The organism is Ferrovibrio terrae (assembly GCF_943371255.1).
Classification (GTDB): domain Bacteria; phylum Pseudomonadota; class Alphaproteobacteria; order Ferrovibrionales; family Ferrovibrionaceae; genus Ferrovibrio; species Ferrovibrio terrae_B.
The window spans coordinates 1-53,383 of record NZ_CALRUC010000007.1 but is presented as its reverse complement, the minus strand read 5'-3'; the positions used below and the strand labels follow the sequence as shown (position 1 = coordinate 53,383).

At 62.9% G+C, this 53,383-nt stretch carries 66 protein-coding genes (1 of these 66 cut by a window edge); 10 read left to right on the top strand and 56 right to left on the bottom strand.

Annotated elements, in window-relative coordinates:
- The 4 genes in view from trmFO to uvrA are tightly spaced (at most 24 nt apart) and all read right to left on the bottom strand, a layout consistent with a single transcriptional unit that may run on beyond the window.
- A protein-coding gene (trmFO, locus tag AAG799_RS03135) for a methylenetetrahydrofolate--tRNA-(uracil(54)-C(5))-methyltransferase (FADH(2)-oxidizing) TrmFO (RefSeq protein ID WP_341894335.1) crosses the window boundary here: on the bottom strand, positions 1–488 show its 5' portion. It extends 871 nt beyond the left edge of the window; the window shows 488 of its 1,359 coding nt (coding positions 1–488); its start codon is at positions 486–488; the stop codon falls past the left edge of the window.
- Positions 475–1,059, bottom strand: a complete 585-nt coding sequence (locus AAG799_RS03130; protein WP_341894334.1) for a regulatory protein RecX — start codon at positions 1,057–1,059, stop codon at positions 475–477. The genes trmFO and AAG799_RS03130 overlap by 14 nt, the downstream gene beginning before the upstream one ends.
- Positions 1,060–1,071: 12 nt before the next feature.
- Positions 1,072–1,476 carry a heme-binding protein gene (locus AAG799_RS03125; RefSeq protein WP_341894333.1) on the bottom strand — a complete coding sequence of 135 codons (405 nt, stop codon included), beginning with the start codon at positions 1,474–1,476 and terminating at the stop codon, positions 1,072–1,074.
- Between the two features lie 24 nt (positions 1,477–1,500).
- Complete coding sequence (gene uvrA / locus AAG799_RS03120; protein WP_341894332.1) at positions 1,501–4,389, bottom strand: excinuclease ABC subunit UvrA; 2,889 nt, start codon at positions 4,387–4,389, stop codon at positions 1,501–1,503.
- Positions 4,390–4,500: 111 nt separating this feature from the next.
- Here uvrA and ssb point away from each other — a divergent pair, with 111 nt between their 5' ends.
- On the top strand, positions 4,501–5,004 hold the full coding sequence (gene ssb, locus AAG799_RS03115; protein WP_341894331.1) for a single-stranded DNA-binding protein: 504 nt from the start codon (positions 4,501–4,503) through the stop codon (positions 5,002–5,004).
- Between the two features lie 75 nt (positions 5,005–5,079).
- On the opposite strand, the gene AAG799_RS03110 is transcribed toward ssb, so the two are convergent.
- Both AAG799_RS03110 and AAG799_RS03105 read right to left on the bottom strand, forming a co-directional pair.
- Positions 5,080–6,066 carry a tripartite tricarboxylate transporter substrate-binding protein gene (locus AAG799_RS03110; protein ID WP_341894330.1) on the bottom strand — a complete coding sequence of 329 codons (987 nt, stop codon included), beginning with the start codon at positions 6,064–6,066 and terminating at the stop codon, positions 5,080–5,082.
- Positions 6,063–6,779: a DJ-1/PfpI family protein gene (locus tag AAG799_RS03105; RefSeq protein ID WP_341894329.1), complete on the bottom strand. Its 717-nt coding sequence runs from the start codon at positions 6,777–6,779 to the stop codon at positions 6,063–6,065. The genes AAG799_RS03110 and AAG799_RS03105 overlap by 4 nt, the downstream gene beginning before the upstream one ends.
- Before the next feature lie 55 nt (positions 6,780–6,834).
- Between AAG799_RS03105 and AAG799_RS03100 the strand changes: the two genes are divergently transcribed.
- Complete coding sequence (locus AAG799_RS03100) at positions 6,835–7,839, top strand: GlxA family transcriptional regulator (RefSeq protein WP_341894328.1); 1,005 nt, start codon at positions 6,835–6,837, stop codon at positions 7,837–7,839.
- Here AAG799_RS03100 and AAG799_RS03095 read toward each other — a convergent pair.
- From AAG799_RS03095 to AAG799_RS02940, 32 genes are all read right to left on the bottom strand, one after another.
- Complete coding sequence (locus tag AAG799_RS03095; protein ID WP_341894327.1) at positions 7,816–8,226, bottom strand: hypothetical protein; 411 nt, start codon at positions 8,224–8,226, stop codon at positions 7,816–7,818. The genes AAG799_RS03100 and AAG799_RS03095 overlap by 24 nt on opposite strands.
- A 15-nt stretch (positions 8,227–8,241) precedes the next feature.
- Positions 8,242–8,556, bottom strand: a complete 315-nt coding sequence (locus AAG799_RS03090) for a hypothetical protein (RefSeq protein ID WP_341894326.1) — start codon at positions 8,554–8,556, stop codon at positions 8,242–8,244.
- 48 nt (positions 8,557–8,604) lie between these two features.
- A complete protein-coding gene (locus AAG799_RS03085; RefSeq protein WP_341894325.1) occupies positions 8,605–8,862 on the bottom strand; it encodes a CsbD family protein in 258 nt (85 codons plus the stop codon).
- 81 nt (positions 8,863–8,943) lie between these two features.
- Positions 8,944–9,180, bottom strand: a complete 237-nt coding sequence (locus AAG799_RS03080; protein ID WP_341894360.1) for a CsbD family protein — start codon at positions 9,178–9,180, stop codon at positions 8,944–8,946.
- A gap of 287 nt (positions 9,181–9,467) precedes the next feature.
- Entirely contained in the window at positions 9,468–10,292 is an 825-nt protein-coding gene (mazG, locus tag AAG799_RS03075) for a nucleoside triphosphate pyrophosphohydrolase (RefSeq protein ID WP_341894324.1), read from the bottom strand.
- 50 nt (positions 10,293–10,342) lie between these two features.
- Positions 10,343–11,167: an SDR family NAD(P)-dependent oxidoreductase gene (locus tag AAG799_RS03070; RefSeq protein ID WP_341894323.1), complete on the bottom strand. Its 825-nt coding sequence runs from the start codon at positions 11,165–11,167 to the stop codon at positions 10,343–10,345.
- Positions 11,124–11,801, bottom strand: coding sequence for an iron-containing redox enzyme family protein (locus AAG799_RS03065; RefSeq protein ID WP_341894322.1), 678 nt, complete (start codon positions 11,799–11,801; stop codon positions 11,124–11,126). Before AAG799_RS03065 ends, AAG799_RS03070 begins: the two co-directional genes overlap by 44 nt.
- Positions 11,788–13,278, bottom strand: a complete 1,491-nt coding sequence (locus tag AAG799_RS03060; RefSeq protein ID WP_341894321.1) for an AMP-binding protein — start codon at positions 13,276–13,278, stop codon at positions 11,788–11,790. Before AAG799_RS03060 ends, AAG799_RS03065 begins: the two co-directional genes overlap by 14 nt.
- The gene (locus AAG799_RS03055; RefSeq protein WP_341894320.1) at positions 13,275–13,874 is read right to left on the bottom strand and encodes a thermostable hemolysin; all 600 of its coding nucleotides are present in this window, start codon (positions 13,872–13,874) and stop codon (positions 13,275–13,277) included. The genes AAG799_RS03060 and AAG799_RS03055 overlap by 4 nt, the downstream gene beginning before the upstream one ends.
- Positions 13,875–13,953: 79 nt before the next feature.
- The gene (locus AAG799_RS03050; RefSeq protein WP_341894319.1) at positions 13,954–15,261 is read right to left on the bottom strand and encodes an ATP-binding protein; all 1,308 of its coding nucleotides are present in this window, start codon (positions 15,259–15,261) and stop codon (positions 13,954–13,956) included.
- 77 nt (positions 15,262–15,338) lie between these two features.
- Positions 15,339–16,019 (bottom strand): response regulator, encoded by a 681-nt coding sequence (locus AAG799_RS03045; protein WP_341894318.1) that lies wholly within the window; start codon positions 16,017–16,019, stop codon positions 15,339–15,341.
- A 27-nt stretch (positions 16,020–16,046) separates the two neighbouring features.
- A complete protein-coding gene (locus AAG799_RS03040; RefSeq protein ID WP_341894317.1) occupies positions 16,047–16,703 on the bottom strand; it encodes a DUF6134 family protein in 657 nt (218 codons plus the stop codon).
- 482 nt (positions 16,704–17,185) lie between these two features.
- A complete protein-coding gene (locus AAG799_RS03035) occupies positions 17,186–17,608 on the bottom strand; it encodes a hypothetical protein (protein WP_341894316.1) in 423 nt (140 codons plus the stop codon).
- On the bottom strand, positions 17,608–17,832 hold the full coding sequence (locus tag AAG799_RS03030; RefSeq protein ID WP_341894315.1) for a hypothetical protein: 225 nt from the start codon (positions 17,830–17,832) through the stop codon (positions 17,608–17,610). Before AAG799_RS03030 ends, AAG799_RS03035 begins: the two co-directional genes overlap by 1 nt.
- Positions 17,832–17,975, bottom strand: coding sequence for a hypothetical protein (locus AAG799_RS03025; protein WP_341894314.1), 144 nt, complete (start codon positions 17,973–17,975; stop codon positions 17,832–17,834). The genes AAG799_RS03030 and AAG799_RS03025 overlap by 1 nt, the downstream gene beginning before the upstream one ends.
- Positions 17,975–18,517, bottom strand: coding sequence for a transglycosylase SLT domain-containing protein (locus AAG799_RS03020; protein ID WP_341894313.1), 543 nt, complete (start codon positions 18,515–18,517; stop codon positions 17,975–17,977). Before AAG799_RS03020 ends, AAG799_RS03025 begins: the two co-directional genes overlap by 1 nt.
- On the bottom strand, positions 18,514–18,651 hold the full coding sequence (locus AAG799_RS03015; RefSeq protein WP_341894312.1) for a hypothetical protein: 138 nt from the start codon (positions 18,649–18,651) through the stop codon (positions 18,514–18,516). Before AAG799_RS03015 ends, AAG799_RS03020 begins: the two co-directional genes overlap by 4 nt.
- 6 nt (positions 18,652–18,657) lie before the next feature.
- Entirely contained in the window at positions 18,658–19,047 is a 390-nt protein-coding gene (locus tag AAG799_RS03010) for a hypothetical protein (RefSeq protein ID WP_341894311.1), read from the bottom strand.
- Positions 19,047–19,565, bottom strand: coding sequence for a hypothetical protein (locus AAG799_RS03005; protein ID WP_341894310.1), 519 nt, complete (start codon positions 19,563–19,565; stop codon positions 19,047–19,049). Before AAG799_RS03005 ends, AAG799_RS03010 begins: the two co-directional genes overlap by 1 nt.
- A gap of 82 nt (positions 19,566–19,647) precedes the next feature.
- Positions 19,648–19,971 (bottom strand): hypothetical protein, encoded by a 324-nt coding sequence (locus AAG799_RS03000; protein ID WP_341894309.1) that lies wholly within the window; start codon positions 19,969–19,971, stop codon positions 19,648–19,650.
- The gene (locus AAG799_RS02995; protein ID WP_341894308.1) at positions 19,968–20,264 is read right to left on the bottom strand and encodes a hypothetical protein; all 297 of its coding nucleotides are present in this window, start codon (positions 20,262–20,264) and stop codon (positions 19,968–19,970) included. Before AAG799_RS02995 ends, AAG799_RS03000 begins: the two co-directional genes overlap by 4 nt.
- Positions 20,265–20,267: 3 nt before the next feature.
- Positions 20,268–20,747, bottom strand: a complete 480-nt coding sequence (locus tag AAG799_RS02990) for a hypothetical protein (RefSeq protein ID WP_341894307.1) — start codon at positions 20,745–20,747, stop codon at positions 20,268–20,270.
- Between the two features lie 2 nt (positions 20,748–20,749).
- Positions 20,750–20,998 (bottom strand): hypothetical protein, encoded by a 249-nt coding sequence (locus AAG799_RS02985; protein WP_341894306.1) that lies wholly within the window; start codon positions 20,996–20,998, stop codon positions 20,750–20,752.
- Positions 20,999–21,008: 10 nt separating this feature from the next.
- A complete protein-coding gene (locus AAG799_RS02980) occupies positions 21,009–22,001 on the bottom strand; it encodes a hypothetical protein (protein WP_341894305.1) in 993 nt (330 codons plus the stop codon).
- Positions 22,002–22,262: 261 nt separating this feature from the next.
- Positions 22,263–22,853: a hypothetical protein gene (locus AAG799_RS02975; protein WP_341894304.1), complete on the bottom strand. Its 591-nt coding sequence runs from the start codon at positions 22,851–22,853 to the stop codon at positions 22,263–22,265.
- On the bottom strand, positions 22,834–23,094 hold the full coding sequence (locus tag AAG799_RS02970) for a hypothetical protein (protein ID WP_341894303.1): 261 nt from the start codon (positions 23,092–23,094) through the stop codon (positions 22,834–22,836). Before AAG799_RS02970 ends, AAG799_RS02975 begins: the two co-directional genes overlap by 20 nt.
- 116 nt (positions 23,095–23,210) lie before the next feature.
- The gene (locus AAG799_RS02965) at positions 23,211–23,657 is read right to left on the bottom strand and encodes a hypothetical protein (protein WP_341894302.1); all 447 of its coding nucleotides are present in this window, start codon (positions 23,655–23,657) and stop codon (positions 23,211–23,213) included.
- Complete coding sequence (locus AAG799_RS02960) at positions 23,654–24,832, bottom strand: protein rep (RefSeq protein WP_341894301.1); 1,179 nt, start codon at positions 24,830–24,832, stop codon at positions 23,654–23,656. Before AAG799_RS02960 ends, AAG799_RS02965 begins: the two co-directional genes overlap by 4 nt.
- A gap of 69 nt (positions 24,833–24,901) precedes the next feature.
- Positions 24,902–25,237, bottom strand: a complete 336-nt coding sequence (locus AAG799_RS02955; RefSeq protein ID WP_341894300.1) for a hypothetical protein — start codon at positions 25,235–25,237, stop codon at positions 24,902–24,904.
- Positions 25,218–25,451: a hypothetical protein gene (locus AAG799_RS02950; RefSeq protein ID WP_341894299.1), complete on the bottom strand. Its 234-nt coding sequence runs from the start codon at positions 25,449–25,451 to the stop codon at positions 25,218–25,220. Before AAG799_RS02950 ends, AAG799_RS02955 begins: the two co-directional genes overlap by 20 nt.
- Before the next feature lie 2 nt (positions 25,452–25,453).
- Entirely contained in the window at positions 25,454–25,870 is a 417-nt protein-coding gene (locus tag AAG799_RS02945) for a DUF736 family protein (protein ID WP_341894298.1), read from the bottom strand.
- Between the two features lie 190 nt (positions 25,871–26,060).
- Positions 26,061–26,273: a hypothetical protein gene (locus AAG799_RS02940; protein WP_341894297.1), complete on the bottom strand. Its 213-nt coding sequence runs from the start codon at positions 26,271–26,273 to the stop codon at positions 26,061–26,063.
- Between the two features lie 315 nt (positions 26,274–26,588).
- On the opposite strand from AAG799_RS02940, the gene AAG799_RS02935 reads away from it, so the two are divergent.
- Positions 26,589–27,008, top strand: coding sequence for a hypothetical protein (locus AAG799_RS02935; RefSeq protein ID WP_341894296.1), 420 nt, complete (start codon positions 26,589–26,591; stop codon positions 27,006–27,008).
- 37 nt (positions 27,009–27,045) lie between these two features.
- On the opposite strand, the gene AAG799_RS02930 is transcribed toward AAG799_RS02935, so the two are convergent.
- The 13 genes from AAG799_RS02930 to AAG799_RS02870 all read right to left on the bottom strand — a co-directional run bounded on the left by AAG799_RS02930 (position 27,046) and on the right by AAG799_RS02870 (position 40,555).
- Entirely contained in the window at positions 27,046–28,143 is a 1,098-nt protein-coding gene (locus AAG799_RS02930) for a DUF1513 domain-containing protein (protein WP_341894295.1), read from the bottom strand.
- A 1-nt stretch (position 28,144) separates the two neighbouring features.
- Positions 28,145–29,224: an imelysin family protein gene (locus AAG799_RS02925; protein WP_341894294.1), complete on the bottom strand. Its 1,080-nt coding sequence runs from the start codon at positions 29,222–29,224 to the stop codon at positions 28,145–28,147.
- 20 nt (positions 29,225–29,244) lie between these two features.
- The gene (locus AAG799_RS02920) at positions 29,245–30,678 is read right to left on the bottom strand and encodes a di-heme oxidoredictase family protein (protein ID WP_341894293.1); all 1,434 of its coding nucleotides are present in this window, start codon (positions 30,676–30,678) and stop codon (positions 29,245–29,247) included.
- Positions 30,650–31,870 (bottom strand): imelysin family protein, encoded by a 1,221-nt coding sequence (locus AAG799_RS02915; protein ID WP_341894359.1) that lies wholly within the window; start codon positions 31,868–31,870, stop codon positions 30,650–30,652. The genes AAG799_RS02920 and AAG799_RS02915 overlap by 29 nt, the downstream gene beginning before the upstream one ends.
- An 89-nt stretch (positions 31,871–31,959) precedes the next feature.
- The gene (locus tag AAG799_RS02910; RefSeq protein ID WP_341894292.1) at positions 31,960–32,667 is read right to left on the bottom strand and encodes an energy transducer TonB; all 708 of its coding nucleotides are present in this window, start codon (positions 32,665–32,667) and stop codon (positions 31,960–31,962) included.
- Positions 32,668–32,673: 6 nt separating this feature from the next.
- On the bottom strand, positions 32,674–33,132 hold the full coding sequence (locus AAG799_RS02905) for an ExbD/TolR family protein (RefSeq protein WP_341894291.1): 459 nt from the start codon (positions 33,130–33,132) through the stop codon (positions 32,674–32,676).
- 26 nt (positions 33,133–33,158) lie between these two features.
- Positions 33,159–33,845 carry a MotA/TolQ/ExbB proton channel family protein gene (locus tag AAG799_RS02900; RefSeq protein WP_341894290.1) on the bottom strand — a complete coding sequence of 229 codons (687 nt, stop codon included), beginning with the start codon at positions 33,843–33,845 and terminating at the stop codon, positions 33,159–33,161.
- A 159-nt stretch (positions 33,846–34,004) separates the two neighbouring features.
- Positions 34,005–34,982: a mitochondrial fission ELM1 family protein gene (locus AAG799_RS02895; RefSeq protein ID WP_341894289.1), complete on the bottom strand. Its 978-nt coding sequence runs from the start codon at positions 34,980–34,982 to the stop codon at positions 34,005–34,007.
- A 7-nt stretch (positions 34,983–34,989) separates the two neighbouring features.
- Positions 34,990–35,745 carry an MBL fold metallo-hydrolase gene (locus AAG799_RS02890; protein ID WP_341894288.1) on the bottom strand — a complete coding sequence of 252 codons (756 nt, stop codon included), beginning with the start codon at positions 35,743–35,745 and terminating at the stop codon, positions 34,990–34,992.
- Between the two features lie 11 nt (positions 35,746–35,756).
- The gene (locus AAG799_RS02885; RefSeq protein ID WP_341894358.1) at positions 35,757–36,560 is read right to left on the bottom strand and encodes a TatD family hydrolase; all 804 of its coding nucleotides are present in this window, start codon (positions 36,558–36,560) and stop codon (positions 35,757–35,759) included.
- A 7-nt stretch (positions 36,561–36,567) separates the two neighbouring features.
- Positions 36,568–38,124 (bottom strand): methionine--tRNA ligase, encoded by a 1,557-nt coding sequence (metG, locus tag AAG799_RS02880; RefSeq protein WP_341894287.1) that lies wholly within the window; start codon positions 38,122–38,124, stop codon positions 36,568–36,570.
- A gap of 65 nt (positions 38,125–38,189) precedes the next feature.
- A complete protein-coding gene (locus tag AAG799_RS02875; protein ID WP_341894286.1) occupies positions 38,190–40,010 on the bottom strand; it encodes a tetratricopeptide repeat protein in 1,821 nt (606 codons plus the stop codon).
- Complete coding sequence (locus tag AAG799_RS02870) at positions 40,007–40,555, bottom strand: hypothetical protein (RefSeq protein ID WP_341894285.1); 549 nt, start codon at positions 40,553–40,555, stop codon at positions 40,007–40,009. The genes AAG799_RS02875 and AAG799_RS02870 overlap by 4 nt, the downstream gene beginning before the upstream one ends.
- Before the next feature lie 92 nt (positions 40,556–40,647).
- On the opposite strand from AAG799_RS02870, the gene AAG799_RS02865 reads away from it, so the two are divergent.
- The 6 genes from AAG799_RS02865 (at position 40,648) to chrA (ending at position 46,996) form a co-directional block, all read left to right on the top strand.
- Complete coding sequence (locus AAG799_RS02865; RefSeq protein WP_341894284.1) at positions 40,648–41,655, top strand: aspartate carbamoyltransferase catalytic subunit; 1,008 nt, start codon at positions 40,648–40,650, stop codon at positions 41,653–41,655.
- Positions 41,652–42,971 (top strand): dihydroorotase, encoded by a 1,320-nt coding sequence (pyrC, locus tag AAG799_RS02860; protein ID WP_341894283.1) that lies wholly within the window; start codon positions 41,652–41,654, stop codon positions 42,969–42,971. Before AAG799_RS02865 ends, pyrC begins: the two co-directional genes overlap by 4 nt.
- 8 nt (positions 42,972–42,979) lie before the next feature.
- Complete coding sequence (gene plsY / locus AAG799_RS02855; protein WP_341894357.1) at positions 42,980–43,624, top strand: glycerol-3-phosphate 1-O-acyltransferase PlsY; 645 nt, start codon at positions 42,980–42,982, stop codon at positions 43,622–43,624.
- Positions 43,599–44,711 carry a DNA-processing protein DprA gene (gene dprA / locus AAG799_RS02850; RefSeq protein ID WP_341894282.1) on the top strand — a complete coding sequence of 371 codons (1,113 nt, stop codon included), beginning with the start codon at positions 43,599–43,601 and terminating at the stop codon, positions 44,709–44,711. The genes plsY and dprA overlap by 26 nt, the downstream gene beginning before the upstream one ends.
- 140 nt (positions 44,712–44,851) lie before the next feature.
- A complete protein-coding gene (locus tag AAG799_RS02845) occupies positions 44,852–45,655 on the top strand; it encodes a chromate resistance protein ChrB domain-containing protein (RefSeq protein WP_341894281.1) in 804 nt (267 codons plus the stop codon).
- Between the two features lie 18 nt (positions 45,656–45,673).
- A complete protein-coding gene (gene chrA / locus AAG799_RS02840) occupies positions 45,674–46,996 on the top strand; it encodes a chromate efflux transporter (protein ID WP_341894280.1) in 1,323 nt (440 codons plus the stop codon).
- Between the two features lie 46 nt (positions 46,997–47,042).
- Here chrA and AAG799_RS02835 read toward each other — a convergent pair whose 3' ends face one another.
- A complete protein-coding gene (locus tag AAG799_RS02835; protein WP_341894279.1) occupies positions 47,043–48,476 on the bottom strand; it encodes an NAD-dependent succinate-semialdehyde dehydrogenase in 1,434 nt (477 codons plus the stop codon).
- A gap of 142 nt (positions 48,477–48,618) precedes the next feature.
- Between AAG799_RS02835 and AAG799_RS02830 the strand changes: the two genes are divergently transcribed.
- Positions 48,619–49,563: an ATP-binding protein gene (locus AAG799_RS02830; protein WP_341894278.1), complete on the top strand. Its 945-nt coding sequence runs from the start codon at positions 48,619–48,621 to the stop codon at positions 49,561–49,563.
- Here AAG799_RS02830 and AAG799_RS02825 read toward each other — a convergent pair.
- The 4 genes from AAG799_RS02825 to serS all read right to left on the bottom strand — a co-directional run.
- The gene (locus tag AAG799_RS02825) at positions 49,560–50,798 is read right to left on the bottom strand and encodes a LysM peptidoglycan-binding domain-containing M23 family metallopeptidase (protein ID WP_341894277.1); all 1,239 of its coding nucleotides are present in this window, start codon (positions 50,796–50,798) and stop codon (positions 49,560–49,562) included. The two genes, AAG799_RS02830 and AAG799_RS02825, sit on opposite strands and share 4 nt — an antisense overlap.
- 98 nt (positions 50,799–50,896) lie before the next feature.
- On the bottom strand, positions 50,897–51,541 hold the full coding sequence (locus AAG799_RS02820; protein WP_341894356.1) for a protein-L-isoaspartate(D-aspartate) O-methyltransferase: 645 nt from the start codon (positions 51,539–51,541) through the stop codon (positions 50,897–50,899).
- Positions 51,542–51,545: 4 nt separating this feature from the next.
- Positions 51,546–52,301 (bottom strand): 5'/3'-nucleotidase SurE, encoded by a 756-nt coding sequence (gene surE, locus AAG799_RS02815; RefSeq protein ID WP_341894276.1) that lies wholly within the window; start codon positions 52,299–52,301, stop codon positions 51,546–51,548.
- Positions 52,301–53,383 (bottom strand): serine--tRNA ligase (gene serS / locus AAG799_RS02810; RefSeq protein WP_341894275.1); only part of this gene is annotated, 1,083 nt, incomplete at its 5' end. The genes surE and serS, both read right to left, overlap by 1 nt.

Genomic DNA, 53,383 nt, shown 5'->3' with positions numbered 1-53,383 from the left:
AAAGCGAGGCTCTGTTCGCCGGTGAGCGTGCGGATCGCTTCGGCCAGCGGTGGCGAGGTGAGTGGCCCGGTGGCGACCACGACACTGTCCCAGTCGGCCGGCGGCAGGCCGGCGATTTCCTCGCGGCGCAACTCGATCAGCGGTTCGGCCTCGATGGCCTTTTGTACCTCGCCGGAGAAGACGTCGCGGTCGACCGCCAGCGCGCCGCCGGCAGGCACTTTCGCCACTTCGGCCGCGCGCATGATGAGGGAGTTGCAGCGCCGCAGCTCCTCATGCAGCAGGCCGACGGCGTTGCTTTCGGCATCATCGGAGCGGAAGGAATTCGAGCAGACCAGCTCGGCCAGGCCCTCGCCGTTATGGGCATCAGTCTTGCGCACGGGCCGCATCTCATGCAGCACCACGGGCACGCCCATGCGGGCGATCTGCCAGGCGGCCTCCGAGCCGGCGAGGCCGCCGCCAATCACGTGAACGGGTTCAGTCTGCGTCATGGATCATCTCCTCAAGCGCGGCGACGCTGTCGGCGCTCAAAATCTTCATGGCAATGGCCTGGCTGAAGCCCCGGCGCGCCAGGGCGCCGAGATCCTTCTGCCGCATGTCGCGTCGCTCTTGCGGATCGCTGCGGTAAGGCCCCAGTTTACGTTTCCGCGCAAAGGCTGCAGCGGCCGGCAGGTCGGAAACCGGAACATCGCTTTCGGCTTCCAGCCGTTCCAATGCAGCGGCGACATCTTCCTTGCCCACGCCCTTTACGGCAAGGGTCTGACGGATACGGCCGAGCGCCTTGCCCTCGGCATAGAGACGCCGGACCTTGCTTTCGGCATAGGCCTTGTCGTCCAACAGCTTGCTGCGTTGCAGCTTTGCGATCAGCTCGGCAACCCAGCCGGCGGCTTCCTCTTTGGTCGGCGCACCATGTTCCCGGATCGAGTTGCCGATCTTGCGGTTCAGCACCCGGCGGAGATTCCCCGCCGAGCTGCTGTAGCGTTCAAGATAGAACAGAGCCGCTTTTTCCAGATATCCCGGGGTGATCTTCTTCGGGACTTTCCGCTGGCGGCCGCCGGTCATGGCAAAGATGCGTCAGACGCCAAGTTTGGCGATACCGGCGCGGGCGATCACGGAATCATCGCTCGATTTCACGCCGGATACACCGACGGCGCCAATGCAGACGCCATCCACGATGATCGGCTCGCCACCTTCCAGAAGGACCAGGTCCGGTACCGAGAGGAAGGCATTGCGACCATTGCCGACGATCTCTTCCAGTGCCTTGGTCGGCTTGCGCGAGAAGGCGGCTGCCTTGGCCTTGCCCTGGCTGATGAAGGTCGATTGCACCGGCGCACCGTCCAGGCGCTGGAAATGCAGCAGATGGCCGCCATCGTCGGTGATCGCGATGCTGACCTTCCAGTCGTTCTTCTTGGCCTCTGCCTCGGCACCGGCGGCAATGGCCTGCACATCAGCGAGCGTCAGGGCTTTACGCGTAATCATCGATAGCGATCCTTCTCTGCGTGGTTATTCCGCCGCATCACGGCGTGATTTCTTGGTCGGCGGCTCGCTGCGTTGCGCCGCCGGCTTGAGATATTCTTTCAGATATTGGCCAGTATAGCTGTCCTTGACCTTGGCGACATCCTCCGGCGTGCCCTGGGCAACGACACGGCCACCGCCGCTGCCGCCTTCCGGGCCCATATCGACAATCCAGTCGGCCGTCTTGATCACTTCGAGATTATGCTCGATCACGATCATGGTGTTTCCGGAATCGACCAGCTCGTGCAGCACTTCCAGCAGTTTGCGCACATCCTCGAAATGCAGGCCGGTGGTCGGTTCGTCCAGGATGTAGAGCGTGCGGCCGGTGGCGCGCTTGGACAGCTCCTTGGCCAGCTTGACGCGTTGCGCCTCGCCACCCGAAAGAGTCGTAGCCGACTGGCCGATCTTGATATAGCCGAGTCCGACGCGGTTCAGCGTTTCCAGCTTCTCGCGGATGGTCGGCACAGCCTTGAAGAAGGCAGCACCGTCCTCCACCGTCATGTCCAGCACATCGGCAATCGACTTGTCGCGGTAGTGGATTTCCAGCGTCTCGCGGTTGTAGCGCCTGCCTTTGCAGACGTCGCATTGCACATACACGTCAGGCAGGAAGTGCATTTCGATCTTGATCAGGCCATCGCCCTGGCAGGCCTCGCAGCGGCCGCCCTTGACGTTGAACGAGAAGCGGCCCGGCGCATAGCCGCGCGTCTTGGCCTCCGGCAGGCCGGCAAACCAGTCGCGGATCGGGCCGAAGGCCCCGGTATAAGTGGCGGGGTTGGAGCGTGGCGTGCGGCCAATCGGCGACTGGTCGATATCCACGATCTTGTCGAGCCATTCCAGACCCTCGATCCGCTCATGCGCACCAGGCAGTTCGCGGCTGTTGTTCAGCTTGCGCGACAGCGCCTTGTAGAGCGTCTCGATGGTCAGCGTCGACTTGCCGCCGCCGGATACGCCCGTCACGCAGGTGAAGATGCCAAGCGGGAAATCGACCGAGATATTCTGCAGGTTGTTGGCCTTGGCGCCGATCACCTTGAGCTGCTTGTTCATGACGCGCTTGCGGCGCTGCTTTGGGATCGCCACCGAACGGGCGCCAGTCAGATACTGGCCGGTGATGGATTTCTTCGAAGCCATGATGTCGGCTGGCGTGCCCTCGGCGATGATCTCGCCGCCATGCACGCCGGCGGCCGGGCCCATGTCGATCACGTAATCCGCCTGCCGGATCGCTTCCTCGTCATGTTCCACCACCAGCACGGTGTTGCCGATGTCGCGCAGATGTACCAGCGTCTCAAGCAGCTTGGCATTGTCGCGCTGATGCAGGCCGATGGAAGGCTCGTCCAGCACATAGAGCACGCCGGTGAGCCCTGAGCCGATCTGCGAGGCGAGGCGAATACGCTGGCTTTCACCACCCGACAGCGTGCCCGACGAGCGCGACATCGACAGGTAATCGAGGCCGACATTGACCAGGAAGCCGAGCCGGTCGTTGATTTCTTTCAGGATGCGCGCCGCGATATCCTTTTCCTTGGGCTTCAGCTTCTTGGTCAGGTCAAGGAACCACTGACGCGCTTCCAGAATGGAGAATTCGCAGGTCTGGCCGATATGCAGGCCACCCACCTTCACCGCCATGGCTTCGGCCTTCAGGCGATAGCCATTGCAGGTTTCGCAGGCGGTAGCCGACTGGTAGCGCGACAGGTCCTCGCGGATCATGTCTGACTCGGTCTCGCGCCAGCGGCGTTCCAGGTTCGGCAGCACGCCCTCGAAAGGCCGCTTCACCGTATAGGTTCGCATACCGTCGTCATAGCTGATCGGCACCACATCCTCGCCTGAGCCATGCAGGATGGCATTGCGGGTCTTGGCCGGCAGCTCCTTCCATTTGGTGTTCAGCGAGAATTTGTAGAACTTCGCCAGGCCTTCCAGGGTCTGCAGATAGTAGGGCGAGGGCGTGGCCGCGCGCGACCACGGCACGATGGCGCCTTCCTTCAGCGAGATGCCTTCCTCCGGCACCACCATGGCGGCATCGAAATACATCTTCGAGCCGAGGCCGTCGCAGGTGGGGCAGGCGCCATGCGGACTGTTAAACGAGAACAGCCGCGGCTCGATTTCCTCGATGGTAAAGCCCGAGACCGGGCAGGCGAACTTGGCCGAGAAAATGGTACGCTCGTCCTTGTCGGCGTTTTCAGCAAAGGCGATGCCATCGGCCAGGTTCAGTGCCGTCTCGATGGAATCCGCCAGCCGGGTCTTGATGTCGCTGCGCACCACCACGCGGTCGACCACGACCTCGATATCGTGTTTCAGCTTCTTGTTGAGCGCCGGCACCTCGGCGATCTCATGCAGCTTGCCGTCGACTTTGACGCGCTGGAAGCCGCGCTTCTGCAGATCTTGCAGCTCCTTGCGGTATTCACCTTTGCGGCCGCGCACGATGGGGGCCAGGATCAGCAGGCGCGTACCTTCCGGCATTGCCAGCACGCGGTCGACCATCTGACTCACGGTCTGGCTTTCGATCGGCAGGCCGGTGGCGGGTGAGTAGGGCACGCCGATGCGGGCAAACAGCAGGCGCAGATAATCGTAAATCTCGGTGACGGTGCCGACCGTCGAGCGCGGATTCTTCGAGGTAGTCTTCTGCTCGATGGAGATCGCCGGACTGAGGCCGTCGATATGATCCACATCGGGCTTCTGCATCAGTTCGAGGAACTGGCGCGCATAGGCCGAGAGCGATTCGACATACCGCCGCTGGCCCTCCGCATAGATCGTATCGAAGGCGAGCGAGGACTTGCCCGAGCCCGACAGGCCGGTCAGGACGACCAGCTTGTCGCGCGGGATGTCGACATCCACATTCTTCAGATTGTGCTCACGGGCACCGCGAACCGAGATGAACTTCTGCATGGGATAAACGCCGTATCTGGGGGGCCGATTATTGCGCTTTTCGGGCCGGGCTTTCATTATACGCCCGACTCATGGTACAAGATCACTTCGTGAACGGATAGGGGTTAAGATATGGCTGGCAGCGTCAACAAGGTGATCCTGGTCGGTAATCTAGGGCGTGACCCCGAAATCCGCAGCATGCAATCGGGCGAAGAGATTGCCCAGCTGTCCCTGGCCACCTCGGAAACCTGGAAAGACAAGGCCTCAGGCGAGCGCAAGGAGCGCACCGAATGGCATAGGGTCGTGATTTTCAACGAGAATCTGGTCAAGGTTGCCAAGTCCTACCTGAAGAAGGGCTCCAAGGTCTATATCGAGGGCTCGCTGCAGACCCGCAAATGGACCGACAAGGACGGCGCCGAGAAATACACCACCGAGGTGGTGCTGCAGCGCTTCCGTGGCGAACTGACCATGCTGGACGGTCGTGAAGGCGGCGGCGGGGGCGGTGGCGGCTTCAGCAGCGGCGGCGACGATTACGGCAGCGCCCCGCCATCCGGCGGCGGCGGCGGTGGCCGGTCTGGCGGCGGCGGCGGTTCGGCCCCGCGCCGCGACGACATGGACGACGAAATTCCGTTCTGAGCCCTTCCAGGCTCTCGAACAGCAAAAAGGCGCAGCCCGCAAGCTGCGCCTTTTTTCATGGCCGGGCCTGAGCCGTCACTCGGCGAACTGCCCCGACTGTTCGATGATCGGTGTCCAGCGCGCGGTTTCGGCCGCCAGGTGGTCCTTCAGCACCTGCGCTGCCGTCGGCGCGGCGTCGATCGGCATGGTGCCCAGTTCGGCGAAGCGCTGCACCACGGTCGGATCTTTCAGCGCCACACCCAGCGCCGCGACCAGCCGTTCAACAATCGGGGCTGGCGTATTCTTCGGCGCGAACATCGCATTCCAGTTGGTCATCGCCAGGGTGGGAACCCCGGCCTCGGCCACCGTCGGTGTATCGGGAATGGCCGGCAGGCGTTTGGTGCCGGTCACGGCATAGGCCTTCAATGCGCCGGCGCGAATCTGCCCCGTGGCATTGCTGGCCACATCGCAGATTGCGTCAATCTCACCACTCAGCAGGGCCGCCATCGCCGGGCCGGTGCCGCGATAGGGGATTGTCGTCACCTGGGTGCCGATCTCTTTCTGGAACAGCACGCTGCACAGATGCGACGCCGCGCCGATGCCGGCATGGCCCAGATTGAACTTGCTGCCCTGGCTGCGCGCATAGGCCAGGAATTCCTTGAGATTGGTCGGCGGTGCGTTGGGCTTGGCAACGAAAGCCATCGGCCCGTCATTGACCAAGGCAACCGGGGTGAGATCCTTAATCGGATCGTAGCTGAGTTTGCCGCGATACAGTGCCGGCGTCGTTGCCGTGCCGATGTGATACATCAGCAGGGTATAGCCATCAGGTGTCGAGCGGGCTACGCGACCCGCGCCGATGGAACCGCCAGCGCCCGATGCATTCTCGATGACGATGGGTTGTCCCAGCGTGCTCGTCAGCGCGACACTCATCACCCGGGTTGACACATCCAGTGGTCCGCCGGCCGCAAATGGCACAACGATAGTGATCGGCCGGGAGGGATATTTGTCCTGGGCCAGTGCGGCCTCGCAAAAGCCAAAGACTGCAAGCACGGCAAGGACTAATCGGTTTCTGGTCTGGGTCATGGTTTTTCTGCCTCTCTGTTTTGGTTTCTGTGCATTGCCGCAACAGCCTTATCCACCATGGCTTCGCGGTCCTTGCGGCGCGTCGCACCCGCCTCAAGCACGGCGGCAACAATCGCGTGCGGAGAGGTAAACGGCGTGCCACCCGGAAACGGGGGGGCAGGGTCGTATTCGATGGAGAGCTGAATCTTCTGCGCGGTTTCATCGCCCATGATCTCGGCGACCACTTTCAGCGCCATATCGATCCCGGAGGTCACGCCGCCAGACGTGAAGTATTTGCCGTCGACCACCATGCGGTCGTGTACCGGAATGGCGCCAAAGCGGCTGAGCAGATCGCGCGCCTGCCAATGCGCACCGGCGCGGCGGCCATTCAGCAAACCCGTTGCAGCAAGCAGCATTGAACCGGTGCAGATACCAAACACGTAGCGCGCGGCTTCTGCCTGTTGCTTCACGAATGCGACCCAGGCGGGGTCGATCATGGCATGGTCAATGCCGGTGCCGCCGGGAATGACCAGAAGATCGGCGGGCCCGGCCGCATCGCGTGTCATGGTCGGCATGATGCGCAGGCCGCGATCTGTGCGCACCGGCTGCAAATCGGCAGAGATGATTTCGATACGCCATCCGGGCACACGCGATAACACCTCATAAGGGCCGGTCATATCCAGCTGCACCATGTCCGGTACAAGCAAAACATTTACCAGAAAATTCTTTGTCATTGTCAATCCTCGACTGCTGTGTGTTGGCATGCTAGCAATTTAGGCAGTGGCATGAATGACAAAGAGCGAGCAAATCCTGCCAATGCTGAAAATCGGTATCATTGTTTTTGATGGCGTGCAGATTCTCGATGTGGCAGGGCCATTGCAGGCACTGACAACAGCGAATGAAGAGCTGGCAAAACCGCGCTATGCCGTGCAGTTGCTGAGCCGGACCGGCGGCAATGTGCGCACCGCCTCGGGGGTTTCGCTGTCCACGCAGCGATTGAACAAGGCCGTGAAACTGGACACGCTGATTGTGCCCGGCGGCCCCGGTGTCTATGACGCGCGGCAGTCCACACCACTGGTCGCGGCTGTGCGCAATCTGGCGCGGCGCGCCAGGCGGCAATGCGGTGTCTGCACCGGTGCGTTTTTGCTGGCGGAAACCGGGCTGCTGGATGGCCGGCGCGTGGTGACGCATTGGCGCGCCTGTCGCCGGCTGGCGGAGGAGTATCCGGCGCTCAAAGTGGAGGAGGACCCGATCTATCTGCGCGACGGGTCATACTGGACCACGGCGGGCGTTACGGCTGGCATCGATATGGTTCTGGCATTGATCGAAGCCGATAACGGCACCGAGGTGGCGCTCAAGGTGGCGCGCCGTCTGGTGGTCTATATGAAGCGACCCGGCGATCAGCGTCAGTTCAGCGAACCGCTGATCCTGCAATCGACCGAGGGGGCGAAGACGTACAGCAAACTGCTGGATGCCATCACCAACCGGCCGGCGGCGCGCTGGCGTATCGAAGACATGGCGGCAGCGGCGGGGCAGACTGTGCGCACCTTCCATCGCCAGTTCCGCCGTGCCACGGGGGCGACGCCGGCTGAAGTCGTGGAACGCATTCGCTGTGAACGTGCACAGGTACTGCTGCAAAGCACCGGCCTGTCGATCGCGCGCGTCGGCACCAAGGCTGGCTTCGACAGTGAAAGCAGCATGCGTCGCGCCCTGAAGCGGCTGTACGGCTTCACGCCGGCACAGCTGCGACAGGTGGGCGCGCGCAAGGGATCAGCGTTTCAGAAGCGACGTTAGCAGCACGCCGAGACCTACCGCCACCCCGACACTGGCCAGCGGATGCTTGCGTGCCAGCGGCTCGATTTCATGCCGGATTCTGTCGATCTCGTCCTGCAGGCCATGGCTCGGCCAGTAGGTCCAGACCAGGGCTGCGACAATACCGAGGATGACAATGACGCCGACCAGTGTAGCGCCAGCCGCTGCCGCTGCCCAATGCGGCGCCATGGTGACGCCATAGGCCAGGAACAGGGCCCAGCCGAACAGGATGCAGCTGGCCGACAGCACGGCGAAAGCGACGACACCGAGCGCGGCAACGACGATCATGCGCCGCCGTTGCCGTTTCGATGCAGCCGCCTGCAGCCCGCTCAGCAGCAAGCCGGGCAGCAGGGTTGCCAAAGTGCTCATCGTGGCACGCTCATGTTACTTGCGAAGCAGGAGCGTAATCAGCGCACCGGCGGCAAAGGCCGCCAGCAGGCTGCCGGCCGGATGGTCCTGCACGGTTTCCTCAATGCGATCGATCGCCTCGCGGCCGCGATCCTTCAGGTCGCCGCCCAGTTCAACAATCCGGTTCTGCAGCTGGGTCAGTTCGGCCTCGGCAAGCGCCGAGCCGTCTTTCTTGGCGCGGCCGATCAGGGCGGTGATCTCGCTGCCGATATCGACGACCTGGCCGCGCAACTCGGCAAGCTCGGCTTCAGGGGACAGGGCGCGGCGGCGGGTGCGGGTGGCAGTTGCCATGATGGAACTCCTGTTTGTGTGATTTCTGTGGCCGGCGGGGCGGGTTGCCTAGTGCCGGCGCTTGGTCTCGGCCACCTCGTTCATCCAGGCAGCAACCTGGCGTTCAGCCTGGTCGGTGATGATGCCATAGCGCTCCTGGATCTTGCCGACGAGCAGCTCGCGGCGGCCGGCAATGACATCGACATCACTGTCGGTCAGCTCACCCCAGCGTTCGCGGGCCTTTCCGGCGAACTGCTTCCAGTTGCCAGCGATGCGATCCCAGGACGGCAGAGCGGCTTTCACATTGGCTTCAAGACGGTCTTTCATGGGGAACTCCAATGGATGAATGGCGAAAATGGCGGGCGGCCGAAAGCTGCGGCCGCCCGCCATGGACCCGTTACGGAAGCGCTAGCGGACGGACTGGGTCTTCTGCCACTCATCCACCTGCTTTTCGGCTTCCGTCTTGGCGATGCCGTAGCGTTCCTGAATCTTGCCGACCAGCTCCTGGCGCTTGCCATTGATCACGGTGACATCGTCATCGGTCAGCTTGCCCCAGCGCTGCTTTACCTTGCCGGCGAACTGGTTCCAGTTGCCTTCAACCTGGTCCCAGGTGCCGCTGCTGGCGGCATAGACCGCCGGTGGCATGGCGGCGGCCGACAGGGCGAGGGCAGAAATGGCGGCGATTGCGATCTTGCGCATGGTGAAATCCTCCTGTGACTGTGATGGCCCCGATTTCGGAAGGGCGTGTACCAAACCTTTTGCGGCTGCGAAAAGTTCCCATACGGATTGCAGGGGTGCAGCCACGAGAAGCGGGCAAGTGCTTGATTCAACAAAGCCCGTCTATGCCATATGAGAGGATTGGCATGGCGATACCGGGGTCATCAGGGGGCGATTGTGTGGCAGCCGCTGGGCGGCCGCCGGAAAGAGACGGATTACGCCTTCTTTTCCATTGCCTTAGCGGTATTCCAGGCAACATCCATCGTCGCCAGATCGCAATCGGTCAAGTCTTTACCTGCAGCCTTCAAAATAGCTTCCATCTGGCTAAAGCGGCGCTCAAACTTCCTGTTAGCTGCGCGCATGGCTGCTTCAGGGTCGAGCTTCAAATGCCGCGCCAGATTGGCCACCACAAACAGGAAATCGCCGAACTCTTCTTCGATTCTGGCTGCCGTGCCCGATGTGATTTCGATTTCAAGCTCATCCAGCTCTTCACGAATCTTGGCAACAACAGGGCCTTTGTCGGGCCAGTCAAAGCCGACCCGTGCGGCCCGGTTCTGCAGCTTCACGGCACGCAGCAGGGCTGGCAGCCCGGCGGTGACGCCGGCCAGTACCGGCGACAGCCCCTGGTCAGCCAGCGCCTCGGCCTTGGCGGCGCGTTCGGCGGCCTTGATGGCTTCCCAGTTGGTGGACACGGCATCCGCATGCTTGGCATCCACATCGCCGAACACATGCGGGTGGCGGCGGATCATCTTGTCGGCGATGCCGGCGGCCACATCGGGAAAGGCGAAATGGCCGGCTTCCTCGGCCATGCGGGCATGGAACACGACCTGCAGCAGCAGATCGCCGAGTTCATCCTTCAGCCCGACGATGTCGTTGCGGGCAATGGCATCTTCGACCTCGTAGGCTTCCTCGATCGTGTAGGGTGCAATGGTCTCAAAAGACTGTTCAAGATCCCAGGGGCAGCCGCCATTCGGATCGCGCAGTCGCGCCATGATGCGCAACAGTTCAGCCAGGCTGGAAAGGTCGTGGGGAGCAGTCATGCGGGCCTCGGGAATCAATGACCCAGCATGCCGCAAATACTCCGGTCATGTCATCGTGAAACCGGCCCGCTCCGCAACTTCCGGGTCTTGCTGATCAGAGCGAGGTCGACCAGCCGGGGCAGCAAACGTTGGATTGCCACGAAGATACGCTCTGCCCCAGCGGCATAGACCGTGGCGGATTCCCTCTCAACTGCCAGGACGATCTGGCGCGCCACCGTCTGAGGCTGATCCAGCGACATGCCATAGGGTGATATCAGGCTCTGAAAGCCGTCGGCAGCGGCGGTGCGGGTTGCGCGTGGAGCTGCATATGTGACGCCGATTCCATCAGCCGCCAGTTCGCGCCGAATGGCGTCAGAGAATCCGCGCAGCGCAAACTTCGTCGCACAATAAGCGGCAAAGTATGGATGGCCTATATCGCCGAATATCGAGCCTATATTGACGACACGCGGTCGGTCTGAGCGGCGCAGAACCCGCTGCAGGTCGCGGGTCAAGGCAATCGGCGCAACAATGTTTGTCATCACCGCATTCTGCAGTTCCGTATCGGTCAGATCACAGAGCAGCCCGCTGGGAACCAGTCCCGCATTATTGATCAGGATATCGAGCTGACCGCGGGCTATGCAGAGTTGAACAATCGCCTCGCGGCCCTGCGCGGATGTGATATCCGCAATGCAGGTTTTTGTCGGCACTGCGGCCGGCAGCAGGCTGACGGTCTCTGCCAGTTTATCGGCGTTACGCCCGATCAGGATTGGAATGGCACCGCGTTGGGCAAACTCGATCGCCAATGCCCTGCCAATGCCGCTGCCCGCGCCGGTGATGGCAACGCTGCGCCCTTCAAGCAGCATGGGCGACCTCGACAAAGCGACGATCGATGCCACGGAAAATATCACCATAGAGGCGATAGACAATTTTTGCCGTTTCGATGATTGCCTGCTCTGCTGCCGGGTCGGAAATGCCATTTACCAGGTCACGGAAGAAAGCTACGTGCTCCTGGTCCAGGGCGCCATGGGACCGCAGATAGGAAAAGCCCTGCCCATCGGGCAGTCCCAGCGAGGCCTGCAATTTTCCTGCGGCCGCTGCAGCAAGTGCTGCCGACATGCCTTCAAGGACATGCACCATGCCGAGCATGGCGTAAGGACTGATATGCTCGATGGCATAGTAGACATAGGCAACCATCATCCGGCAGGGCAGGTCGCCCTGGCCGTGACGGACAGCTTTGGCATCACCGCCGAGCGCTTCGATGTCGTTCAGAATCCACTCTTCATGGCCTCTCTCCTCACCAATATATTCCAGCAGGGCAGAAAGGTATGCCGTATCGTGATCACCACATCGCCCTGCCGCCGTGGCAAGCAGACGGCAGGTGTGGCGCACATGATGATAGGCTTCACCCAGAAACGCCGTATACATCGGCGCCGAGACACCTTCGCTCAATGCGCGCTGAATAACCGGGGTGGCAATAAAGCCGTCACGTTCCGGGCGCGTTTCCAGCATAAGGCGATCATAGAACTGCATGTCGGGTCTCCGTTTCATCGTCAAGAATGTCAAATTTATCAGCATAGCGCTTTGCTATATCGCCGCGCCGCGGCTTGCCGTTCGGCGTCAGGAGTCTTGTCTCAGCCAACTCTGTGGCGGAGAGAAGGCGCAGGTGTCGTGGGATGGCATAGCCCGGTGCAGTAGCGAGCAAATGAGTTACCAGCTTGTGCAGTGTCGCGGCTGTTGCAGATTTGGACCACGCCAGCCCAAGTGCGGAAGGTTCAAGCAGAGCGGCAAGAAACCCATCGGCAGCAGGTAATACGACGGCGCGTGCGATGCGCGGATCGGCAATCAGCATGGTCTCGATCCACTCCGGGGAAATGTTGCGCCCGTTGGTAGTGACAATCAGGTTGTCCTTGCGGCCTGCGATCTGCAGGTAGCCGTCACTGTCCAGCGCGCCGATATCGCCCGTGTGCCACACACCGTCGCTCGGTCCATCCGTGCGATTGAGGTAGCCATCCGCAACCGACGTGCTGGCAACTACAATTTCGCCATCGGCCATGATGCTGACCTTGCTTCCAGGCAGCGGACGGCCAACTGTAGCCGAGCGACGCATACCTGGTGCATTGACGGCGACCACAGATCCGCATTCGGTCAGCCCGTAACCTTCGTGCACCGGTATACCGAGTTCCCAGGCACGCTCAGCCAGCGCGTCCGGTATGGCAGCCCCTCCGGTCGCGACAAAGCGAAGACTGTCAGGGATTGAAACGCGTCCCACCGCGGCAACCATGGTCCAGGCCTGCAGCAATTGAGGCACCAGCACCAGTGTGGTGGGGCAGTGGCGTTCCACGGCTTCGCCCAATTGCACGGCAATCTCTGGACCGGATGCAGCCACGATCTGCGGCTCGATGATGCAGGAACCACCTGCCAGGATTGGCAGGTATATTCCGCAAATAGATTCAAGGAGCAGCGAAAACGGCAAGACAGAGAGATGGCGGTCGTGATGATGGGCCTTGGTCACCTGCATCAGCGCGGCGCTTGTATTGCAAATCTGTCCCGCACCAAGGATGACGCCCTTCGGTGTGCCGGTAGAACCTGAGGTGTAAACGATGCGACGACCCGACATGGCAGTGGCTTCGGCCGCCATTTCCTCTCGGCCGATAGGCTGGCGGCGAATGCCGACGGCGCCAAGGCGGTCATGTGAAGCGAGGTCTGAAAGAATCAAATCAACGGATGCATCACGAACAATATGCTCTAGCTGCTGATCGGAGAAAAAATGTGGCAGCGGCACAATCGTCTTTCCCGCCATCCACCCGGCGAGGTCGGCAACCAGCCACTCAATGCTGCTGGGTGCCAACAGGCCGATCGTATCGGGAAGTGCAGACATCGTCGCAGCCAGCCCGGCCACACGGCGCGCCAGATGACCGAAGTCGATACTACCAGCAGGGTCCGTGAAGGCTGTCTGATGGTGTTGTTGTGACGCCTGACGATACAGGGCAAGCAGAACATCGCTCATGACGCGAGTGCTTCTCTGTATTGTGGCTCGGTGCTGGATGGCAGCCGTGAGACAAGCAGACGCTGACGCGCGGCTTGACCATCCACCGCGCAGACGCGTGGGTCATGGTCATAATAGCTGCCCCAGGCCGCTGCGTTGATAACGTTGCTTGGCAGGGCCGGGCCCAGATCGATGAGCGGAATGTCCAGCCGCCGGGCGAGGCGGCGCAGCCGGTTGGTGGCTGTGAATATTCCCCAGTGACACCCGGAGCCCAGGCCGATATGGGCGAATCCGATCAGCAGTGTCAGCAGGGCGCCCGGCCGGACGGCCGCCAGGGGACCGAGTTCAACCACCTGATCGCGCGGAACCGGTACGCCAGTATGTGCTGCGATCGCGGCTTGCGCGGGCAGGTTCAGATACTGTTCCGAGAAGAACTGACAGGTGTGATCGCGGAAACCTGCGGTGCATTGCGGACGCCCGGCAGCGTCGATGACGGCAACCATCAGGTCGGGAAAATGGGGGGAATCAGCACCATATTCACTGCGATAGACGTCGCGCACCATGGTTTCGACCGCGGCCCGCAATCGGCCTTGTGGCGGTATGATCTGAAGACGCATTCCAGCTCCTGTAATGGCCTGATGCGTCGCTTATAGGAGGGCCTGCTTACAGCGGCCTTACGCGGAAATTTATAAAGAATTACAGGGCCGATTTATCCAATTGAAGATGAAGCGTGAATACCGCCCCACCATCGTGGGCATCTTCCACACTGACGCGGCCGCCATGCGCGCGCATGGTTTCAGCAACGATTGCCAGACCAAGGCCAGCTCCGCCACTACGTTCACGCCCGCGCCAGAAGCGTTCAAAAATCCGTTCGCGGAGGTCAGCGGGAACACCGGGGCCGTGATCGCGGACTGCCAGGCTGCCGTCTTCGCCAATCCACACGTCCACTTCAGTACCGGGTGGCGTGTGGCTGATCGCATTTTCGATCAGGTTCCGCACCGCATCTTCTAGTTGATGATGCATCGCCAGCACCGTGACGGGAGCGGATGCACGGCGTAGGGCAATTGCCTTGTTCTGCGCAATGGCGAGCGGGGCCATCAGTGCGACCACCGTTTCTCCCACCACGTTCAGATCTACGCCAGGCTCAAGGTTTGGAGTGGTATTTTCAAGTCTGGATACCAGCAGCAACTGGGCAACCAGCCGGCTCATGCGTTCAATATCGCTAGCGAGTTGCTGGGCCGTGGCGCTTTCTTCAAGCTGATCCAACCGGGCCGTGAGCAGGGCAAGCGGCGTGCGCAGCTCATGAGCCGCATTGGCGGTGAAACGCCGCTGTACTTCGAAGCCTTTCTCGAACCGGTCCAAGGCCGTGTTGATCGCCTGAATGAGCGGCAGCATTTCGTCTGAAACTTCCGATGTCGGCAGGCGCAGACCCCGGGTTTCCGGACGGATCATCCGTGCGCGATCGGACAGGTCCTTGATCGGCCGCAGGCTTGTGCGGATTGTCCACACTGAGAAGAGCAGGGTGCCGATCAGGATAATCGGCAGTGTCCATCCGATATGGCTGGCGAACTCGGTCAGCAGAGTATCGATATAAACGTCGCTGTGAAGATGGCCTTGCGCCACAACCACGTGCAGGTCCGGGCGTCCCACGAGGGTTTTCTGCAATACATAATAAGGAGCGCCGGAGCCATCGCCATTGATGAGGCGGAAGTACGATTCTGGACGCTGAAGCTGTTCTGCAGACAGGGCGGAGAATACGTCCCGTGCCTTATCTTCAGATGCGATCAGTATATTCCTCTTGCTGTCGATCAGGGCGTAGAGATAGCTCCCACTGGATTGATCGTAAGCGCGCTGAAGATTTTCAGGCAGCCGAAGTGTTGGCGCGCCGTCTGTCAGCTGGAGATTCTCCGCGATCTGCTCGGCCTGGATCTGCAGGCTGACATCATCCAGATTGTCGATCGCCAGCCAAGTATAGTGGGCCATGACGCTTGCCAGCAGCAGCATGGATGCCAGCAGAACAAAGCCCAGCCGTAGGGCCAGGCGCCCCTGCAGGGTCCAGCGCTTGCGCTCGCCGTTGAGTGTCAGGGCGCTGCCCCTTCGGCCAGCAGATAGCCGACACCACGGATTGTATGGATTTCACCGGAGAACTGACACCCGGCAAGTTTGCGCCGCAGACGATGCAGCAGAACCTCGAGGGAATTCGGCGTCACCTCATCATCAAATCCGTATATCCGCTCTTCCAGAATTGTCTTTGGAACAACGCGGCCGGCGCGACGCAGGAGGTTTTCCAGCAAGGCAAGTTCACGTGGTGTCAGCATGACTGGCTTGCCGCCCACCGTGAGGGAGCGGTCAGTCGTGTTGAAACTGATATTGCCCGCTTCCAGAACCGTGCCGAGAACGCCGGCTGGGCGGCGCAACAGGGCCTTAAGACGCGCGACCAGTTCCGGCATGGCAAACGGCTTGAGCAGATAATCATCTGCACCGGAATTCAGCCCGGCGACACGATCGTCGATGCCATCACGTGCGGTGAGAATGAGCACCGGCGTGGCATCCCGGCGCTGCCGCAGCTCTTGCAGCACGGTGATGCCATCCGTATCAGGGAGGCCAAGATCAAGAACGATGACATCATACTGCGCCGTGCTGATGGCGGCCTGGGCATCTTCCGCTGTACCGGCAGCATCTACAGTGAAGCCTGCGCGGACCAGACTTTGTTGCACCAGTTCACGCAGTCGCTCCTCATCCTCGATTAACAGCAGGCGCATGCGGGCATTCCTGCGTCTGCGGCACGACTAGCGGCGAATATATTCGATGTCAGAGCCATCCTTGGCCTTGAAACGGACTTTGACCAGAACATTGTGTTCATCATACCAGAGTTCACGCTGCAGATCGCCTGTAATGGCGTAGTGTCGGGCAGGGACCGGGCGCCCGGCCGCCGTAACGCTTTCACTGCCCAGATCGGAAACCGCAATCGCCATGCTGCTGCCGTCCAGGGTATTCAGGATTGCGCTCTGGCGCAGGATCCCTTCATGCCACAGGCTGGCTGGAATGCGCAGCGGGCGGTCAACGACAGGCTTGCCATCGGCCAGCACGGCCAGATCCGCACCGGCTGCGGTTACGTTCAGGGCATGTGAGGTGCCGTCATCATTGGTTTTGGACCACAGGCGGGTGAGCCTGTCGCCATGCCAGACTTCGTGGCCTTCATGTTCAAACCGATAGACGGGGATGAAGGCGACCTTGACCAAGACCTTGGTGGCGATGTCGATTTGCAGGTCGTCTGCAGTTCGCCTGAAAAGCATCTCATGGCTGCCAACCTCGCTGCCGTCGCGGGTGATGGTAAAACTGAGCTGGCCGCCATTCGGCGGCGCCGCGAAAGCCTGGCTACCAACAAACAGTGTCAGAACGGCAATCAGGACATATCGGGGGGAAAACGGAAGCGTCGTCGTCATGTGATCCTCGGATGGTGGTGATATTGTCGAGGATGGAGGATGCACCTTACGGCCAACTGACACTGGGTGAAGGGCGCTGAGAGATTAATCAATATATCGGATAATGTATATTATGGAAAATACGCCGTCGCATTAAATGGCGGATATCGAGGCGCAGAAACACTTAGTTTACCGGCATATTCAATGCTCGGTAGCGTGATACCAGAATGGATCATCCACAGGCTTGGCGCGTCCGAGCTTCGACAACTGGCAGATGCCTATAACGGCATCGCCAACTACTTCATGTCGCGCGCGGAGCAACTAGACCGGGATGCTGCGCTCAGCACGGCACGCAAAGCGGCCGTGCAAACCCGGAAGCAAAATGAAATTGAGCGTGACCGGGAAATCTGCCGGCTCTATCGCGCCGGCCTGACCGATGCAGACATAGCCGGCCGCTGCAATCTGTCGGACCGTCAGGTCCGCCGCGTCACCGCAAAAATGCGTCAGGCCCGACGCAGACCACCGCGCGAGCCCTTGGATACGATCAGCACGACGCCAGCGGCCACCAGCGCCCAAATGAGCCACTTGTACTTGCCCGAGCCCAGCGCACCCAGCCCCGGCAACGGCAGCAGTCCGCCGCCGAACACAGAGGCCGAAATCAAGTTGCCGCTGGCGTCGTAATACTCGCCCTGCTTGGTCAGGCCGAAACCAGCCAGGCCGCCACTGGCGCCCGCCGCCGCCCGCTGTGCCAGCACCAGATCACCCAACAGGCCGGCAATCACCGTCTGACCCGTCTCCGGGTCATAGGCGATCCACCGCCTGCCGTCATCGCTGCGGACGTTCTGCAGCCACGGCTTAGCCGTCAGAACCTCCGCCTCGCTGTTATAGCGCGGCGCACCGATGCCGATGTCTACCGCGCTCGGCATTACTTCGCCCGGTCACGCATGCCGATCAGATACGTGCCGAGGCCCGTGATCAGCAGCGACATGGGGTCCACGGTGCCGGTAGACACAGCCACACCAACATTGGCGACGGCATCGGCAACGGCCGGCGCTTCGCTCACCTTGGCAATCTGGCCGACGCCAGCAATGATCGAAGCGAGGCCGACCCAAGTCGTGCGCTCGCCAATACGCTTTTTAAGCCAGTCCATCACACCCTCTCTTTCAGCAGGATCAGTTCAACGATAGTTTCCAGTTTGGAAATGCGACGGTCGAGCCGCCACAGGATTACCAGCAGCGGCACGCTGGCCGCGCCACCGATAGTCTGCGCCACCAGAAAAGCATCCTGCAGCATCACGCCACCCTACCCGCCCAATTGTCGCGATAGGCGATGACCTTGCTGACGTAGCCGGCATTAAACCAGCCGCGCGACACGTTGCCGACGCCACCGTTATAGGCGGACAGGACCGAACTCAGATCGCCCTTGCCCAGCGGCATCAGATAATTCCGCGTCCACACAAGATGTGCGATGCCGCAGCGAATATTTTGCTCCGGGTCAAACATCGCGTTCGGGTCATAGCCGCGATCAACAGCGACGAAAGGCATCACCTGCATGAGACCCATGGCACCAGCCGACGACACAGCGCGCGGATTGAAAGAGCTTTCCGTTTGCATCAGCCCCATGATCAACGGCAGATCGAATGGATTACCCATTTCACCCAGCGCCTGCCGCGCAATCGCTGCATAGGCTGACGGCCCGGACGCAACCAGCGCCGGGCTCGCCTCGGTCGGGTCGGAAGGCGGCAGCGTCACCCCATCAACTGCCGCCTCCGCCCGTCGCGCAAAGCCAAGCCACGCAGCCACGCCTAGCAATGCAGCGCCCAAGAACATCTTCATTCCTGCCCCCGCTTGGTTTCGATGACGCGGCCGTCGCGCAGAAAAACGCGATCAAATACGTCACCGTTCGGCCGGCATTCAACACCGCCGCCGACCACATCATCCGGACTTTCCTGCTGCGGTTCGTCAGCCATGGTTCCTCACAGAAGATCGTAAGAGCAATAAGCCCGATTAGTGCCACCGCCAGCGATGGCCCAAAGGCCGTAGCCAGGCGGAAGATAAATTTGTGCCGGCAGCATAATCGTGCCCTGTGCATGCAGGATGAAAAGCAACAGCGGCTTGGTCATATCGCTGGCGCTGGAAGGCGCTGACGTGCCGCTATAAAGCGCGCTGTCCCAATTCGAGACGGTATAGAGCGCGGCCGTGCGGACAATGGCGCCATTGACATTCGACGCCGGGTTGATCAGTTGCACGGCGGTAGCGCCGAGAGCTACGGTGCCGGCGCTGCTGGCGCCAATTTTTCGCGCGGCATAGTCGGCCAAAATATTTGCCGCAACAGTCGTCGGCGCCTTCAATGCAGAACTTGACATTAGCTCAGCTCCTCCAGCACGCGCACATCAGCGGTGCCCGCCGCAACGCGGCCATAAATCGCGGCCGTGGTTTTGTCGATTGTCTTGATGGCGCCGGGTTCCAGAATAAAACCCGATGCCATGGTGACGCCGGAACCGCCGATTGCCACATCCTTTGTGGTGTCGCGGTTCTGCAGCGTGACAGACTGGCGCAGCGCATTCGCGGCCGACAACAATGTCGCCGCAGTCGCGGCCGAGACCGCATTCGTAGCGAGCGTTGTGCCGACCGATGACGTCACCAACTGCTTTGCAGGCGGCGACAGGAAGCGCAGCGCGTCCGGCCCCTGACTGACGAAGATGTAAGCCGTGACTCCAGACTGCGCCGCCCAACTCAGCTCGAAGCCATCGAAGGCGCCGGCAATAGAACTGTTCTGTTCAATCGGCGCGAAATCAACGCCCTCGGTGCCGATACGAATATTGAGGACGCTATCCGCGACCCGGCTCAGGTCAGAACGGCGCTGCGAGAATGCAAACAGCAAGTACTCACCCTGATCAGGGAAATACCGACTCCCCGCTACATCGAGCGGGACGGGGATCACACGATAATTTTTCCGAGCCACCTTAGCCCCTCCGCAACATTTGCGTGACGGCGAAGCCGATCACGGCGGTTAAAACTGCTGACTTAATCGTGTCAGAAATTGTCCCTGCGTTTTTTTCTGCAACAGCCGCCTGAGCCCTGGCCAACTCGACAGCGGCTTCAGCCTGCATTGTCAGCGCCTGTCGCTGATCTGCATTGCCGGCCGCCAGCGTATCAACCAGCGCCTGCAGGCGGCTGTCGTCGTTGATGATGGTGTTCGTAATCTCGGGATTGACGGTAACAGTCGTGGAATTGCTGACCGTCGTTGTCTGCCCGCCACCACCACCGCCACCGAACACGCTACTCATGCTTCGTCTCGCCGAAAAACAACCCACGCGCCGAACACCTGATAAACACGAAAGCCCATCCGATTGGCGAACCGAATAAACTTTGCATCCGGGTTTTCCTTGTAGGCGTACAGCGGACCCATTCGCATAGTCATGAGCGAATAGAAATCGCGTCGCAGCGCCCGACTGACCATAGCGCTCCAGCGATCAACTCGGCAGTGAACGAACGTCACGTCACCAGCCTGCTCATATGCAATTGCATAATGCGGGCGCTGGCATACGAGAGACTGCAATCCGTTCGGCGGCAGATGCATGACTTAATCGTTAAACAGCAACAACAAGCCGAGGCCAGCAGCAGCAGCAACCGCCAGCATGCCGCCATCATCGCCGGCCGGTGACAGCGCATTGCCGGTGCGCGGGATCAGCGTCTGATCGCCATAAGGCGCGGTATAACCGCCATTCCAGGCACTCGGCAGGTAGCCAGTGTTAGGCCGCGTATCTGTCGCGGTCGCCGTGGCCGGCGCAGAACCGTTTGAACTGCCCCAGGGGTTTGCCTCAATCCCGCCGCTGTCGCCAATATAATTGGCGATTACCGGGTTGTTCGTGATTGAAGTGTTTTGGGAAACGGAAGTGGTGACTTTCGTCGAGCCACCGCCGCCCAATCCCGGCAACATACTGCTGAGACCCCCAAGCCCACCGCCGCCGCCACCACCGAAATTGCCGCCATCATTTCCGCCGCCCTTACTGAGAGCAGCAGATGCCAGAGAAGCCGCAGCCGGAATGAGTGTCATCCACATGATTACAGCGCCTTGTTTCGCATAAGCAGCAGCACCACGACCAGCGCCACGCCGCCGATAGCGACATAACGCATGGTGGCCTGTTGCGTCTGAGCGCCGAGCTCAATCTGGCGCTGCGCATTGCCCTGCTGGATCAGGGCGAGGTTTGCCGCCGCATTCTGTGACGCGGCCGACTGCTGCGACGCAGTGCGGCCGGCGAAGTAATCGCCGGCCGCATTCGCCGCAGACTTCAGGATATCCCCGAAATCCATTGGCGCCCCCTTAGCCGAACGCGATCAGGTCGCGGAAGCCTTCGCGGGTAGTGATGATCTTGTTGACGCCAGACACCTTAGTCGCGTCGAGCTTCAGCACGAGATCAGACGTCAGGCCCTTGGTCGGAACCATGGTCTGGCCGGAGCCGAAAATCGGCTTGAACAGCTGATAGACGCCAGTCTGCTCAGTGGCACGACCGTCGATGTAGTTGACGTTCTTGATCGCCTCGGCCTTCACCTTGTCGATCACCACATTGCCAACGCCGAGCTCAACCATGCCGTTGGCCAAAATGGTATCCACAGCCACGTCAGCAGCAAGCGTTTCCATCATCACCGAACGGATGAAGACGCCCGAACCTTTATCGAGCGGGATTTGCAGTGCCGAATTGCTGGCAGTCAGTTCCGTCACGATCTGATCGAGTGTGCGAACCGCGTACGACTGCGGCTTGCCATCGGCCAGCGCGGGCGGATCGAGCTCTGACAGCGCCGAAATCTCGCATGTCACACCGCTGATCGCGGCGCTGTTGGGCGTGCCGTAGATGTCCGAGCAATCGCTGTTGGCGAATTCGACATTCAGAACGGCCTCAATACCCTTGCGGAAATCCAGACCGGTATCGTCCGGACGGATGCCACGCGGGCAAGCCAGCCACAGCGGCAGATGCACGGTGTATTGCGTCGCGGCCGAGCCGGTCAGCACGACAGTCGAGCCCATGCCCTTGCCGATGATGCCGTTGTCGAGAAACGCCAGACTGGCCAGCGAGAAGCCCGACAGGTTCACGATGGTATCGCGACCATTCACCGTCAGTTCAAGTTTCTTGATGATGCGCGCCAACGTCTGGTGGAAAGGCGCCGCGGCGGCAGTGCCGCCATTCGTGATGGTGAACTTGAGCCGCAGCATCAGCATGAACAGCACGCCGAGACGCGGGATATTGAACGGCACTCGCGCGCCGCTGGCATAGGTAATCTCGCCCAGGTGGGCAAGCTGCTTCATCGGAATGCCCATGTCAGGCTCCTTCTAAGTGGTTTCGCGGTTTCCGATGCGGGCTTTAGATTTTGCCCTGCACGTACTTCTGGTGAACCACCAGCGCGGCGATGACCACAGCGCCCAGCACGAGATACTTCTTAATGTCGCCCATTTTGTTGCCCCCTTAGAGCCCCAGTTAGCGGCGCACAATTGCGCCATGCAGGGAGCGGGCTTAGACCCATCTTGTAAGGGGGAAAATCACGTTACGTGTACGTAACGTGTTAGGCAGGAATTTTCGGCCTAATAGATTTTTTTCTGTGTGGTGCCGTGTTCGGTCCAAATCAGGGCCTGCCCTCGCCCTAAATTTGGCAATGCGGCCGCAGCATCCCGACCGAAAAAATCAGCCAGATAGACCACGTCCCGGCTTCCGGTGACGGCATAGCTATAGACGGCGGTTGCGCCGGCCGTCAGATGCCGCGAAACGCTTGCCGGGCGGCGCGCCGTCGCCTTGATAGTGACGCCGTGGTGGCGCCCGGCATTGATCAGGCGATAGGCCCATGGCGGGCAATGCGACGGCTCCATCATGAAATCGACCTCATCCCAATACACAACGAGGTCCCCAGCGGCCCATGCTGCCTTATTGCCGAACTCGAATGCAGCGGGCCCCAGCGTGCCGAAACCGCGCCAGCATATCCGCCGCGCATTGCCCTGCAGGGCAAGCACAAGTTCACGCGCCGTGGTGCAGACCACAGCATGGCGCGCCAAGATTTCCTGCTCGTTGATGTCAAACAGGATCGAGCGCGCCGGCCCGATACGAGAAAGGGCGAGACAGGTTTTGCCTGTCCCGCCCCGCCCGAAATAAAGCTCGATACTAGGCCGCGACAGCAGCATCCGGTTTCGCTTCCGGTGCCGGCAACTGGCGCCGGTTTTTGTAGATCAGTGCCGCCGCCCCGCCCAACCCGAGCCATGCCGCCACCTTGGGGTCTTTCACCTTCAGGTCATAGGCATCAGCCAGGTTAAGCATAGCCTCGGCCAGCAGGTCGGTTTCGTCCGCCTCCAGCCGGGTGACCCGCCGCCGATCGCAAAGCTCATTCGCCACGATACCGACCAGCGGTACCAGAATGGGCTTCAATTCCGCCGCAGAGTCCGTCTCAGGGCCTCCAGCGGCTGGCGTGGGCTCAGGAACCGCCTGCGGGGCCGCAGCCCCATCCAGCGCGTCCGCTTCGCCCAGAAGGTCAGCTACCGAGCTCACAGCACGTCCAGAACGCTGCCCCGACGCGGCGGCAGGGTCTTTGGCCGACTGGCCGGCTTGCGCGGCGGCTGCGGCACCGGCTTCGATTGCGAGGGCGGTTTCGATTTCACGGTCGGCCGCGGGGCCGGTTCCTGCGGCTGCACTGGCACCGGCTCCTCGACCAGATCGCCCTCCTCCTCGGCCTCCTCGATTTCCTCCTCCTCCGGCGCCTCGTCCGGTTGATCGCTGCCCAGCCATTTTGCCTTTGCCTCCTTCGATGACCACTTGGTGATTTTCCGGGCCAACAGTTCGTCGCCCTTCTCGCTGCGCGAAGTGGTGCCGCTGCCGCAACCGCCATCCATCGGATGCCGGCAATAAACGTAGAGGTGGCTTTTCTGGTTGACCTTGTACTGGCCTTCCACACCACAATTGGGGCACGGCCCCTTACCGATCACGGTACTCATGCTGCCTCGCTTTCAGGGACCGCGATTGGACGATTAAACCAGCCTTCCCCATCGGGCCACGCAATGCCGGCATCACGTATGCGCGCCAGCACTGCTGGCCATCCGGGGTCATGCACCACAACGCCATCAGCATCCACAATGCCGGCATCGGCCGCATTCAAAACTGCCACCTCGATTTCCTTCACCACCACTTGGCGGAAAATACCCGAGGGCAGATGGCAGATAGTCTCAGTCGTAAAGGCTGTGTCTTCGAGCAAATGATCGTCGTCAACTTCGGGGCCGAAACCATATGCGGCGCGGAAGCCGACCGACCATGTAAGTTGGCGCGCGCCCTTGAATGCCTTTGCGTACTCGCGAAACAAATTCGCAGCCTCTTTGCTGCCGGCGCCGGCTTCGCGAAGCAACTGCCACGGCGACATACCGCCGCCGCGCGCCAGCTTGGCATGGCCTTTGACCAGTTCGGATGCCGCGCCCCACTTTGCAACATAGGCGCCGGCATCGGCCGCAGTACCGCAGCGGTCAAACTGAAAAGCATCGCGCGTTGCCGAACCTAGACCGCCGCGATGCAAGGACGATGACCACCGGTTCCATAAGCCATCAGCCAGGGCGGATTGCTGTACATCGGAAAGAATGCGCTTCGTGCAAATAAGCAGATGCAAATGAGGATGCCAGCCGTTTTGACCATGAGTGACCTCTAGCGCGCGAATGGTGCCGATAATGCCGTAACGCTCTTTGAGGCCCTGCCAGACACTACCCTGCTGCACGCGGCGCCACGCTTCGACCAGCGAGGCACGCAGATCGCCACAACGCTGGAAGGCATGATGGCGGATGGTGAATGTTGCCATGTAGACCGCGCCACCCATCGACGTGTGCGCGTCCATGATCTTTTCGACCTCATCACGGCGGGCCTCTGCGACCCGCGCGGCACACACTGGGCAGGTCCAGACCGAGCCGCAGGTTTCCAGCCCGGCGTAATGCAGCGAGCCGTGCGACGTACGCCGAATATCGATGATGGACTTGTGGTGTTTATAGCCGCAGGAGAAAACCCGCTCCGTCGATCCGAGCAGCTTGCCGGCAACGCGGCGGAGACGATAGCGCCATTCCTGAGCCGGGAGTTTCGGTAGCGGCTGCGCTCGCCCCCGAAACTCTGCTTGCGTATTTATCAAGGCGCTCACCGTGAGCCCAGCCAATAGCCGACAAGCACCAAGCCGCCACCGAGCGCCACGCCGATAAGAAAGTACACGTCAGTCATGCGATGCACCGGGGTTGTCGAAATCCCATGTCTCCGATGCCTCATGAAAAAGGCGCCCACGAACAGACGCCTTCGACGGCTCGAAATCTGGCAGGGAAAAATAGCGCTGAAAATTCTTCTCGCGGCGGGCGATGAATGCCGGGTGTTCCGCGACGGGCGCGCCGGGCAGTTCGTTCCACATCCACGGTGAATTGGGGTACGCCTCGCGCATGATTTCGTAGAACTCGGCATCATCGCAGGCGATAGCGGCTTGCTCGATAAGAGGCAGGCCCGGCGTGACTAGCCGGGCCTGCTCTGCAGAGGAAATTTCAGCGACGGGCCGGAGCATCGATAACTTCGATTGCATCGCTGACGGCGGACTTCACCACCGACATGAAGCGTTCGTGCAGCTTGGTCAGGCCGAGCAGCGACAGGCGATCAGCCTGCAGATACATCTGCCCCAGTTCGGCGCGCGTGAAGCTGGACAAATCCAGCTTGACATGCAACGGCGCGGGCTCACTTGCCCGCGCCGCCGCCTGATCCGGTGTCAGATCAGGTGCCATGATCAGAACAGCGGACCGCTGTCCGTGTCGGCACCGGCTGTAGCCTGCGCCAACGGCTTTGCAACCTGCTTGGGCCGCTGCCAGACGATTTCGTAGATGCCAGGCTCCGCAGTGGGGAAGGCCGCGACGTTGAGCGGCCGAGCGAAGCTGGCGTCATCAAAGGTGAGCGAGAACATTTCTTTGCCCTCGAATTCGCCCTGCTTGATCAGCTTCACCCAGACCTTGCCGATTTCAATCAGGCGTTCATCAGGCGTCTTAGCCATCGCGACAAAGCGCGGCGCGTTCGGGTTCTGCGAGACGAAGGCCTGCAGGCCGAATTTAAACTGGTGAGCCAGCATCGAAAGATGACCGAACCCACCGAAGGCTTCGCCGTTCTGCTTGAACTCGCGAAGGGTAAGCGAACCGACAACATTGGACATATGGACCTCTCTGGTTTCAGTTGACCGCTATGGACCTACGCGCGCTCCGCGCAGGGGACCGCTTTCAGTTTCGGGGACAGGGCGCGAAGTTTTTGGCCCGAGTAGAGGCCGGCGCGGAGGAGAACTCTCGCCGGCCCCTGCCCCCGAAATCCCGCGCGGCGCGGTCCAAGCTCCGCGCGGGCAAAGGCTGTTAGGATTTCTTGAGCGGCTTGGGCGGCGCCCAGCCCTTGAGCTGCACACCCGGCAGCGCGGCCATGATGGCCGGGGCGATCACACCGATGGCGTCGGCATAGGTGCCGTTCTTGTCGGTGCGGATCGGGAGTTGCGTGGGCACCCCGTTGATGACGATTTCGACATCGTCGTCAGTGGTGCGCTGTACGGTGATCGTGGTGCGGTCGGTCATGGCCGGGCGCTCAGATCAGGCCGAAAATCTTCTTACGCTTGCGGCTTTTCGCCGCCTTGCGTTTCGGTGCGCGGCGCTTCGCCGCCTTCTTACGCTTCGCCATGGGAACCCCTCCCGGTTGTGGCCTGCCTGAGAGGGTCCCCGGATCACCGCCTAGGCCCGGAAAGGCTACTAGCGGCCGGGGACCCCTCCCCGTCATCAGCCGCTGCCCACCATGAAAAGCGGCCGATTTGGTACGCGAGTTGCTTCACTAACACAAAATGTGGCGTATGGACAAGCGAGTTAATTAGCTAATAACTTGGCGGAGAGCCCACCATGGCGATGCCGATGCACCCGACCACCCTCCCCGACTATCTCGATTTGGCGAAACTGAGGGCCGACCTCAGGAACGACGCAACCCTTGCGGCCAAACTGGGGATCACACGGACATCGCTAAGTCAGATGCGATCCGGCCTGCTTTGGCCGGGCGATCCGCTGATGCTCAAAATTGCTGATCTGGCGCGCGAAGATGGACCAATGGCGCTACTGATGCTGAATAGCTGGCGCGCAAAAGATGCCTTCTCAAAGAGCGCGTGGGATGAGTTGCTGGCGCGCTTCCGTCAGACCGCCGCCGCCATTTTGATTGCCATCGGCATCAGCGCCGTGGGCGCTCCGATAGGCGGCGCGACGAGCGCGAACGCCGCGCCAACATCCGGCCATGCTGCGCAGGCACACTGTATATTATGGAAAATATAGAATATGGGTTTTCCGGGCAAATCAGGCTTACAGCGGTTCAGCTTGCGATTACCATGTGATTGTCCCATTGCAGCCTGCTGTGCGCGGCCAGCTCACCAATCCCCGTTTCCGTCGTCAGGCTGAACATCCGGCCAAGCCCGTTCGATGCCAGAAAACCTGACCGCACCTGCGCCGCAATCCCGCAGACATCCCGGGCCTCGCCGGTCTGCACCATGCTCCGTCGGTCAAGATCCCAGACCAGCACCCGGTTGCCCCGCGGGCTGCTGACCGCCAGATAGCGCCCACTGTCATCCATGGCCGCCGAGCCGCAATACTGCCGCATGCCGGCACGCTCGGCCTCGGGCATTGGCAGGTATTCCAGCCCGGCTGCTCCCGCCGGCGCGTCATGCAGCGCCACCAGCGGCACCGGATCACCCTCAGGGCCTTCATACTGCATGGCAACCGCAACCCGGCCGAGCCGGTCGATGGCGATATGGCGCATGCTGAGCTGGCGCAGCTCCGTCGCCGGCCTGACCTGGCCGAGCAGCCGGCCGTCCCGGGCATCCAGATAGACCAGCGACGGGTCCATATCGGCGATGTTCAGCTTCAGCCGCGGCATGTCAGCCCGCATCAGGATGCCGCCATTGGCCACCACCAGGGTGCGGCCATCGGGCATCAGGCGCATCTCATGCGGATCGAGGCCGTGGGTGGCGACCTCGCCGATCCGCGCCCAGTCCGCCGCTGCATCGTAGATGCCGAGCACGCCATCACCGGTGGAGCCCACCACCTCGGTGGCGAACAGCAGCCGGCCATCTGCGGTGAAGGCACCATGGCCGCAGAAATCACGATCTTCGGCGGCGGCAATGGTGCGGATGGCAGTGCCGGCGACCGGATCGAAGACCAGCGCGAAACTGCCCGGCCGGCGCGAGAATGCCACCGCCATGCGGCCGTCGGCACGCCGGGCGAAGCTGTGGCCGCGCTGCGGCAGCGGCAACTGGTACCTGATCCTGCCATCGCCATCGAAGGCGGCCAGACCGAAACCGCCCTTCTCGCCATAGGCATTCAGATACAGCCGCTCGCCGGCCGCGGCATGTACCGTCAGTGGCAGCAGGGCCGTGACACCAAGCCATGACAGGGCTGAACGACGGGTCAGCATCTCAGTCACCATCCAGCGCATTGAAGCCGACCGGAATATCCAGCGCCGGCGGCAGTCTGTCGCTCAGCAGCTTTTTCAGGGCCAGGGCCTCGGCCGCCAGCTTTTCGGCCAGCGGCCGTGCCGCCTTGTCCTGCACGGCAGTTTCCAGCGGCTGTTTCAATGCCGCTGCAGCGCTCAGCACCCGGCCAAAGGCGTCGCGAATGGCAGCATCCAGCGCCTTGTCGGCCACCGCCGGTGCGAAGCCGGTCTGGTACAGGTCACGGGCAGCCAGCAGGTTGCGCTGGATGTTACGCAGCGACCGCTCGCTGCGCCAGGCCTGTGCCAGCCGTGGTCGCGCATCGCTGGCCGATGCGCCCAGTGGCCGTGCCAGCTTGTGATCGGCCGCCAGTTCAACAGCCAGATACAGCGCTTTGAACAGTTCCAGCGTGGCTTCCTGTTCCTCACGATATGGCGCATCCGGCTTCGTGGTATCGAGCATCACGGCTGCAAAAGCCTTGTCGCCGCCCTCGCGCCAGGCCGCGCGGGTGTCCCGTGCGATGCGCGCAAGATTGACGGCAATCGCCTCGACATAATGGCAGCGATAGGCGGCATCGGCACCGCTCTTCAGTTTGGCGGCGTCTTCACCAAAGATCAGCCGCTCCATGGCCGGCAATCCCTGGGTGGCAACACTGCCTTTGGCCAGCAGATCGACATCGATCGAACCGGCAGCATGTTTCGACAGCAACTCAGCCATCTGCTTGCCAATCGTATTGCGCGGGTCGGGCCAGAAGGCGAAGCGCTGGCTGCGGAAGAACCAGTCCACCGGGCCAAAACGTACATGCTGGATGTCTTCCCAGGCATCCATGGTGGCGCCAAAGGCCGCCTGTAAATCAGCAATCGGCCTGCTGGCGGGCGCGGCACAATAACTCTTGGCTGCAGCCTCCAGGCTGTCGGTCGCCGCGACCAAGGCATCGTAGCGCGGCAGGATATGGCCCTCGACGGCAGCGCGGTTCATGGCGGCATAGGTGCGCGCATCCACCGCATGACCCGGTGTGGCGGCAATGACAAGCACGGCAGCAAAAAGACAGGCAATAAACCGCATGATGAAAACTCCAGACAGACTTAAAGCGAATTGATGAAGGCCAGCAGGTCGGCGCGTTCAGCGCGCGTCATGCGCTGCATCCGTGCCCGCGCCGCTTCCGCCTCGCCGCCGTGCCACAGGATCGCTTCCAGCGCACCGCGTGCGCGGCCGTCATGCAGCATGGCTTCGTGACCGCTCACCATCCTGGTCAGGCCCAGCCCCCAGAGCGGCGGCGTGCGCCATTGCCGACCATCGGCCTGTCCCTCCGGACGCTCATCGGCCAGCCCCTCGCCCATGTCATGCAGCAGCAGGTCGGAATAGGGATAGATGGTCTGGGCCGACAGTTCCGGCCGCGCCGGATCGCTGCCGGTGACAAAGCTCGGCACATGACAGCCACTGCAGCCGGCTGCGGCGAACAGGGCCTTGCCGCGCGTGACCGCCGGATCATGCGCCTGACGACGCGGCGGCACCGCCAGATGCCGCGCATAGAAAGTGACAAGATCGAGCATCTTGCGCGGCACCTCCACCTTCTCCTGCGGATCGTCTCCTGTCGGCATGGCGCGGCAGGCCGTCTGCGCTGCCGTGCAATCGCCATGCGATGCCTGGATCAGATGGGTCGACAAGCCAAGATCGGTGGCAAAGGCATCGGCGACCTGATCGGCAATCGTCGGCATGCCGGCCTTCCAGCCAAAGCGGCCCAGCATCACCCGGCTCTCGGCATGACTCCAGACCTGATTTGGCCGGCCGGCAATACCGTCGCTGTTGCCGTCTTCCGGATCTGCATGCCTGAGGATCGCAGCCTCGGGGATCATTTCCAGCAGACCCAGTCCGATCATCGGCGGCGCGATGCGGGCCGACAGCATGGCTTGCGGGTGCAGCGGTCCGTAGTTCAGGTCTTTGGTACCAAAGTGCGGTTTGCGCAACCGGACCGTCTCGCCATCGGCCAGTGTCACGCTCTGCTCGCTGTAACGCACCGTCATGCGGCCTTCCGCCAGCAGGCCAGGCACCGAGAAGGACTGCAGCTGGGTGCCATAGACCGGTTCTGGCGTGACATTGCGCATGAAGCTTTTCAGCGCAGTCCGGTCGGCGTCGCTTTGCGGCGGAATGCTCAGCCGCAGCACCATGGAGACCGCCACATCATGGGGCGCTGGTGGCTGACCACGGCCGTCGCGGATATGGCAGGACTGGCAGCTGCGTGCGCTGTAGAGCGGGCCTAGGCCATCGGAGGATTTGGTCGAGCTGGGCGATGGAACCCAGAGCTTGCGGAAAATGCCATCGCCGACCTTGAAGTCAAGCTGGCGCTCGAAGGCCATATTCCCTGATGGCTGGGAAAAGGCCGTGGCGTCGAGCCGCCGGCCGGTGGCGTTTCCACCCGGCGCATCCTCGGCAGCGCAGACCACACCCGCCGTCAGGCAGACGGCGAGAGCGGTAAGCGCCAGGCGCGCCTTATTTCTTGCCGACCTTGTCTGGCGCATCGAGGCTGTCCGACCCTTCGAATGTCGCCTTCAGCTTCAGCGCCGCGACCACGCGTTCCAGGGTTTTGGTCTGATCGGTCAGGCGGTCGATGGCGGCCTGCACCAATGCGTTACCCTCGGCATTGCCGTCGCCGATCATCTGGTCATAGGCTTCCTTGCTTTCGGCGCGCTGCTTGATTGCCGTAACCGCATCCAGCGTTGCCTTCAACTTGGTCCGCATTTCAGCATCGAGCTCCGGGGCGGTCGCGCGCACCAGCTGAGTCAGCGCTGGGCCCTTTACCACGCTGCCATTCACGCGGGTATATTCGCCACCGTACACATTCAGCATACCAATGACGTTGTAGTAATGCGAATTATGCGTGTTGTCGGAGAAGCAGTCATGCTCCTCTTCCGGGTCATGCAACAGAAGGCCGAGCTTCATGCGTTCGCCGGCCAGTTCGCCATAGGACAGGCTGCCGATTCCGGTCAGCATCGCGCTGATCGCGGTATCGCCACCCTTCAGGGCTTTCCGTGCCGCGCCCTCGGCGGCCCACTGCTTGGCCATGAAGGCCAAATCTTCCACCAGCAGCTGGGTGGCAACACTGAGATACTGCGCGCGACGGTCACAGTTGCCATTGGTGCAGCCCTGCTTGGCGTAATCGGTCCAGGGCCGGTTGCCGGCGCCCGGGCCGGTGCCGTTCAGATCCTGGCCCCAGAGCAGGAATTCGATGGCGTGATAGCCGCTGGCGACATTGGCCTCGACGCCGCCGACTTCATGCAGCTTGCGCAGCAGTTTCCAGTCGATCCTGCTGGCATCCAGTGACTTGCCGCCGAACTTCAGCTTCTTGTTGGCAATGACATTGGCGGTGTAGAGCGGGTTTTCATCCGACTCCTCGCCATACTTGCCGCTATCGACATAATCGATGAGGCCTTCATCGAGCGGCCAGGCATTCACGCGGCCTTCCCATTCATCGACCACAGGGTTGCCGAAGCGGAAGACTTCCGACTGCTGGTAGGGCACGCGAGCGGCAACCCAGGCCTCTCGGGCCGCCTTCAGCGTGACCTCTGACGGCTTGGCGATCAAAGCCTGCACGGCTTTCTGCAGGACGCGCGCCGTGCTGGTGGAGTCCTCGTAGACCGCCTGGGCGATATCGCCATAGGTCTTCAGGGCCGCCGCCTTCACCTTGGCCTGTTCGATAGCCTGTGCCGGCATGACAAACAGCAAGCCGAGCATCATGGTCCCGGCAACAAGTCTGGCGGTCATCAGTCTGCTCATAAAAAAATCCCCGAACGTTTCTTGGCTTATTTCAGGAAGAACTGCACCGGCACCACGATATCCAGACTGGACTTGCCCAGATTCGGTGGAATCGGCGGCATCGGCGAAGCCTTGGCAATCATCCGCTCAACGGCGTCATCCAGTGTTTCGTGGCCGGAGCTGCGCTCGATCCGGTGTTGCATCACCCGACCACTCTCGTCGATGGTGAAGCGCAGATGCGCCACACCTTCCATGCGGCGCAATTGCGCGCGACGCGGGTATTCCTTGTTCTTCTCCAGCCAGGCCAGCAGCGTGGCGTAGTAATTCGCTTCCGCATCCGGATTGGCGACGACGCGCGGCGCGGATGGAACCGGCGCCGGCGGCGCGACCGCAACCTGCTGTGGCGGTGCCTGGACAGCCAGCTGCGGCGGTGCTTCCACCGGCTTGACCTCCTGCTTGGGAGGCTGCGGCTTGGGCCGCTGCACCGCGGGTTTCGGTTTCGGCGGCGGCGCGATCTCATCGAGATCGGGATCGGGCGATTTCGAAACGATCGGTTCCGGCTCTGGCGGCGGTGGCGGCACATGCGCCACGACGGGCTGTGGCGGCGCACTGGCCAGCAGCAGCACCTCGATACCCTGGAATTTTTCCTCGGCCAGAATCGGCTTGTGGAAATACGGCAGGCCGAAGAACAGCACGGCGATGGCGGCGATATGCACGCCGACCGAAATCACCCAGGACGAGACTTTCGCGCGCATGCGCCGTTACTGCGCGGCTTTCGCCGTCGCGCCTTCTGCGACCAGCGAAATCTTGCCGTAACCGGCCTGGCCGACCAGGCTCATCAGATCCATGATCTTGCCGTATTCCAGCGTCTTGTCGCCGCGGACATAGATCACCGTGTCGGACTCGCTGCTGCGCAGATCCTTCAGGCGACGGATCAGGTCCGCCTCTTCCACCGGATCTTTGCGGATGAACAGCTTGCCATCCTTGTCGATGCTCACCACCAGCGGCTCTTTCGGTGGCGTCACCTTGGCGGCGGTGGTCTTGGGCAGTTGCAGCGGAACACCGACCATCATCAGCGGCGCAGCGACCATGAAGATGATCAGCAGCACCAGCATGACATCGACAAACGGCGTGACGTTGATGTCCGACATCGGCTTGTAGCCATCGAAGCCGTCGTTGCTGTAATCGTTGCCGCCGGTGCCGATCGGAGAGATTGCCATGACGCCCAGTCCTTACTTTATTGGCCTTACTGGCCGGCTTCGGCATGCGGACGGACCGCATGCTGTGGGGCGCTGGTCCGCGAAAACTGCCGTGCCGCCTCGTTGATGGCGACATTGAAGCGTTGTGCCAGGCGGCCGAGATCGGTGCTGAACTTGTTGTAGAGCACCACAGCCGGAATGGCGGCGACCAGGCCAAGCGCGGTGGCGAACAGCGCCTCGGCAATGCCGGGCGCAACCACGGCCAGACTCGTATCGTTGGAACCGGCAATTGCGGTGAAGCTGTTCATGATGCCCCAGACGGTGCCGAGCAGGCCGATGAAGGGTGCGGCCGAGCCGACCGTGGCAAGGAACGGCAGGCCGGGTTCGACCTGGCGCAGCTGCTGCGCCATCGCCTGGCGCATCACCATTTCGAGGCGGACACGGAATTCATAGCGGCTTTCGCCGGCATCCATGCCGTCGCGCTTCTCGCGTGCCGCCGCCACCAGAATGGCGCCCTGGATACCCTCGCCGGCCTTGACGGCGTTGAGCAGCGCATCGGCCTTCACCGCGGCCTCGAAATTGCGGGCGGCACGGCGCAGGGTGCCAAAGCGCACCACCTTTTCGACCGTGATGGCCCAGCTGGTAACCGAGGCCAGCACCAGGATTGCCATCACGCCCTGGACGATCGGGTCCGCGTGCAGGACCAGCGCCATGAAGGAAAGATCATGGTTCATCAGATTCTTACTCCGGGTTGGCCGCGTCTACGCGCAGCTCGCATTTGCGAGGCCGGTTATTAATAATGAGAACCGCTCGCAGAATAAAGGGGTTAAGACTGAAAATGTTATAATATAACTACAATAAATTGGAGATGCGACAAAGCGCCCCGTGGGGGATCAGGCCCAGCCGAAACGGTCCCGGATATCCCGGGCAATATGGTCCATGTCGTCCAGGCGGGTGTTTTCCCACTGCATCAGCCGGCCGTCGAACCACTGGATCAGGCCGCGGCGCAGCAGGCTGTCGTAAAACAGCTCGAACCGCCGCGACCGGCCGGGCAGCCGCGCCACCAGCACCGGTTTGCCGGTCGAGCAGGCCTCCGAGATCATCGAGATCGACTCACAGGTCACCACGATGATGTCGGCCAGGCCGAGGAAGCCGAAATACGGGTTCGGCCCCTTCCCGTCCCACAGCACGGCCGGCAGGCTGGCCAGGCCGCCACGCAGGATATTGGTTTCGGCTTCGCCGGTGCGACGCGAGACGGTGGCGAGGATGCCGCAACCGGACCGCTGGACCATGTTGCGCAGCTGCGCGACGAAGTCGTGCATCCAGTCTTCATCCAGCGTGTAATTGCGATTGCTGCCGCCCACCAGCACGGCGACGCGCGGCGAGGGAATCTGCGCAAACTCGTCGCGGAATGACTGGGCGGCGCTGTCGAGCTTGAATTGCGTCACGCGATGCAGCGCGCCATGGGTCAGCAACACATTGGGGCCGCGCACGCGGTCATGCTCGGGCACCACCAGCAGATCCCAGTTGCGCGGATTGCTGCGCGGATCCTGGGTCAGCACGGTGCGGGTCTTGCCGCCGCTCGCCTTCTTGATCGCCAGGGCGGCAAAGGCCGCCTTGCGGCCGCTGGCAATCAGCAGATCCGGCCAGGGCTGGCCCTGCATCGGCGCCAGCGTGTCTGGCGTCAGTGCCGACAGGCTGGCGAAGGCCGGATGCATCGGCAGCCATTTCTGCGGCGCACGCAGGGCAATCTCGAAACCTTGCGGCAGGCCGAACCCTTCGGTGGTGAACAGCGCTTCCGCCAGGCCGAGCGCCTGGCTCTGCATGCCGGCGGCATCGCGTTCCCAGATCGCCCAGATGGTTTTCAGCATGAGCGCGTCAGCACTCCAGTACCATGCCGTCATAGGCCGGCTCGACACCGGGCGGCAGCTCGGATTTCAGCGCGTTGTAGTCGAGGTCGATATGCAGGTTGGTCAGCACCGCGCGTTCGACGCCGAGCCGGGCAATCCAGCCGAGCGTCTGTGCGACATGGCTGTGGGTCGGGTGCGGTTCGTAGCGCAGTGCATCCACCACCCAGAGCTTGATGCCATCCAGCGCGGCAAAGGCGTCGTCGTCGAGGCTGACGACATCGTTGGAATAGGCGAAATCGCCGCAGCGAAAGCCGAGCGAGTGAATGTTGCCGTGCTGCTGGCGGAACGGCACCAGCTCGATCTCGCCGACCCTGAATGGCCCGTCGATCAGCTTCGGCTCGATGATCGGCGGATAACCGTCGCCCATCTTCTCGAAGCAGTAGGCGAATTTGCGCATCAGCCGTTCATGGGTGAAGGCATCGGCATAGCCCTCGATGCGCTTGCGCGAGACATAGGCCAGCGTGCGCAGGTCATCGAGGCCATGAGTCTGGTCGGCATGATCGTGCGTCCAGGCCACAGCCGAAACCCAGTGGAAACCGTTGGCAAGAAACTGGCTGCGCAGGTCCGGGCTGGTATCGATCAGCAGGCGGGTATCGCCCTGCTCGATCACGATGGAACCGCGGCTGCGTTTGTTTTTAGGTTCGTTCGGATCGCAGACGCCCCAGTTGCCGTCGATGCGTGGCACGCCCACCGATCCACCGCAGCCCAGAATGGTGATCCGCATCCGCCGGACCGTCAGGCCGCGCGACGGTCGCTGACCGCCTCGGCCGGCACCTTGTCGAACAGGCGCAGGAAATTCGCTGTCGTGGTGGCGGTGATATCGGCGGTGCTGACATTCTTCAGCTTGGCGAGGAAGGCTGCCGTATGCGCGACAAAGGACGGCTCGTTGCGCTTGCCGCGCATGGGCACCGGTGCCAGATACGGCGCGTCGGTTTCCACCAGAAGATTCTGCAGCGGTAGGGCCTGCGCCGACTCCTGAACGCCACGCGCCTTGTTGAAGGTCAGGATGCCGGAAAACGACACCATCATGTCATGCTTCACCGCCAGCTCTGCCAGCGGCTGGCCAGACGAGAAGCAGTGCAGCAGGCCCTTGAACCTGCCTTTGGCCATTTCGGCATCCAGGATCGCGGCGGTGTCGTCATCGGCATCGCGGGTATGGATCACCACCGGCAGGCCGGTTTCGCGTGCGGCCTGGATATGCGCGAGAAAACAGGTCTTCTGCGCCGCGCGGTCGCTGTGTTCGTAGAAATAGTCCAGTCCGGTTTCGCCGATGCCGACCACCTTCGGGTGTTTGGCCAGCTCGATCAGTTTGGCGGCAGCCACATCGACATGGTCGTCTGCCTCATGCGGATGGATGCCGACCGTGCAGTAGACATCGGGATAGGTTTCCGCCACCGCCAGCACGCGGTCGAACTGGTCGAGCCGCGTCGAGATGGTCAGCATCAGCCCGATACCGGCCTGACGCGCGCGCGCGATGATCGCATCGCGCTCCTCGGCAAAATCAGGGAAATCCAGATGGCAGTGACTGTCGATCAGCAGCGCCATGTCAGGCCCCTTCCTTCGCCGCCTCGACATGGCGCGGGAACACGCCCTGCGGCGTGGGCAGCGGCGTGCCGGCACGCAGGCGGCCGGCCTCGCCCAGATGCGCGAAGCTGCGCGCGGCTTCCGAGACGCCGAGCTGGTCCAGCATCTTCGCCGCCGACTGCGGCATGATCGGCTGTGCCAGGATGGCAAGCTGCCGGATCGCGTCCAGCAGGCACCACAGCACGGTCTGCATGCGGGCCGGATCGGTCTTGCGCAGCGTCCACGGCGCCTCGACGTCGATATACTTGTTGGCGGCATCGACCAGGTCGAACCACTGCTGCAGGGCTGTGTGAATCGCCTGCTCGTCCAGCGTGGCGCGCAGCTGCTCCACCAGGCTGTCGGCCTGGGCCAGCAGGGCCTCATCGGCCCCGTTCAACGCACCGGGCGTCGGCACCGAGGCATTGGTGTTCTTGGCGCAGAAGCTGAGCGTGCGCTGCGCCAGGTTGCCGAAACCATTGGCCAGCTCGGAATTGATCCGGTTCATGATCGCGGCACGGCGGAAATCGCCGTCGTTGCCGAACGGTACTTCGCGCATCAGGAAATAACGCGTCTGGTCGAGGCCGTATTCGCTGATCAGGGCCAGCGGGTCGATCACATTGCCCAGCGACTTGGAAATCTTCTGGCCTTCGTTGGTCCACCAGCCATGGGCGAACACGCGTTTCGGCACAGCCACGTCAGCGGCCATCAGGAAGGCCGGCCAGTAAACCGCATGGAAGCGCAGGATGTCCTTGCCGACCATATGCAGGTCGGCCGGCCAGTAGCGCGTGTATTTCTCGCCCTCAACATTCGGATAGCCGGCGGCGGTGATGTAGTTGGTCAGCGCATCGAGCCACACATACATGATATGCGCTTCGTCGCCGGGCACCGGAATGCCCCATTTGAAGGTGGTGCGCGACACCGACAGATCCTTCAGCCCGCCCTTCACGAAGCTGATCACCTCGTTGCGGCGGCTGGTCGGCAGGATGAAGCCGGGATTCTCGTCGTAGAATTTCAGCAGCCGGTCGGTCCAGGCCGACAGCTTGAAGAAGTAGGACGGCTCCTCGACCCACTCGACCGGCGCGCCCGATGGCGCCAGCTTCTGGCCGTTCGGCCCGTCCTGCAATTCGTCTTCCTGGTAGAAGGCTTCATCACGCACCGCATACCAGCCGGCATATTTGCCGAGATAGATATTTCCGGTGGCGACCAGCTTCCGCCACAGCGCCTGCACGGCGGTGACATGCCGCGGCTCGGTGGTGCGGATGAAATCGTCGTTCGAGAAATTCATCGCCTGGGCGAGATCGCGGAAGGTCTGGCTGACCGTGTCGCAGAAGGCCTGCGGATCGATGCCGGCGACCTCGGCAGACTTCTCCACCTTCTGGCCATGCTCATCGGTGCCCGTCAGGAACATCACGTCATAGCCATCGAGCCGCTTGAAGCGTGCCAGCACATCGCAGGCGAGCGAGGTGTAGGCATGCCCGATATGCGGCTTGTCATTGACGTAATAAATCGGCGTGGTGACGTAATAGCTTTTGCGGGTCATCGGCTTAAACTAGGGTCAAGGCACCGGCAGTGCCAGCGGCGGGCCTTTTGCTAGCACCCGCAGGGCTATTTTGCCAGCAATTCGAGCCCCTTGGCGACCGCCTGCAACTGGGTTTCCGCACCCTGCCCCTGACTGCGGCGGAAAATCCGCATGCCGGGATACCAGGGCGTGCCCTCACCTTCGGCCATCAGATAGAAAAACAGGCTGCGGCCGCTCGGCGGTGCCAGCACCCAGACGGGCTTGCCAAGCGCGCCGGCCAGATGGGCGGTGACATTGGACACCGTCAACGTGAGATCCAGGGCGGCGATCTGGTCTGCCAGTGCAGCCAGGTCATTCTGCGTATCGATGGCCGGGTCATGGATGTAGCCTTCGCCGAACAGCGCCCGCAATTCGCCATGCTCCTGCTCAGTCGCGCCATATTGCAGGCAGACAAAACGCAGGCCCGGGATCGCCGCCAATGGTGTGAGATCGGTCGGCCGCAGCGATTTCGCGGCACCGAGCGTCGGGTTGGCGCTCCGCCACGACAGCCCGATCAGGCGATCCGCCGTGCCCTGCCGATACTGCGCGGCCAGTGCAGCAGCCCGTGCGGCATCGGCCTGCAGGACCGGCTTGCCGGGCGGCGCGCTGACGGCGAGATCGCCCAGCGGACGCTGCCCGTCGAACGACTGTTGCAGCAGGGCGGGATCGGCATGGGTGCCTTCAGGGGCGAAGTCGATGCCGGTGAAGCTGCGCTTCAGCAGCGGGATCAGGCGCGGGTCGGTTTCCAGTGTCACCTTGGCCCCGGCGTCCACCAGTGCCGGCAGGAATTGCAGCAGCAGCAACCGGTCGCCCAGGCCCTGCTCGCCCCAGATCAGCAGGCGTTTGCCGGCCACATCATTCTCGGTCCAGGCCGGCCAGGGCCAGGCGCGCTTCGGCAGCGGCGTCACCGCCTTGCGCCAGCGCCAGGCATAGGCTGCCCAGCCGTTGGCGAAATCACCTGCGGCCAGCGCGGCGAGTGCATAATTCCACTGCGTTTCAGGATCGCTGGGAAAGCGCTTCAGGGCCTCGCGATAGGTCGACAAGGCCGTATCGATCTGCCCCAGGCTGTGTTGCGCCATGGCCAGCCCGGCATAGGCCTGGGCATGGCCGCGAGTCAGATCCAGCGCCTGCTCCAGCAACGGCAGTGCTTCCGGTGCGCGGCCGGTTTCGCGCAGCGACGCAGCCATGTTGATCAGGGCGGCGGCATATTGGGGCCGCAGCTTCAGCGCCTGCTCGAAATGCGGCAGGGCGGCGGCATGGTCGTCCCCGGCCGCCAGCAGGCTGCCCAGATTATTGTGGCATTCCGGTGCCTGCGGGGCGATTTCAGCCGCGCGCCGTGCAGCCTGTTGCGCCCCCGGCAGATCGCCCATGGCCTGCAGGCAGGTCGCCAGTTGCAGCCATGCGCTGGCATGTCCGGCGTGAATGGCCAGCAATGTGCGATAGCCATCGGCAGCCGCCACCAAGGCACCGGCCAGGCGCTGGGTTTCGGCCCAGGTGAACAGCACATCGGCATCCTTCGGCGCCAGTTGCCGCGCTTTTTCTGCAGCCTCGCGTGCCGTACCGGTCGCCCCAAGCGCCAGCAGCGCCTCGGCATAACTCAGCCACAAGGCAGATTGCTTCATCGCGCGATCCAGCGCATGACGCAGCAGCGGCACGGCCTCGCCCGCACGGCCGCTTTGCACCAGCAGGCGGCCCAGCAGGTTATAGGCATCGAGGGTATCGGGAGCTGCCTGGAGTACGGAACGGTATTTAAACTCTGCCCGGGCCAGATCGCCGCGGCGATGCGCTTCCAGTCCGGCCTGCAGCTGCTGCAGCACAGCCTGGGTCGGAACCTCGGGTGTTACATCCGATGACGGCGGCGCATTCATGTCTCGAAACGGAAATCGGGTACGTCGATACAGCGCTCGAGCAGCCGCTTGATCCGCTGCATCACTTCATCGCACAGCGATCCCATTGCCTCGGGGACCAACTGTTCAGGTACCTCAGGGAGTATCTCGCCAGAAAACTGGACCAGCACGTCCTGTTGCATCAGGAAAACCGCCTGCGCGAAGAAATTCATCATGTCGCGCTTTTCAAGGCCGATCAGATAGGCGCCCATTGCCTTGAGCAGCGCATGAAAGGCGCGCACCTTCACGGCGGTCACTTCATGCAGGATCGGCTCGCGCGTCACCGGCGGCAGGTTTTCCAGCTTGCTTTCGATCACATCGCAAAAAGACAGGAACTCCTGCACCCGGCGAAAGCCGTCGGCGTAATCCGAGAATGGCAGGATGGTGGCCAGGGCGAACATGCGGGCGGTGACAGCCTGTACTTCTGCCGCCCGACCGTTCAGAACCTGCAGCAGACGAACGGCCTGTCCCGCGGCACTGTCAGCACCGGCGATATCGACCTGATTCTGGCTATAGTCCTGCATCATCGAATCCAGCTAAGCAGGGATTGGTTAATGATTTCGTTGCAGCCGTCCCGTTCGTTGCCCAGCGCCAAGGTTTTATGTATGGTGATTCTTTAATGTCTGTCAGTCGCGCCACTCCCGCCGAAACAGCCGGCCTCCGGCCGCTGCCCCCCTTTCCTCATCGCCATCTCCTTGGAATTGAAGGGCTTTCCGCCCAGGATATCCAGATTCTGCTGGACCATTCCGACCGCTTTGTCGATCTGAACCGGGCGGTGGAGAAGAAGCAGAGCAGCCTGCGCGGCCGCACCATCATCAACCTGTTTTTCGAGAATTCGACCCGCACCCGCACCAGCTTCGAGCTGGCCGGCAAGCGACTCGGCGGCGATGTCATCAACATGTCGGTCGCCACCTCCTCGGTGAAAAAGGGCGAGACCCTGATCGACACCGCGATCACCCTGAATGCCATGCACCCCGATCTGCTCGTCGTGCGGCACCAGGATTCCGGCGCGGTCGCCCTGCTGGCCCAGAAGGTCGGCTGTGGCGTCATCAATGGCGGTGACGGCAGCCATGAGCACCCGACCCAGGCACTGCTCGACGCCTTGACCATCCGTCGCCGCAAGGGCCGGCTGGAAGGCCTGTCAGTGGCGATCTGCGGCGACATCCTGCACAGCCGCGTGGCGCGCTCGAATATCCACCTGCTCAATACCATGGGCGCCCGCGTGCGCCTGATCGCGCCGCCCACCCTGATGCCGGCCTATGCCGAGCGGCTCGGCGTCGAGGTCTTCCACGATATGCGCAAGGGCCTCACCGACGTCGACATCGTGATGATGCTGCGCCTGCAGATGGAGCGTTTTCACGGCTCCTTCGTGCCGTCCACGCGCGAGTATTTCCACTTCTACGGCCTGGATTACGAAAAGCTCGCCTTCGCCAAACCCGATGCCCTTATCATGCATCCCGGCCCGATGAACCGCGGCATCGAGATCGACACCGAAGTGGCCGACGATATTCACCGCAGCGTCATTCACGAACAGGTCGAGATGGGCGTTGCCGTGCGCATGGCCTGCCTTGAACTGCTGGCCCAGCATCTGCCGAACTGGCGCCACAGCACCCCGGCCGGAGTATGAGTACCAGCACCATGGCCCGTCGCCGCAAGCTCTACACCAATGCCCGCCTGCTCGACCCCGCCTCCGGGCTGGATGTCAAAGGCGCCCTGCTGACCGAAGGCGACAAGATCGTCGATCTCGGGCCCAAGCTTGCCAGCGGCAATTTCGCCGGCGACACCGAACAGATCGACTGCCAGGGCCACTGCCTGTCGCCCGGCCTGATCGACATGCATGTCTGGCTGCGCGAACCCGGTGCCGAGCACCAGGAAACCATCGCCACCGGGGCCCGCGCCGCAGCCGCCGGCGGCATCACCACCATGGTGGCGATGCCCAACACCGAGCCGACCATCGATGAAGTGGCACTGGTGGAATTCGTCGCCCGCCGCGCCTCCGATACCGCCGTGGTGCGCATCCTGCCGGCCGCCGCCGTCACCAAGGGCACCAAGGGCGAGGAACTGACCGAGCTGGGCCTGCTGGCCCAGGCCGGCGCCGTCGCCTTCACCGAGGGCGACAAGCCGATCTACTCGCCGCGCCTGATGCGCCGCGCCCTGTCCTATGCCACCACCTTCGATCTGCTGATCATGCAGCATTGCGAAGACCCTTCGCTGGCCAAGGGCGGCGTGATGAACGAGGGCGAGGTTGCCGCGCGCCTGGGCCTTGCCGGCATTCCGGCCATGGCCGAGGTGATCCTGCTGGAACGCGATGTGCGCCTGCTGGAAGCCACCAATGGCAGGCTGCATGCCTCGCATCTCTCGACCGAGGATTCACTGGATGTGGTGCGCCGCGCCAAGCAGCGCGGCCTACGGCTGACCGCCGGCGCCGCACCGCATAATTTCTCGCTCAACGAATTTGATGTCGGCGATTACCGCACCTTTGCCAAGGTGAAGCCGCCGCTGCGTGTCGAGACCGACCGCAAGGCCGTGGTCGATGCCATCGCCGACGGTACCATCGACGTGATCTCCTCGGCCCATGCGCCGCAGGATCCGGAAAGCAAGCGGCTGCCGTTCGCCCAGGCCGAATTCGGTATCATCGGACTGGAGACGTTGCTGCCGCTGACGCTGGAACTGTATCATAACGGCTCGGTGCCGCTGCTGCGCCTGCTCGCCTGCCTGACCTGCAACCCGGCCATGCTGCTCAAGCTCGACAGTGGCCGTCTGGCGCCCGGCGCGCCGGCCGATCTTCTGATCTTCGATGTCGATACGCCCTGGCGCGTCGACGAAAAGAAATTCCGCTCCAAGGCCAAGAACTCGCCCTATGACGGCCGGCGCGTGCAGGGCCATGCGCTGCGCACCGTGGTCGGCGGCGAGACGGTCTTCCAGCGCAAGCGCGAAAGCTGAATGCCATGATGATGGAAGCCGTCGCCTGGACTGCGCCCATGCCGCATTACATTGCCGCCATCGTGCTCGGCTATGGGCTCGGCGCGATTCCCTTCGGCCTGGTGCTGACCCGGCTCAGCGGCCTGGGCGATATCCGCAGCATCGGCTCGGGCAATATCGGCGCCACCAATGTGCTGCGCACCGGCCGCAAGGATCTCGCTGCGGCCACCCTGCTGCTCGATGGCGGCAAGGGCACGGCGGCGGCCCTGCTCGGGGCCTATTTCGGCCCCGATGTCATGCTGGTGGCAGCCTTTGCCGCCTTCATCGGCCACCTGTTTCCGGTCTGGCTCAAATTCAAGGGTGGCAAGGGCGTCGCCACCTTCCTCGGCGTGCTGCTGGGTGTCGCCTGGCCGGTCGGCGTGTTTGCCATCCTGTGCTGGCTGACGGTGGCCTTCACGCTACGCTATTCCTCGCTCTCGGCGCTGATCGCGGCCGCACTCTCACCGGTCTTTGCCTGGTTTGTCATCGGCCCGGATGTCGCCGGCCTCGCCGCATTGATGGCCGTGCTGGTCTACATGCGGCATCATGAGAATATCGCCCGCCTGCTCAAGGGCACTGAACCCAAGATTGGCAAGAAGAAACCCGAGGATGGCGCACAGCCCCCGCCTGCCTGAACAGGACAAGCGCGACTGGCTGCGGCTGATCCGCAGTACCCATCTCGGACCGATCACCTTCCATCACATACTCCGGTATTACGGCAGCGCCGCAGAAGCCATCGCACATCTGCCGGACATGGCTGCGCGTGGCGGCGCCAAACGCAAGATCGAACTGGCCGATGAGAAAATCATCGCCGCCGAACTCAAGGCGCTCAAAGCCTGCGGTGCATCGCTGCTGGCCTGGGGCGAACCAGGATATCCGCTCGGCCTGATGCAATTGGAAGACGCGCCGCCCCTGCTGGCAGTGAAAGGCGATCCGGCAGCCGTCACCGCCCTGCCCGGCATCGCCATTGTCGGCGCGCGCAATGCCTCTGCCATCGGCCAGCGCTTCACCCGCGATATCGCCGCCGCCCTGACCCAACGCGGCTTCGCCATCCTCTCGGGGCTTGCACGCGGCATCGACAAGGCCGCCCATGAAGGCGCGCTGGCGGCAGAGGGCCAGACAGCGGCCTTCATCGGCACCGGCATCGACATCAGCTTTCCGCCCGAGAATGCCAAACTGCAGGATGAGGTCGCCGAGCGTGGCGCTGTATTTGCCGAGATGCCGGCCGGTACGCCGCCGCTGGCGCAGAATTTCCCGCGCCGCAACCGCCTGATCTCCGGCGCCTCACTGGGCGTGCTGGTGGTGGAGGCAGCGCTGAAATCCGGCTCGCTGATCACCGCGCGCATGGCCGCCGAGCAGGGCCGCGAGGTGATGGCAGTGCCCGGCTCGCCGCTCGATCCGCGCTGCCGTGGCAGCAACGGCCTGATCCGCGACGGCGCTGCCTTGATCGAAAGCGTCGACGACATCCTCGCCATCCTGGCGCCGCAGCAGCCGCGCCCTGTGATGCCGACGGCGGTTCCGAAAACCGCACCGGCCGGCGATGATGACCTGGGCCGCGCCCATGCCGAGATCGGACGTCTGCTGTCGCCCACGCCGGTGCTGGTGGACGATCTGGTGCGCAGCAGCGGCCTGCCCGCGGCGACGGTGAACATGGTGCTGACCGAAAAGGAACTGGCCGGCCGTGTACAGCGCCATCCGGGCGGCAAGGTTTCCGCGGCCTAGAAAATTCCGCTTGCCTTCATGCCCGGCCGGCGATAAGTCTCCGGTCACGGGGGCAACGCGGTCTCCCCGATCGAGATACTCCGGTATCCAAGCGCCGCTACTGAACTTCACGCCATGATTCCGCGTGACGAGGTAGCAAAATGGATACCACCACCCTTCCCTCAATTTCCATTCCAGACCTGGCCCGTGATACCGCGGCCGGCCGCTTTCACGTACTGCTCGATGTACGGCGCGAGGAACGCTATGCCGAAGCCGCCACCACCATCCGTGGCGCGCGGCGCCGGCGGCCGGAACAGCTGGCGCAATGGGTTGCCGACCTGCCGCGCGCGGCCGAGATCGTTGTCGCCTGCGTGCATGGCCATGAGGTGAGCCAGGGCGCGGCGGCGGAATTGCTGCGCCGCGGCTTCCGTGCCCGCTATCTGGTCGATGGCATCGAAGGCTGGCAGGCTGCCGGCGGGCCGATGCAGGCCAAGCCACCGGCACAGGCCAGCCGCTGGATCACCCGCGAGCGGCCGAAGATCGACCGCATTGCCTGCCCCTGGCTGGTGCGGCGCTTCATCGATGCTGATGCGCGTTTCCTCTATGTGCCGTCAGATCAGGTCTTTGCCCGCGCCGAAGAGTGGCAGGCGACGCCCTACGATATTCCGGGCGCGGCCTACAGCCATGACGGCGACCTGTGCAGCTTCGATACCTTCATTACAAAGCATGACCTCGGCGGCGATCCGGCACTGGCGCAGCTCGCCCTGATCGTGCGCGCCGCCGATACCGGCAAGCCGGAGCTGGCGCCGCAGGCGCCCGGCCTGCTCGCCATCTCGCTCGGTCTTTCAGTGATGTTGCAGGACGATGACGTGATGCTGGAGCATGGCATGCTGATCTATGATGCGCTTTATGCCTGGTGCGCCAGCGCCACGGCCGAGCGGCATGGCTGGCCGCCGGCTGCCTGAATCGGGTAAATAAGAATCATGGACACGACGTCACACAATCCACCGCCCACCTTCGCCGAGGCTTTCCGCATCTGGGCCAAGATCGGCCTGCTCAGTTTCGGCGGCCCGGCCGGACAGATCGCCATGATGCATCGCATCGTAGTGGATGAGAAAAAATGGGTCAGCGAGCCGCAGTTCCTGCATGCGCTGAATTTCTGCATGCTGCTGCCGGGCCCGGAAGCGCAGCAGACCGCCGTGTATATCGGCTGGCTGCTGCATCGCTGGAAAGGCGGCCTCGCCGCCGGCCTGCTGTTCATCCTGCCCGGCCTCGCCGTCATCCTCGGCCTCAGCACCATCTATGTGCTGTGGCGCGAGGTACCGGTGATCAGCGGCGTGTTCTTCGGCCTGCAGGCCGCCGTGCTGGCCATCGTGTTCGAGGCGATGCAGCGCATTGCCAGACGCGCGATCAAGACCCGCTTCCTGCTGGGCCTGAGTGCCGCCGCTTTCATCGGGCTGTTCGTCCTGCAGATTCCTTTCCCGCTGGTCGTGCTCGGCGCCGGCCTGCTCGGCTGGCGCATCGGCAAAGCACGGCCCGACTGGATCGGCGCGCAGGTCAAGCACGATGCCGATGTGCTGCCCAGCGTGGCGCCCAGCTGGCAGCGCAACCTCGGCATCCTTGCCCTCTTCGCGCTGCTCTGGGCCGGACCGGTGCTGTACAGCTTTGCCGCCTTCGGCCACGATCACGTCTTCAGCCAAATCGGCATCTTCTTCAGCAAGATGGCGGTGGTCACCTTCGGCGGTGCCTATGCGGTGCTCGCCTATGTCGGCCAGCAGGCAGTGGAGATCTATGGCTGGCTCGGGCCCGACGAGATGCTGCATGGCCTCGGTCTCGCCGAGACCACGCCCGGCCCGCTGATCCTGGTGCTCACCTTCGTCGGCTATATCGCCGGCTTCCGCTTCGGCGGACTCGACCCGCTGCTCGGCGGTGTGGCAGGCGGCCTGCTCGCCACCTGGGTCACCTTCGTGCCCTGCTTCCTGTGGATCTTCCTCTGCGCGCCCTATGTCGAACGCATCCGCCATATACAGGCCTTCAGCCATGCGCTGGCGGCGATCACCGCTGCCGTGGTCGGCGTGATCCTCAATCTGGCGGTCTGGTTCAGCCTGCACACGCTGTTCCGCGACATGCAGCCGGTGTCCTGGTCTGGCATGACCTGGGATCTGCCGGTGCTTGCCAGCCTAGATCCCTGGATGGCGGCGCTATCGGCAGCGGCCCTGATCGCGGTGTTCCGCTTCCATCTCGGTCTCGGCTGGCTGCTGGGCAGCGCGGCGATTGCCGGAATCGCACTGAAGTTTTTGCAATAAAAAAGGGGGCCGAAGCCCCCTTTTCCATCTTGGTATCGCGCAGGTCTTACAGGCCGACCTGCGTGATGAACTTGGTGTTCAGGTAGGACTCGATGGCTTCCGAGCCGCCTTCCGAACCGTAGCCCGAATCCTTGATGCCGCCGAACGGCACTTCCGGCAGGGCCAGGCCGTGATGGTTGATCGACACCATGCCGGCCTCAAACGCCGCACCGATGGCCGCCGCCGTCTTGGCCGACTTGGTATAGGCATAGGCCGCCAGACCGAACGGCAGACGGTTGGCCTCTTCCACCACCGCATCGAAGTTCGAGAACGGAATGATCGGCGCCAGCGGGCCGAACGGCTCCTCGTTCATGATGCGCATGTCATTGTTGATGCCGGTCAGCACGGTGGGCTCGAAGAAGTTGCCCTTGTTGCCGATCCGCTTGCCGCCGGTCTCGACCTTGGCGCCCTTCGACACGGCATCGGCGACGAACATTTCCATCGCCTGCACGCGGCGGTCATTCGCCAGCGGGCCCATGCGGGTGTCCTTGTCGAGGCCGTCGCCGACCTTCAGCGACTTGGCGAAGTCGGTGAAGCCCTGCACGAACTGGCCATAGACCTTCTCATGCACCAGGAAGCGGGTCGGCGACACGCAGACCTGGCCGGCATTGCGGAACTTGTTGGCCGACAGCACCTTGATCGCGGTATCGACATCGGCGTCCTCGAACACGATCGCCGGCGCATGGCCACCGAGTTCCATGGTGATGCGCTTCATATGCTGGCCGGCCAGCATGGCGAGATGTTTGCCCACCGGGGTCGAGCCGGTGAAGGTGATCTTGCGGATCACCGGATGCGGGATCAGGTATTCCGAGATTTCCGACGGAATGCCGTAGACCAGCTGGATCACGCCGGCCGGCACGCCGGCATCGACATAGGCCTGAACGAGAGCGGCGCAGGCAGCCGGAGTCTCTTCCGGGCCCTTCAGGATGATCGAGCAGCCGGCGGCAATCGCCGCCGAACATTTGCGCACAGCCTGGTTGATCGGGAAATTCCACGGCGTGAAAGCGGCGACCGGACCGACCGGCTCCTTCACCACCAGCTGGTACACGCCCTCGGCGCGCGCCGGCACGATGCGGCCATAGGTGCGGCGGGCTTCTTCAGCGAACCAGTCCATGATGTCGCCGGCGAGCATCGTCTCGCCCTTGGCTTCGATGAAGGGCTTGCCCTGCTCCATCGACATGATCTTGCCGATCTCGTCGGCGCGGCTGCGGATGATGTCGGCGGCCTTGCGCAGCACCTTGTAGCGGTCGAACGGCGAGACCTTCTTCCAGGCCTTGAAGCCCTTGTCGGCAGCGGCCAGCGCGCGATCCAGATCGGCCTTCTCGGCATGGGCGACCTTGCCGATTTCCTCGCCGGTGGCCGGGTTCAGCACGGGGATGGACTTGCCACCAGCGCCCTTGGTCCAGGCATTGTCGATAAAGAGCTGTACTTCGGGATACATGCAGTCCTCCTCAGTCGGGGCGAGCGGTCGTTTTTCGGGGCCGGATTATGGCGCAAACGCACAGGCCCCGCTACCGGTTGCGCCCCGCCTTTGGCATCCCCAGAATAGGCGCCTGTTCCACTCGTATCGTACCGTGACAAGCATGCCGAAGAAGCCTGTGAAACCTGCCGCCCGCCCCAAGGCAAAACCCGCTGCAAAGGCTGCTGCAAAGGCTGCAGCTAACCTTGACGAAACCACCCTGCTGCGCATTGCGGCGGCACTGGAGCGGCTCGCCCCGCCGCAGGCGCCCGCTTTCGACGACACGGCCGCCGACGCGTTCATCTGGCATGCCGAGCCCGCACCCGGCTGGCTGGCACCAGTGCCCAGCATCAACGCCGTGCCGATCCGCCTGCTGCAGGGCGTGGAGCGCGTGCGCGACATCCTGCTGGATAACACCCAGCGTTTCGCCAAGGGTCTGCCGGCCAACAACGCGCTGCTCTGGGGCGCGCGCGGCATGGGCAAGTCCTCGCTGGTCAAGGCCGTACATGGCGCCATCAATGCCAAGAAGCCGCATGCGCTGGCGCTGGTCGAAATCCATCGCGAGGATATCCCCAGCCTGCCGGCGCTACTGGGCATCCTGCGCGAGTCAAAGCGCCGCTATATGCTGTTCTGCGATGACCTGTCCTTCGATGCCGAAGACCAGCATTACAAGTCGCTGAAGGCGGTGCTGGATGGCGGCATCGAGGGCCGGCCCGACAACGTGATCCTCTATGCGACCTCGAACCGCCGTCACCTGCTGCCGCGCGACATGATGGAGAATGAGAAGTCGACCGCGATCAATCCGCATGAAGCGGTGGAAGAGAAAGTCTCGCTGTCGGATCGCTTCGGCCTCTGGCTCGGTTTCCATTCCTGCAGCCAGGACGATTTCTTCGCCATGCTCGATGGCTATTGCGCCGCCTATGGCCTGAAGATCGACCAGACGCAGCTGCGCGCCGAAGCTGTGGAATGGTCGATGACGCGCGGTGCGCGCTCTGGCCGCGTCGCCTGGCAGTTCATCCAGGATCTGGCCGGCCGCCTCGGCCAGCCGATCAGGACACTGAAGCTTTAGGCAACCGACAGGAACTTGGCCGGATCGACCGCCTGGGTGCCGCGGCGGATCTCGAAATGCAGCTGCGGCTGGCTGACGCCGCCGGTGCTGCCCACGGTGCCGATCGCCTGGCCCTTGGTCACCTTCTGGCCTTTTTTAACCAGCGCCTTGTCGAGATGGGCATAGGCCGTCATCCAGCCATCGGCATGGCGCACCAGCAGCAGGTTGCCGAAGCCCTTCAGCTCGCTGCCGGCATAGACCACCACGCCATTCTCGGCGGCGATCACCGGCGCGCCGGCCCGCGCGGCGATGTTGATGCCGTCATTATGCAGGCCATCCGGCGTCGGGCCGAAACCGGCCAGCACGCGGCCACGCACCGGCCATGAGAAGGTGCGGCCCGCGCGCGGCGGCAGCACGGTATCCTGTTTCGGATCGGCGGTCGGTGCCGGCGCAGAGGCCACGGCCTGCTCGCTCTCGGCCCGCGGCGTCGCGGTGCCGCGCGCAGGCACAGTGGTTTCGGGCACCGGTGCAGGCTGTTGCGGAATGGCCGGCAGGCCGGCACTGTTGGTGTCTTCCGGAGGCGGCGCCTGCACGCCCGGTGACACCGGCAGGGTGTCGATCTGATAGCCGCGCGGCGCGGGCGACTGCGGCGCGCTCGGACTCTCCGGCGCCGGGGCGGACGCGACCGCGTAGCCGGTCGGTGACGGTACTTTCAGCTGCTGGCCGACACTGATGCTGTAGGGGGGCTGCAGGTCGTTGGCCTGCGCCAGGCTGTATACATCCACGCCGGTGCTGCGCGAAATGCTGTACAGGGTTTCGCTGCGTTGAACCGTATGGAAGCGGCCCTGCGGCAGGCGCAGGCGCTGGCCCGCCTGCAGCGTATAGGGCGGCTGCAGGTTGTTGTCCTCGATGATCGAACGGACCGGACGATTGTGGCGCCGCGACAGCGCATAGATGGTGTCGCCCGCCTGCACCGTGATGATCTCGCTGCCGGCCGGCAGCTGGCTTTGTGCCTGGACCGGTGCGGCCTGCATGACAGGCGGCGCCGCCTGGCCCGGTGGTGGAGACAGCGGCGCCATCTGCACGCCGCCCTGCGGTGCGGCCAGTGGCGCGGCGCTCACATGGGACGGCGCGCGCGTTGTCCGGGCTGGCGGCGTACCGGGTGTAACCTGCGGAATGTCGCCGCGATGGCCAAATGTCACCGGCGCCGGCGCCTGTTCGCCACAGGCGGCGACCAGTCCGGTCAGGAGCAGCATGGCCGATACACGAATCCGAAGCATGGTGGCGGAGTCTAAGGCCCTTCCCGGTTCCCGACAACGGAGGCCGCAAGGCCGCCGGCCGGCCATAAATAGGTTCAGGCGGTGGCTTCCCGGGCGATTCCGGGCAGCAGCGGCACGAAGCGCACCGGCAGCAGACGTTCCTCGCGCACGGCCTCGCCATCGCGGGTATAGCGGATCACATCCTGTTCGGTGGCATTCACCGCCACCGGCGCCACCATGATGCCGCCATTGGGCGACAGCTGGGCGATCAGGGCATCGGGCCGGGTATCGGCTGCGGCGGTCACCAGAATGCGGTCGAACGGCGCCTGCTCCGGCCAGCCCTTGTTGCCGTCGCCCAGCTTGGTGACGACATTGGTGATCTTCAGGTCATGCAACCGCTTCTCGGCCGTGGTCAGCAGCGAACGATAGCGTTCGATGGTGTAGACCCGGCGGCACAGCTTGGCCAGCACGGCGGTCTGGTAGCCCGAGCCAGTGCCGATCTCCAGCACCTTCATGCGGTCGCCCAGTTGCAAGGCCTCGGTCATATAGGCGACCACATAAGGCTGGCTGATGGTCTGCCCCTGGGTAATCGGCAGGGCGATATTGTCATAGGCATGCTTGAGGAACTGCTCGGCGACGAACTGTTCCCGCGGCACCCGTTCCAGGGCGGCCAGCACGCGCGTATCGCTGATGCCCTGCTTGCGCAGCTCCATCAGCAGCTGAATCACGCGTGTGTCCATGGCCTCAAGCAAGCGCGGCCTTCAGCGCCTTCATGCTGGCGGCATGGGTCAGGTCGAGTTGCAGCGGCGTTACAGAAATAGCGCCATTCTCGGTGGCGCCCAGATCGGTCTGGCGCTTCGACTTGTTCTTCTGGCGGCGGAAGCCGATCCAGTAATACGGCACGTTGCGCGCATCGACGCGGGCATCCAGCAACAGGTCGGTCAGGTCGCGCTTGCCCTGCTTCACCACTTCCACGCCGGTGACCGATTCTGCCAGCACATCGGGGAAGTTGATGTTGATCAGGGTGTCTTTCGGCCAGCCGGCCTTCAGCAGCTTCTTGATCAGCTTGGGCGCATGCGCTTCGGCAGTGCCCCATTTCACCGGATGGCCATGCTGGAAGCACTGGCTCATGGCAATCGAGGGCACGCCCAGCAGCGAGCCTTCCATCGCCACCGCAACGGTGCCGGAATAGGTCACATCCTCGCCCAGGTTGGCGCCGCGGTTGATACCGGACAGCAGCAGGTCGGGCCGCTTGTCCTTGAAGATTTCATGCATCGCCATCATCACACAGTCGGTCGGCGTGCCGCGCACGGCATATTTGCGCGCGTTGATCTTGCGCAGCCGCAGCGGCAGCGTGAGTGTCAGCGAATGCGAGGCGCCGGACTGCTCATACTCGGGCGCCACCACCCAGACATCCTTCGACAGCGACTTGGCGATCTTCTCCAGCACCTTCAGGCCCGGTGCATGGATACCATCATCATTGGATACCAGGATACGCATCACTTGGCCGCCTTTTCGATCCGGGTCAGCCCGCCGGTATAGGGCTTGAGCACATCCGGCACGCTGATGCTGCCGTCTTCGTTCTGGTAATTCTCCATCACCGCGATCAGCGCACGGCCGACCGCAAGGCCCGAACCGTTCAGCGTGTGGACGAAGCGGGTCTGCTTCTCGCCCGGCGCGCGGCAGCGCGCATTCATGCGCCGCGCCTGCCAGTCGCCGCAGTTCGAGCAGGAGGAAATCTCGCGATACTGGTCCTGGCCCGGCAGCCAGACTTCCAGATCATAGGTCTTGCGTGCCGCGCCGCCCATATCGCCGGCACAGAGCAGCATGGTGCGGAACGGCAGATCGAGCTTTTTCAGCACGGTCTCGGCCGCCTCCGTCATGCGCTCATGCTCTTCCACCGATTTCTCGGGTGCGACGATGCTGACCAGCTCCACCTTGTTGAACTGGTGCTGGCGGATCATGCCGCGCGTGTCGCGGCCGGCGGCGCCGGCCTCGGAGCGGAAGCAGGCGGTCAGCGCGGTGAAGCGCCAGGGCAGCTCGCTCTCGTCGATGATCAGGTCGCGCGCCAGATTGGTCAGCGGCACTTCCGCGGTCGGGATCAGCCAGTAGCCGGTGGTGGTGCGGAACAGGTCCTCGCCGAATTTCGGCAGCTGGCCGGTGCCGAATGCGGTGGCATCGTTCACCAGCATCGGCGGCTGCATCTCGGTATAGCCAAACTGGGTGGTGTGCAGGTCGAGCATGAACTGGCCAAGGGCGCGCTCAAGGCGCGCCAGCTGGCTCTTCACCACGGTGAAGCGGGCGCCGGCCAGCTTCACGCCATTGGCAAAATCCATGTAGCCGAGCGCCTCGCCGAGATCGAAATGCTCCTTCGGCTTGAAGCTGTAGCTTTTCGGCGCACCGCTGCGGCGCAGCTCGACATTGCTTTTCTCGTCGGTGCCTTCGGGCACATCATCGGCCGGCAGGTTCGGAATGCGCGACAGCGCATCGGTCAGCGCCTCTTCATGCGCCTTCTGCTCGACATCGAGCAGGCCCAGGCGCTCCTTCAGCGCGGCAACCTCGGCCATCAGTTCGCTGGCACG

What these genes read in the sequence shown, in the direction of transcription:
- AAG799_RS03130 (WP_341894334.1), bottom strand. Translation starts at nt 1,059, where the DNA reads ATGACCGGCGGCCGCCAGCGGAAAGTCCCGAAGAAGATCACCCCGGGA.
- AAG799_RS03125 (WP_341894333.1), bottom strand. Translation starts at nt 1,476, where the DNA reads ATGATTACGCGTAAAGCCCTGACGCTCGCTGATGTGCAGGCCATTGCC.
- uvrA (WP_341894332.1), bottom strand. Translation starts at nt 4,389, where the DNA reads ATGCAGAAGTTCATCTCGGTTCGCGGTGCCCGTGAGCACAATCTGAAG.
- ssb (WP_341894331.1), top strand. Translation starts at nt 4,501, where the DNA reads ATGGCTGGCAGCGTCAACAAGGTGATCCTGGTCGGTAATCTAGGGCGT.
- AAG799_RS03110 (WP_341894330.1), bottom strand. Translation starts at nt 6,066, where the DNA reads ATGACCCAGACCAGAAACCGATTAGTCCTTGCCGTGCTTGCAGTCTTT.
- AAG799_RS03105 (WP_341894329.1), bottom strand. Translation starts at nt 6,779, where the DNA reads ATGACAAAGAATTTTCTGGTAAATGTTTTGCTTGTACCGGACATGGTG.
- AAG799_RS03100 (WP_341894328.1), top strand. Translation starts at nt 6,835, where the DNA reads ATGACAAAGAGCGAGCAAATCCTGCCAATGCTGAAAATCGGTATCATT.
- AAG799_RS03095 (WP_341894327.1), bottom strand. Translation starts at nt 8,226, where the DNA reads ATGAGCACTTTGGCAACCCTGCTGCCCGGCTTGCTGCTGAGCGGGCTG.
- AAG799_RS03090 (WP_341894326.1), bottom strand. Translation starts at nt 8,556, where the DNA reads ATGGCAACTGCCACCCGCACCCGCCGCCGCGCCCTGTCCCCTGAAGCC.
- AAG799_RS03085 (WP_341894325.1), bottom strand. Translation starts at nt 8,862, where the DNA reads ATGAAAGACCGTCTTGAAGCCAATGTGAAAGCCGCTCTGCCGTCCTGG.
- AAG799_RS03080 (WP_341894360.1), bottom strand. Translation starts at nt 9,180, where the DNA reads ATGCCACCGGCGGTCTATGCCGCCAGCAGCGGCACCTGGGACCAGGTT.
- mazG (WP_341894324.1), bottom strand. Translation starts at nt 10,292, where the DNA reads ATGACTGCTCCCCACGACCTTTCCAGCCTGGCTGAACTGTTGCGCATC.
- AAG799_RS03065 (WP_341894322.1), bottom strand. Translation starts at nt 11,801, where the DNA reads ATGCAGTTCTATGATCGCCTTATGCTGGAAACGCGCCCGGAACGTGAC.
- AAG799_RS03060 (WP_341894321.1), bottom strand. Translation starts at nt 13,278, where the DNA reads ATGAGCGATGTTCTGCTTGCCCTGTATCGTCAGGCGTCACAACAACAC.
- AAG799_RS03055 (WP_341894320.1), bottom strand. Translation starts at nt 13,874, where the DNA reads ATGCGTCTTCAGATCATACCGCCACAAGGCCGATTGCGGGCCGCGGTC.
- AAG799_RS03050 (WP_341894319.1), bottom strand. Translation starts at nt 15,261, where the DNA reads ATGCTGCTGCTGGCAAGCGTCATGGCCCACTATACTTGGCTGGCGATC.
- AAG799_RS03045 (WP_341894318.1), bottom strand. Translation starts at nt 16,019, where the DNA reads ATGCGCCTGCTGTTAATCGAGGATGAGGAGCGACTGCGTGAACTGGTG.
- AAG799_RS03040 (WP_341894317.1), bottom strand. Translation starts at nt 16,703, where the DNA reads ATGACGACGACGCTTCCGTTTTCCCCCCGATATGTCCTGATTGCCGTT.
- AAG799_RS03035 (WP_341894316.1), bottom strand. Translation starts at nt 17,608, where the DNA reads ATGCCGAGCGCGGTAGACATCGGCATCGGTGCGCCGCGCTATAACAGC.
- AAG799_RS03030 (WP_341894315.1), bottom strand. Translation starts at nt 17,832, where the DNA reads ATGGACTGGCTTAAAAAGCGTATTGGCGAGCGCACGACTTGGGTCGGC.
- AAG799_RS03025 (WP_341894314.1), bottom strand. Translation starts at nt 17,975, where the DNA reads ATGCTGCAGGATGCTTTTCTGGTGGCGCAGACTATCGGTGGCGCGGCC.
- AAG799_RS03020 (WP_341894313.1), bottom strand. Translation starts at nt 18,517, where the DNA reads ATGAAGATGTTCTTGGGCGCTGCATTGCTAGGCGTGGCTGCGTGGCTT.
- AAG799_RS03015 (WP_341894312.1), bottom strand. Translation starts at nt 18,651, where the DNA reads ATGGCTGACGAACCGCAGCAGGAAAGTCCGGATGATGTGGTCGGCGGC.
- AAG799_RS03010 (WP_341894311.1), bottom strand. Translation starts at nt 19,047, where the DNA reads ATGTCAAGTTCTGCATTGAAGGCGCCGACGACTGTTGCGGCAAATATT.
- AAG799_RS03000 (WP_341894309.1), bottom strand. Translation starts at nt 19,971, where the DNA reads ATGAGTAGCGTGTTCGGTGGCGGTGGTGGTGGCGGGCAGACAACGACG.
- AAG799_RS02995 (WP_341894308.1), bottom strand. Translation starts at nt 20,264, where the DNA reads ATGCATCTGCCGCCGAACGGATTGCAGTCTCTCGTATGCCAGCGCCCG.
- AAG799_RS02990 (WP_341894307.1), bottom strand. Translation starts at nt 20,747, where the DNA reads ATGTGGATGACACTCATTCCGGCTGCGGCTTCTCTGGCATCTGCTGCT.
- AAG799_RS02985 (WP_341894306.1), bottom strand. Translation starts at nt 20,998, where the DNA reads ATGGATTTCGGGGATATCCTGAAGTCTGCGGCGAATGCGGCCGGCGAT.
- AAG799_RS02980 (WP_341894305.1), bottom strand. Translation starts at nt 22,001, where the DNA reads ATGGGCATTCCGATGAAGCAGCTTGCCCACCTGGGCGAGATTACCTAT.
- AAG799_RS02975 (WP_341894304.1), bottom strand. Translation starts at nt 22,853, where the DNA reads ATGCTGCTGTCGCGGCCTAGTATCGAGCTTTATTTCGGGCGGGGCGGG.
- AAG799_RS02965 (WP_341894302.1), bottom strand. Translation starts at nt 23,657, where the DNA reads ATGAGTACCGTGATCGGTAAGGGGCCGTGCCCCAATTGTGGTGTGGAA.
- AAG799_RS02955 (WP_341894300.1), bottom strand. Translation starts at nt 25,237, where the DNA reads ATGCTCCGGCCCGTCGCTGAAATTTCCTCTGCAGAGCAGGCCCGGCTA.
- AAG799_RS02950 (WP_341894299.1), bottom strand. Translation starts at nt 25,451, where the DNA reads ATGGCACCTGATCTGACACCGGATCAGGCGGCGGCGCGGGCAAGTGAG.
- AAG799_RS02945 (WP_341894298.1), bottom strand. Translation starts at nt 25,870, where the DNA reads ATGTCCAATGTTGTCGGTTCGCTTACCCTTCGCGAGTTCAAGCAGAAC.
- AAG799_RS02940 (WP_341894297.1), bottom strand. Translation starts at nt 26,273, where the DNA reads ATGACCGACCGCACCACGATCACCGTACAGCGCACCACTGACGACGAT.
- AAG799_RS02935 (WP_341894296.1), top strand. Translation starts at nt 26,589, where the DNA reads ATGGCGATGCCGATGCACCCGACCACCCTCCCCGACTATCTCGATTTG.
- AAG799_RS02930 (WP_341894295.1), bottom strand. Translation starts at nt 28,143, where the DNA reads ATGCTGACCCGTCGTTCAGCCCTGTCATGGCTTGGTGTCACGGCCCTG.
- AAG799_RS02925 (WP_341894294.1), bottom strand. Translation starts at nt 29,224, where the DNA reads ATGCGGTTTATTGCCTGTCTTTTTGCTGCCGTGCTTGTCATTGCCGCC.
- AAG799_RS02920 (WP_341894293.1), bottom strand. Translation starts at nt 30,678, where the DNA reads ATGCGCCAGACAAGGTCGGCAAGAAATAAGGCGCGCCTGGCGCTTACC.
- AAG799_RS02915 (WP_341894359.1), bottom strand. Translation starts at nt 31,870, where the DNA reads ATGCCGGCACAGGCTATCGAACAGGCCAAGGTGAAGGCGGCGGCCCTG.
- AAG799_RS02910 (WP_341894292.1), bottom strand. Translation starts at nt 32,667, where the DNA reads ATGCGCGCGAAAGTCTCGTCCTGGGTGATTTCGGTCGGCGTGCATATC.
- AAG799_RS02905 (WP_341894291.1), bottom strand. Translation starts at nt 33,132, where the DNA reads ATGGCAATCTCTCCGATCGGCACCGGCGGCAACGATTACAGCAACGAC.
- AAG799_RS02900 (WP_341894290.1), bottom strand. Translation starts at nt 33,845, where the DNA reads ATGAACCATGATCTTTCCTTCATGGCGCTGGTCCTGCACGCGGACCCG.
- AAG799_RS02895 (WP_341894289.1), bottom strand. Translation starts at nt 34,982, where the DNA reads ATGCTGAAAACCATCTGGGCGATCTGGGAACGCGATGCCGCCGGCATG.
- AAG799_RS02890 (WP_341894288.1), bottom strand. Translation starts at nt 35,745, where the DNA reads ATGCGGATCACCATTCTGGGCTGCGGTGGATCGGTGGGCGTGCCACGC.
- metG (WP_341894287.1), bottom strand. Translation starts at nt 38,124, where the DNA reads ATGACCCGCAAAAGCTATTACGTCACCACGCCGATTTATTACGTCAAT.
- AAG799_RS02875 (WP_341894286.1), bottom strand. Translation starts at nt 40,010, where the DNA reads ATGAATGCGCCGCCGTCATCGGATGTAACACCCGAGGTTCCGACCCAG.
- AAG799_RS02870 (WP_341894285.1), bottom strand. Translation starts at nt 40,555, where the DNA reads ATGATGCAGGACTATAGCCAGAATCAGGTCGATATCGCCGGTGCTGAC.
- AAG799_RS02865 (WP_341894284.1), top strand. Translation starts at nt 40,648, where the DNA reads ATGTCTGTCAGTCGCGCCACTCCCGCCGAAACAGCCGGCCTCCGGCCG.
- pyrC (WP_341894283.1), top strand. Translation starts at nt 41,652, where the DNA reads ATGAGTACCAGCACCATGGCCCGTCGCCGCAAGCTCTACACCAATGCC.
- plsY (WP_341894357.1), top strand. Translation starts at nt 42,980, where the DNA reads ATGATGGAAGCCGTCGCCTGGACTGCGCCCATGCCGCATTACATTGCC.
- dprA (WP_341894282.1), top strand. Translation starts at nt 43,599, where the DNA reads ATGGCGCACAGCCCCCGCCTGCCTGAACAGGACAAGCGCGACTGGCTG.
- AAG799_RS02845 (WP_341894281.1), top strand. Translation starts at nt 44,852, where the DNA reads ATGGATACCACCACCCTTCCCTCAATTTCCATTCCAGACCTGGCCCGT.
- chrA (WP_341894280.1), top strand. Translation starts at nt 45,674, where the DNA reads ATGGACACGACGTCACACAATCCACCGCCCACCTTCGCCGAGGCTTTC.
- AAG799_RS02835 (WP_341894279.1), bottom strand. Translation starts at nt 48,476, where the DNA reads ATGTATCCCGAAGTACAGCTCTTTATCGACAATGCCTGGACCAAGGGC.
- AAG799_RS02830 (WP_341894278.1), top strand. Translation starts at nt 48,619, where the DNA reads ATGCCGAAGAAGCCTGTGAAACCTGCCGCCCGCCCCAAGGCAAAACCC.
- AAG799_RS02825 (WP_341894277.1), bottom strand. Translation starts at nt 50,798, where the DNA reads ATGCTGCTCCTGACCGGACTGGTCGCCGCCTGTGGCGAACAGGCGCCG.
- AAG799_RS02820 (WP_341894356.1), bottom strand. Translation starts at nt 51,541, where the DNA reads ATGGACACACGCGTGATTCAGCTGCTGATGGAGCTGCGCAAGCAGGGC.
- surE (WP_341894276.1), bottom strand. Translation starts at nt 52,301, where the DNA reads ATGCGTATCCTGGTATCCAATGATGATGGTATCCATGCACCGGGCCTG.